This window comes from Vibrio satsumensis (assembly GCF_050337435.1).
Lineage (GTDB): Bacteria > Pseudomonadota > Gammaproteobacteria > Enterobacterales > Vibrionaceae > Vibrio > Vibrio satsumensis.
This window is the reverse complement of the sequence record NZ_JAKJSX010000010.1, coordinates 230,686-274,367: the sequence shown is the minus strand read 5'-3', so window position 1 is coordinate 274,367 and position 43,682 is coordinate 230,686. Positions and strand designations below refer to the sequence as shown.

Here is a 43,682-nt window from a genome sequence, read left to right as displayed (position 1 = left end):
ATCCTGGGGCTGAAGTCGGTCCCAAGGGTATGGCTGTTCGCCATTTAAAGTGGTACGCGAGCTGGGTTTAGAACGTCGTGAGACAGTTCGGTCCCTATCTGCCGTGGGCGTTGGAAAATTGAAAGGGGCTGCTCCTAGTACGAGAGGACCGGAGTGGACGAACCTCTGGTGTTCGGGTTGTCATGCCAATGGCATTGCCCGGTAGCTAAGTTCGGAATCGATAACCGCTGAAAGCATCTAAGCGGGAAGCGAGCCTTGAGATGAGTTTTCCCTGACGCTWTAAGCGTCCTAAAGGGTTGTCGTAGACTACGACGTTGATAGGCAGGGTGTGTAAGTGCTGCGAGGCATTGAGCTAACCTGTACTAATTGCCCGTGAGGCTTAACCATACAACACCCAAGGGGTTTTGATGGACTCAAAGAAATACCAAACGCTTGAATGAGTTTGAAGAGAAATAACTTTTAGATAAGCTTTCCGAATTTTAAAATTTGCTTGGCGACCATAGCATTGTGGACCCACCTGATTCCATGCCGAACTCAGAAGTGAAACACAATAGCGCCGATGGTAGTGTGGGGCTTCCCCATGTGAGAGTAGGACATCGCCAGGCTTTAAATTTTTAGAGTCGTTTTTAAACGGTTCTTGAATTGCTGATATAGCTCAGCCCGGTAGAGCGCACCCTTGGTAAGGGTGAGGTCCCCAGTTCGAGTCTGGGTATCAGCACCATATTTAGTTGATTTGATTATTCAAGTTAACAACAGAATTTGTTTGACGACCATAGCATTGTGGACCCACCTGATTCCATGCCGAACTCAGAAGTGAAACACAATAGCGCCGATGGTAGTGTGGGGCTTCCCCATGTGAGAGTAGGACATCGTCAGGCTCAAATTGCTTTAAGCTGAATAGACACTGCGGAGTGGTAGTTCAGTTGGTTAGAATACCGGCCTGTCACGCCGGGGGTCGCGGGTTCGAGTCCCGTCCACTCCGCCAATTATTAGAAAGCCTAGTCTTATGACTAGGCTTTCGTCGTTTCTGGATGTCGATAATTTTGTCTTTGACCAACGAGCCCACTCGCCTGCGACCCCAGGCCCTCTGCCATTTATAAGAAGCCTCGCTAGAAATAGCGGGGCTTTTTTGCATCTAAATTATAGTGTTTCGCCCTTCCATTGAATGACTTTTACACAAGATTTGCGCGTAACTCATGACTCCTAGTCAACGTGTTCCCATTACTCTGTAATTTATTAGAAAGTCTAACTCTACGATTAGAGTCTTTTCATTTGTCTTTTTTAACACCAGTTGTGATTTGAAACGAGCATGCGTTTCAAACGCATATAGCTTTAAGCTTAGTACTCAAATACTCGAGCTATGCGACGTTGTAAGTTAGGTTAACGTTCAGTGTATCCATTTCAATATCTGAAACTATACAAGCCTTACAACTCATCCTACGTGCCTTGAGTTTGTAGATGTTTGTGTACTTCAAGTATTAGTTAACAGCCCTTCGCTACGAAACCTGACTTCTGTTTATCTGCGAGTCTAGAGGGGATTTCTGATGTGTAATTAGGAATCTATCATGGATGTTTCTGCTAAGAACGCTATAGCCCTTAATTAGTCGACTTCATCCTATTGGTTATGCATTGAGCTAAAACCACTCTATATGATATTAAGCGTCTTGTTCGAAGCATTTCAAAGGGGGGAAGTGGTCTAGATTCAGTTTGAAGGTGAGAGGCGCTAGGTTGTGTGCCAAAGTGCTGTTGGACAGATATGTAAGAAATAGAGTATCCCTCGTATTCGTGCAGTGATGTTTATCACCCAACAGCTTGAGATTTTCTGGTTTTAGGCGTTGGTATCTTAGGATGTTTACAGGCCTCTCTTCGATTTGACTGGATATGAATTAGTTGTTTGACCGCTTTGCTCTGAGCATATTGATTTCTTGCTGGTTAGTTCAAGCCATGTTTTAGTTATTGCGACTAATATGAAATTAGAAGGGTCATTACTGTTTGCTTAGTAAGAATAGAAAATCCCCCAAGTCATCGGCGGATAGTATTGTGATTATTTTAAGAAATAGATAAAGCCTTAAACCTAATGGGTCGAACTATGAAATTGAGTTTTAACTTTGAAGATGCGAGCCAGATCTTTGTGGGATCTTTTGCTTTGGCCGTGCCAATTTCTTTTTCTGAAGAGGCTTGGAAGTTAGGGGAGACTTTACCTACCGCTAATCTATTGCTGTTATTTTTACTGTCTTCGGTGTTCTTAGGCTTCTATACGTATGAGAATGTCTTTCAAAAAGATGTTGTTACACGGTTGCCGGTGTTTATTTTTAGAATAGTGATTGCTTATGTTATGACGGCATTGGTCGTTGCTTTGGTACTGACTTGCTTGGACAAATTACCTCTGTTGAGTGATCCAGTTGTATCGTTCAAAAGAGTGATTGTTATTTCAATGCCAGCCTCTATGGGAGCGATTGTGGTGGATAGTTTCGATAAAGAGTGAATCGTACATCACTTCAATTTAAGGAATCCATTAAGCCTTTCTAGAGCTTCTTTGAGTTCACTCTTTAGCTTTTCAATTCCCGTATCCATTACTAGTGTTTTTCAGCAAGATAACCAAACTAGTACGTTTGTGATGACTGACTTTTTACAAGAGTGACTAGTTTGTTGTTGTGATAGCTTGAACGGAATTAAAGAGAAAAGTTTGATTGCTTTATAAGAGTATTAAAAGGGTTGGTTTTCGAATTAAATGAGGTAGTAGAAAGGTGAGTGGGCTTGTATGAATAAGTTTGGATCTTCAGATGCAAAAAAGCCGCATCAATGATGCGGCTTTTTTTAATTGGCTCCCCTTGCAAGACTTGAACTTGCGACATACGGATTAACAGTCCGCCGTTCTACCAACTGAACTAAAGGGGAATTGATTGTTTAGTCTCTAATCAAGAGAATGGTGCCGACTACCGGAATCGAACTGGTGACCTACTGATTACAAGTCAGTTGCTCTACCTACTGAGCTAAGTCGGCATCATAAATCAAAAAGCTTATGCTTGATGATTAACTTGGCTCCCCTTGCAAGACTTGAACTTGCGACATACGGATTAACAGTCCGCCGTTCTACCAACTGAACTAAAGGGGAATTATTCTTAAAGCTTTAAAGAAATGGTGCCGACTACCGGAGTCGAACTGGTGACCTACTGATTACAAGTCAGTTGCTCTACCTACTGAGCTAAGTCGGCACATAATATTTCTTTGTGCTTTACTGTTGTTGTCTAGGACACCAACAAATAAATTGTGGTGCCCGGAGGCGGAATCGAACCACCGACACGAGGATTTTCAATCCTCTGCTCTACCGACTGAGCTATCCGGGCGACGAGGTGTATTAAACGTGTTTTCGCGTTCTGGGTCAACATTAAATTGCAAAAAAAGTATCGTTTGATGTTTTTCTATACTTAGTGGGTTGTTTTTGCTCATTTGGGGTGAAAAACCTAGGTCTAGCATGCCCTAATAGATAGTAAAACTACGGTTAACTACACTGAATGGGCGCCGAAATAAAAAAAGCACGTATGAAAACGTGCTTTTTTATTTGAAAAATTTCTAGAGAGTTTAGTGTTTTACTTCAAACCTATTAACCCAAGCTTCTAATTCATTAGAAAGGGAGGCGAGAGTTTGGGTACTGTTATGACTTTCTGTCACGACATTGCTCAGTTGGTTGCCGCTCTCTTCGATCATGTTGATACGCTTCGATATATCATCGCTCACCTGAGTCTGCTCAGCGGCCGCTGTTGCGATTTGATGACTCATTGATGAAATCGACTCTAATGCGACAACAATCTGTTGTAGTGCTTCAGAGGCGTTTTGAGACTCTGTTACGGTGCTTTCACTGGTCGCAGCACAAACTTCCATAGTTTGAATTGCGTTGCGAGATCCGTCTTGAAGGTTATTAATCATTAACTGAATTTCTTTGGTGCTTGATTGTGTTCGACCTGCAAGGTTACGAACCTCATCTGCTACAACCGCAAATCCACGGCCTTGTTCGCCAGCTCGAGCTGCTTCAATGGCTGCGTTAAGTGCCAACAGGTTAGTTTGTTCCGCTATATCACCAATCACATCCAATACTTTCGCAATGTTGTTTACATCGTTATCTAGGTTAGCGACAGCTTCACTTGCTGTGCCTAGTTGGCCTGCTAGGCCTTGAATGTTGTCTACTGTGTTGTGAATCAGTTGCTGGGTATGCTGGCTCTGTTTATCGGCCTCGTCGGTGTTGCGCGCGGTATCGCTAGCTGAATCAGCAACGTTATTGGCTGAAGAGGCCATCTCGGTCATTGCTGTCGCGATCATCTCTGTTGATTGCTGTTGGGTCTCTGTCAATTGAGCAATTGACCCAGCACGGTCTTCTACGCGCTGCAGTTCTCCCCTTAATGCTAGCATTGAAGCGTCCAGGTTTGATACCAACTCAGCCAGTGACTTACTCATTTGTTGTACGGCGTGGTAAATACTGCCGTCTGTCGCCTGAGTTTCGAAAGAGGTTTGAATTCGACCTTGTGCTACGGCTTGTACAGCTTCTCTTACATCTTTAGGTTCGCCACCAAGAAGCGCTAGCATGCGTTTAATAGATACAATTAGGCTCGATAGAATAAGACCAGCAATCACGACACAAAGGAACAGCTGCCATTGAGCGGTAGACCAGAAACGAGCGTTAACTTCATTGAACCCGATACCTGTGCCGACAACCCAGCCCCAATGTGGTGTTTTCTCTGCTATGGACAGTTTTTCTTCAATCGTTCCATCTGGCAGTTTTTGTGTCCAGGTGTACTCAATGATCTGGCCAGTACGATTACCAAGTACTCTTTGGATTAGCTGACCAACACTATTCCCGTTGCCATCTTTAAAGTCGTTAAAGCTGGTTCCGTGTAATTGAGGATCTAATGGTGTCGCGACAAACGTCATGTTTTCATCGGCTACGTAAACATATTCATTATCTTTATAGATGTTGTTACGTAGAAGGCGAGTAGCTAGTTGCTTAGCTTGCTCTTCTTCTAGAGTGCCATCAATCGCCATTTTTTCGACTTCAGTAAGGATGCTGTATGCACTCTTAAATAGCTCGGTCACGCGAGCTTTGTTGTCCATGTTGCTCGCGACTCTCAATGTCCATAAACCAGTAGCCGTCAGTGCTAGCAGGGCGATCAAGATGATGCCCGATAATAAGTAAGCTTGCGTTTTTAGTTTCATGTTTCCCCGCGCAGCGATTCAATAATTAGTATTAGGTATAGTTCATCGAATCTTAATCTAAGTCGTGTAGGGCAGATATTAGAAAGATATCAAAACATGATAGAGATTAAATTTTCGAAGAAAAAAAAGTAATGAAATGGGATTCTGTTTGTTTTGATATGACGGTTTACGGAATTAAGGGGGGATAACTTTTGGGAGGCGTTGGTTCCATTTAAATAGAGATGCTTTATAGAACTTAGAATCAGCTACTTTAGTCAGAGTATTGGAAGGATATAACTTAATTTATCGGGACTGATTAAGAGCTAATATTGGGCTAATGTGTATATTGAATAGAGTTTGCTTTTGTTCAAACGAAAAAAAGCCAAGTCTTTCGACTTGGCTTTCTTGAATGTGGCTCCCCTTGCAAGACTTGAACTTGCGACATACGGATTAACAGTCCGCCGTTCTACCAACTGAACTAAAGGGGAATTATTTGTGTCAACATCAGGTCTTAAAAAGACCATTATTTGTTAAGCACCAAATAATGGTGCCTCGAGGCGGAATCGAACCACCGACACGCGGATTTTCAATCCGCTGCTCTACCGACTGAGCTATCGAGGCAAAAGAATGGTGCCGACTACCGGAGTCGAACTGGTGACCTACTGATTACAAGTCAGTTGCTCTACCTACTGAGCTAAGTCGGCACACTAAATTCTTTGCTTAAAGAGTTAAACTCTTCAACTAAAACCTCATGTAAAATGAAGTTCTTTAAAAATGGCTCCCCTTGCAAGACTTGAACTTGCGACATACGGATTAACAGTCCGCCGTTCTACCAACTGAACTAAAGGGGAATTACTTGTCTCAACATCAGGTCTATAAAGACCATTATTTGTTAAGTACCAAATAATGGTGCCTCGAGGCGGAATCGAACCACCGACACGCGGATTTTCAATCCGCTGCTCTACCGACTGAGCTATCGAGGCAAAAGAATGGTGCCGACTACCGGAGTCGAACTGGTGACCTACTGATTACAAGTCAGTTGCTCTACCTACTGAGCTAAGTCGGCACACTAAATTCTTTATGCTTTTGTCCGTGTTGCTACTCCCTGTTAAAGAGTTTCGACACCAACAAATCAAATTGTGGTGCCCGGAGGCGGAATCGAACCACCGACACGAGGATTTTCAATCCTCTGCTCTACCGACTGAGCTATCCGGGCAACGGAGCGCTATTAAACGGATTTTCTGCATAACCGTCAACACCTTTTTTGAAAATAATTAAAAAAAACGTTCGTTAGTTGTTTTTTTATTCAAAAGTGAGGCTTACGTTTTGCCTTGGTTAAAATCTTTCTTGAATTTTGTTACTTTTTCTAAGTATCGGCGCGACTCTTTGTTTGGGTGTTTCTTAGTAAGTGCCCAATACGCTTGGCTAGGTTGCAGCGAGTTTAAGTCTCGCATTGCTCGTTTTCTGTCCTTACTGAAGGTATTGAGCACGCCACCAGTGCCGCCGTTGTATGCTGAAATCATACTGTACTCGAGCGTTGTCGGGTGTTTTACATCTTTCAAATAACGATTTTTGAGTATGTAAAAGTATGCGGTACCAGCATCAATGTTGTTTTCTGGATTGAATAAATACTCAGGGCTGGGCTCTCCTGGCTTGTTCTTTACTAACTTAAAGACATCTCGACCTGCGGTTTTAGGTACCACCTGCATAAGACCGTATGCATTCGCCCAGCTCACTGCGTAGGGGTTGAAACTACTTTCTGTTTTGATAATCGCGTAGATCAAGTCTTCAGGAATGTCATAACGTTGAGATGCTCGTCGAACGATGTCGGCGTATTGATAACTACGCTGACTGGCGTGATCGGCCACCATTGGGATCTCAACGTAGTAGGATTTTTTAAAGTCGACTTCTTTGGTTTTTAGGTTGTTAGCGATCAGGTAATCAGCGAACTGGTTAGCGCGCCATGTCCATTGAATGGGCTTTTTATCTTGGTCAACAACTTGATTGTAGAGGAAAGGCTTACCTTCTAACTTGATGCTTTTGGAAGAGAATAGGTCAACATGCGCCGGATCATCTGGCGTCAAAAGCGTTGTCATGATCGCGTTTTTGAGGTGTTTTTTAGGCTCAGTAGAGGAGACGGTTTCTACCGTTATCAGGCCTTTGCTAAAATTAACTTCGGAACGGCTTAGGTAATTGTCTATGTATTTCACATAGTTACTTTTACCTGCCATCTTTACTTCACTGCTGCCCCAACGCTTTTGGATGTTACCAGAAAAGCTATTAATCAAGGAATCTAGGGCACCCGTGTCTTTTTCAAATTGACCGGGTAGCTCCGCCAAATTACTTACAAATCGGTTGGTCGGCTCGTAATTGACATCATAAATGCTTTCGACAAATTCACGGCTGCAGCCAGTTAATAACATGGCTGTTAGGAAGTAACTTAGCTTTTTCATAGTTCCTCATACAAAAATGACATCGCAGCGTTAACCATGATGTCATTAAAAATTGCTTAAATAAATGTCTTATTCGCTTGGTGGAGTATAGCCATCAATTACGACATCTTTACCTTCGAAAAGGAAGTTAACCATCTCAGTTTCAAGAAGTTTACGATGCTCAGGATCCATCATGTTTAGTTTCTTTTCATTGATAAGCATGGTTTGCTTGCTTTGCCATTGTCCCCAAGCTTCTTTAGACACGTTGTCAAAGATACGCTTACCTAAGTCACCTGGGTAAAGTTGAAAATCTAGGCCTTCAGCATCTTTTTGAAGGCGAGCACAAAATACAGTGCGGCTCATAGTGGTTCCTCTTATCGCGTTCGTTGATTCAAACGTCGTCGTTCAGTTCAAAGGGTAGGCTCTCAATAAGCAGCTTTACTGGAGCAGCTAGGCCAATTTCTTCCGGTTTTGATAAGTTATACCAGAGACCTTTAGTCCCTTCCATTATCAAATCTGGTTGTTTATCTAATTTCACCAATACTGGCGTGATATCTAAGTGGTAGTGGCTGAAAGTGTGCCTAAACGCAATCATGGTCTTTATCGAATCTGTTTCAGTGTCTTTGACCGAACGAAGATCTAGTTGATGTTCGATCTCTGCGTTTTCATTTTGAGGGAAACAAAACAATCCACCCCAGATACCAGACTGAGGACGCTGTTCGAGCCACACTTGGTTGTCGTGGTACAGAATCACAAACCATGTTTCTTTTACTGGTTTTTCTTTCTTAGGTTTCTTGCCCGGGAAATCGAGTTGTCTATCAAGTTTCTTGGCTTCACACATGCTTTCAATCGGGCACAGAGTACATTTAGGCTTGCTACGGGTACAAACCATCGCGCCCATGTCCATCATTGCTTGGTTGTACTTATCGACATCTTTCTTCGGAGTATGTGCTTCGGCATATTCCCAAAGCTGGTTCTCGACTTTCTTTTGTCCCGGCCAACCCTCAACGGCAAAGCTTCTCGCAAGCGTTCGTTTTACATTGCCATCAAGAATCGCATGAGGGAGCTTATGAACGGAAGACAGCACTGCAGCTGCAGTTGAGCGACCTATTCCCGGTAGCGCGTTCATCTCTTCGATAGAAAGCGGAAATTCACCACCATACTGCTCAGCAACGATCTTGGCTGCTTTATGTAGATTGCGAGCTCGTGCGTAATAACCAAGCCCTGTCCATAAGTGGAGCACCTCATCTTGTTCGGCGTTCGCTAGGTCGATAACCGTTGGAAAGCGTTCTAAGAAGCGCTGGTAGTATGGGATCACCGTGGCGACTTGAGTCTGTTGAAGCATGATTTCAGATAGCCAAACGGTGTAGGCGGTTTTGTTTTGTTGCCAAGGTAATTCTTTACGCCCGTAGGCGTCATACCATTTTAATATGGCGGTTGCGAAAGGAGTCACGACATGCTCTATGCTTTGCTATTATTAGAAGCGAAATTGCACCACACTTAACGTTGGATGTAAAACAGACAAATTGTGTGGGAATTTATCCACGGAAAGACTTGCACCGGAGGCAATTCTTTGGATAATCCCCGCTTTGATTAATCAATGTGCAGGCAAAAATCAATGAGTGAAGTGACCACTAACGAATATACTGAAGACGGCAAACTGGTTCGTAAGATCCGTAGTTTTGTTCGCCGCGAAGGCCGCTTAACAAAAGGCCAAGAGAACGCGATGAACGAATGTTGGCCAACAATGGGTATCGACTACAACCCAGAGCTTCTTAACTGGAAAGAAGTATTTGGCAACGATAACCCGGTTGTACTAGAGATTGGCTTCGGTATGGGTGCATCACTGGTTGAAATGGCAAAGAACGCACCTGAGAAAAATTTCTTAGGTATTGAAGTTCATAGCCCGGGTGTTGGTGCGTGTTTAGGTACAGCGCGCGATGCTGGCGTAACTAACCTGCGTGTAATGTGTCACGATGCTGTAGAAGTATTTGAACACATGATTCCAGATAGCAGCCTGCATACACTGCAACTGTTCTTCCCTGACCCATGGCACAAGGCTCGTCACCATAAACGTCGTATCGTTAAGGCTGAGTTTGCAGAGATGGTTCGCGGTAAGCTTCAACTTGATACTGGTATTTTCCACATGGCAACAGACTGGGAAAACTACGCAGAACACATGATTGAAGTGATGAACGTAGCTCCAGGCTTCGAGAACATCGCTGAAGATGGTGATTACATTCCTCGTCCGGATGAGCGCCCACTAACTAAGTTCGAAGCGCGTGGCCACCGTTTAGGTCATGGTGTTTGGGACATTAAGTTCAAGCGTACTAAGTAACTCCGAATCAAATTAAGTGAAGGGCAGTCCGACTTAGGATTTAACCCCTACACTTTATGGGATTGATTAAAGCCAACATTATTGTAATGTTGGCTTTTTTGTCCTTAGGCTTTTATTGCTATAAAGGCTTAAGGACAGAAAGTAACGTTACACCCCTACAAAAATAACAATATAGAAGTAAGCGCACATGAAACCAACTCAAGCTATTTTGGCCGAGATCTTAGACGAAGTTCGTCCCTTAATTGGTCAGGGAAAGGTCGCTGATTATATCCCTGCATTGGCACGCGTATCGAACCAGAAACTGGCGATTGCAGTATACACAAACGAAGGTGAGGTGATTCAAGCGGGTGATGCAGAGGAAGCCTTTTCTGTGCAATCCATCTCTAAAGCCTTGAGCCTGACCTTAGCTATGGTGTTATATAAGCCTGAAGAAATTTGGCAACGCGTAGGCAAAGAGCCTTCTGGCCAAGCCTTTAACTCTATGATTCAGCTTGAGATGGAACATGGTATCCCCCGTAACCCGTTCATCAATGCGGGTGCTATTGTCGTAGCTGATCTACTACAAAGCCGCCTGTCAGCACCGAGACATCGTTTGTTAGAGTTTGTGCGTCAGCTATCGGGTGATACTCATATTGTGTATGACAAGGTGGTAGCGGCGTCAGAAATGATGCACAGCGATCGTAATGCTGCCATTGCTTATTTGATGCGTTCATTTGGTAATTTTGAGAACGATGTTATTCCGGTACTCAACAATTACTTCCATGCTTGTGCACTTAAAATGACGTGTGTAGATTTGGCGAAAACCTTTAGCTATTTGGCGAACAAAGGTGTGTCGGTTCAAACCAAGAAAGAGATCATCACATCTGTTCAAACTAAGCAGTTGAATGCTTTGCTTGCAACTTGTGGTTTGTACGATGGAGCTGGTGAGTTTGCTTATCGTGTTGGTATGCCGGGTAAGTCGGGTGTGGGTGGCGGTATTATCGCTATCGTTCCGGGAGAGATGACAATTGCTGTATGGTCTCCAGAGCTTGATCCTTCTGGTAACTCTCTTGCTGGTACTAAAGCGTTGGAATTGCTTTCAGAGCGAATTGGTCGTTCTATTTTCTAGAAGAAAGGTGCGAGATGCGAGTACAGATTTCGTCCTATAGAGCGCTTCGTTTCGAGAGGGGTTCATAAAACAAAAAGGGTTGACTCTAAAGCCAACCCTTACACAATAAATCTCGAATCTATTCGTCTTCTTCTGCCATAAAGGCTTCCAGCAAATCGTTGAGGAATAGCTTCCCTTTTTCTGTGATCTGCCAGTGCGTGTCGGTTTCATTCAAGTAACCTAGCTCTTTTGCCCACTCAATCGTTGAATGGACAGCGTCAAAATCAAGCCCCGTTGTATCAACGAAATCTTGTTTTGGACACGCTTCCATTAACCTAAAGCGGTTCATAAAGAATTCAAAAGGGCGGTCTTCATTTGGCACTTCAAACTCATCAGATAGGTAAGGCTTCACCATGTTCTGGTAAGCCGCTAAATAGCCTCTAGGGTGTTTAATCTTAGTCGTGCGAACAATGCGACCATCAGCAAAGCTTAGCTTGCCATGAGAGCCACAGCCAATACCTAGGTAGTCGCCAAAGCGCCAATAGTTAAGGTTATGCTGACACTGATAGCCGGGCTTGCTGTAGCCTGAAATTTCGTACTGCACATAGCCTGCGTCTGCGAGCTTCTTATGACCCAAATCGAAAATATCCCAAAGATCATCATCGTCAGGTAGCTTTGGCGTTTTGTAATAGAACATGGTGTTAGGTTCTATTGTTAGCTGATACCAAGACAAGTGTGGAGGGTTAAGCTCAATCGCTTTGTCTAGATCCGCCAATGCTTGAGCTATGCTTTGATTCGGCAAGCCGTGCATGAGATCTAAGTTGAAACTATTCAATCCGATCTTATGTGCTAAGTGAGCAGCATTCACTGCTTCATCTTGACCATGGATACGCCCAAGTCTTTCCAGCTTCTCTTGCTCAAAGCTTTGTACACCCACTGAGATTCGACTCACCCCAGCCTTTTGGTAACCTGCAAAACGTTCAGCTTCAATGGTGCCTGGGTTAGCTTCCATGGTGATTTCGATTTCAGGTTTGAACGGGATGCGTTGTTCAATACCTTGGAGTAATCGACCTATCCCTTCTGGAGAGAATAGGCTCGGAGTACCACCACCAATAAAGATTGAGTGCAATGGACGAGGTGCGCCATTGAGTTGGTACTTTTCGATATCAGTATCGAGATCCTCAAGTAGCGCATCGATGTACTCTTTTTCAGGAATCTCGGCTTTCAGAGCGTGTGAGTTGAAATCACAATACGGACACTTTTGTACACACCATGGGATGTGTACATAGAGACTAAGTGCTGGTGGTATAAGCGCTGTATCGTGCATTACAGAGCTTGCTCCTTGATTGCTTCGAATAGAGAAGCAAGGGCTTTACCGCGGTGTGAAAGCTGCTTTTTACGTGTAGATTCTAGCTCAGCAGATGCACAGTTATCTTCTGGTACAAAGAATACAGGATCGTAGCCAAAGCCATTCTCACCGTGCTCTTCCGTCAGAATGCGACCTTCCCATTTACCGTGACACACCAATGGTGTTGGATCGTTTTCGTGACGCATTAATACCAACACACAGTGGAAACGAGCGGTACGCTTTTCAGTTTCCACACCTTGCATGGCATCAAGCAGCTTTTCAATGTTTTGCTTATCCGTCGCCTCTTCACCTGAGTAACGCGCTGAGTAGATGCCCGGAGCACCCTTAAGGAAATCAACCTCTAAACCTGAGTCGTCAGCGATCGCTGGCAGCCCTGTCTCTTTAGCAGCATGGCGAGCCTTGATGATGGCATTTTCAATGAAAGTTGTTCCTGTTTCAGCGACTTCTGAAACGTTAAACTCACTTTGTGCGACAACGTCAAAACCAAACTCAGACAGAATATCTGCCATCTCGCGAACTTTACCTTGGTTGCCTGTGGCTAAAACAATCTTACTCATGGGGATGTGGCTCTAATAAGTTAGTGAACAGAAAAGTGACGGCTGAACCTACTCTTCTATATAGAATTTTTGTGTGAATCGCAGTGGACCAGTGCCTTTCAAACCTGCGTTAACATCGATATTAAAAGTGATGTTTTCTTCATGTGTTATAGGGAACTCAGCTAGGTAATAAATCGCATCACCTTCCTTTATTTCGCGGAAGTTAAGCGTGCGAGTGTTGCCGACAAGGTTCTTCGCTGTTCCCGTGATTTTAGCCGTTGTTGCTGGCTTGCCAAGGGAAGCTTTGTCTAAAACGCTGATGTTCAGAATCGCTGAGTAGCCATTTCGCTTAAGCTTGTATTGCTTAGCTACCTGAGCCGTTAGAAATGTCGAGTTAAAAGCCGAGTAGTGAACTTCGACATCCTTAATGTTTTTAAATTGTCCTGCTGAACTTGGTAGGGCAACAAGAGCGGTGAGTAGTGCTGTAATCCATAGACGCATAGTGACTCCAATAAATAGCAAAAAGCCATCATAGGATGGCTTTGACTTCGGTTGGGATTTGGCTTGGCGAGCATATTCGAACTTGCTTATGCCGACCGAGTTCTCCCTTTTCTATCTTAATTTGCCCTTTAGCGACCTTAAATTGTTTCGCTAGGTATTTCGCTAAGTGGGCATTGGCTTTGCCATCTACTGGTGGAGCAGTAATGGCAATTTTGAGTTCCTCACCGTGCAAGCCAACAATCTTGTCTCGGCTTGCTTTGGGTTGGATATAGAGCCTAAGAATAATATCGTCTTCTTCGGCCCAAACTGCTTTTGGCATCGTCAAAGTACCTAATGTTCGTACTTGAATTATAGCTGATACCAAATAGGACCAATCATGTCGCCCATTAGGAAGTTCGCAAATTGCAGAACAATGAACAGAACCAACACGCTTAGGTCGAAACCACCCATGTCTGGAAGGATACGGCGGATAGGTACTAGCATTGGCTCAGTCAGTTGGTGGAACACGTACTCGATTGGGCTACGACCTTGGCTTATCCAACTTAGGATTGCACGGATAAGTAGAACCCAGAAAATTAAACCACCAGCCGCTTTGAGCAGAGAAAGTGCGCCAAAGATAAGGAAGCTAATATCGAAAACGGCAGCGCCGCCAGAGATAATAAGGTTTAGAGCAACGAACTTAAGTACACACAGCACATAAGCAAAAACAACCGTCGCCAGGTCAAGGCTGCCAATTGATGGAATAACTCGGCGTAGTGGGGCAACAACCGGTTGTGTCGCTTTTACGATGAATTGTGAGAATGGGTTGTAGAAATCTGCACGTGATGCTTGTAGCCAGATACGCAAGATCACAACCATGATGTAAAGATCAAAAACGGTCGAGATCAGAAAGCTCATCGAGTTCATATTGTTTCCTTTTTCGGATTTACTTGTCGCTTAGGTATAAATTAAGCGACAAAATGCTTAAAACAGTTTTTCCATCTCTTCAGCTCGAGCAACCGCCGCTTGCATGGCTTTTGCTACGATGTCTGATAGTTGATGTTCGTTAAACGTGCGTAGCGCTTCTGCGGTTGTGCCGCCTTTTGAAGTCACTTGCTCACGCAGTGTTGATAATTCTGTGTCAGGGTTCGCGACCACCATCTCTGCCGCGCCTAATGCAGACTGCTGCACTAATTTACGAGCGGTTTCTTGGTCGAAGCCTTGGTTGATTGCCTCTGCTTGCATCGCTTCCATAAACAGGAAGAAGTAAGCTGGAGCACTCCCCGCCGCCGCAATGATGCTGTTGATGCCAGACTCTTGTTCAACCCAGCTTACCTCTCCTACAGCTTGCATTAGTTGAGAAGCGAAGTCTTTATCATCTTGGCTGACCGTTGAATCAGCGTAAAGACCGCTCATCCCTTTACCAAGCAGTGATGGCGTGTTTGGCATCACACGTACAAGGTTCAGTTGGCAGTTTAACATCTCATTGAGTCGATTCGCACTAATACCCGCGGCAATGGAGATAACCAGTTTGTTACTGAAGTCGATATCTTGTAAGGGGTTACATACATTAGCCATCATTTGTGGTTTCACTGATAACACCACAACGTCTGCTTGCTCTGCTGCTGTAATATTATCGCTGGTGGTATTGATGCCGTATTCTTGTTCTAACGGCAGCCTTCTGGTTTCTGAAGGTGCTGTAGCAGTAATCTTTTGCGCTGGGTAACCACTCGCTACCAAGCCCGCTACAATTGAGCGAACCATGTTTCCCGCCCCAATAAAGGCGATGTTCTTATGTTCCATATATAAAATCCTGAGCGTGTCGCTGCGCGGATAAGGCGAAGCGGTATCAATACTTGTACTTATCGTTGGTTACTTACAACGGCTATTTCGCGTAATCACGAGCGCCGAAAATAGCCGTTCCAATGCGAACCATTGTGCTACCAGCCTCAACTGCTGCATCCATATCACCACTCATCCCCATCGAAAGGGTATCAATGTCTGAATACTTCGCGGCTAGCTTGTCTTTAAGCTCTGCCAGTTGAGAAAATGCATTAAGCTGAGATTGATAGTCAGATACGTTTGCAGGAATCGACATCAATCCTCTTAAAGTGAGGTTGGGGAGCGATGAAATCAACTCCGCGAGTGCAAAAACTGTCTCTTCTGACGTTCCAGACTTGGACTCTTCACCACTGGTGTTTACCTGAATCAAAACTTGCAAAGGTGGAAGTTCGCTTGGGCGTTGATCATTAAGCCTTTGTGCAATCTTATCGCGATCGATGGAATGCACCCATTGGAAGCTTTCCGCGATTGGGCGGGTTTTATTGGATTGAATTGGACCAATAAAATGCCACTCTAAATTTAGGTTAGAATGTTGTTCTGAAAAGTGTTTTACTTTATCAACACCTTCTTGAACATAGTTTTCACCAAAGGCAACTTGGCCTCCAAGTGCGGCTTCTAGAATTGCATCAATAGGTTTAGTTTTGCTGACGGCTAAAAGTTGCACGGAGTCTGGAGCTCGTCCGCACTTTTGCTCAGCACTGCGAATCTGTGAGGTGATTTGTTCGATATTTTGTTGAATACTACTCATAGCTGACTTTACTTAAGGGAAAATAAATGGATATCACTGAGTTACTAGATTTTAGTGTAAAGCATAACGCGTCAGATCTACATCTTTCTGCGGGTGTATCTCCAATGGTACGTATAGATGGTGAAGTAAGGAAGCTTGGAATCCCAGCTTTGAGTCATGCTGATGTGCATCGTTTGGTTTTTGAGATCATGAGCGATTCACAACGCGGTGAGTTTGAAGAAAAATTGGAAGTCGACTTCTCTTTTGAATTACCCAATGTTGGCCGTTTCCGTGTGAATGCTTTTAACCAAGCACGTGGTTGCTCAGCTGTCTTTCGAACAATCCCTGTAGAGATCCCAACTTTAGATCAGTTAGGTGCACCTGAGATCTTTGAAAAGATTGCTAACTACGAAAAAGGTTTAGTGCTTGTCACTGGCCCTACTGGTTCTGGTAAATCGACGACTCTCGCAGCGATGGTTGATTACGTAAACCGCAACCACAATAAACACATCCTGACGATCGAAGACCCAATTGAATTCGTTCATACCAACAATAAATGCCTTGTTAACCAGCGTGAAGTTCATCGTGATACTCACAGCTTTAAAGCAGCGCTGCGCAGCGCGTTACGTGAAGACCCAGACGTTATTCTTGTGGGTGAGCTTCGTGACCAAGAGACCATTAGCTTAGCGCTAACCGCAGCAGAAACTGGTCACTTGGTTTTTGGTACTTTGCATACCAGCTCCGCGGCTAAAACTATAGACCGTATTATCGATGTATTCCCGGGTAGCGACAAAGACATGGTGCGTTCAATGCTGTCCGAGTCGTTGCGCTCTGTGATTGCTCAGAAGCTGCTAAAGCGTGTTGGTGGCGGTCGTATCGCGTGTCATGAAATCATGATGGCGACACCTGCGATCCGAAACTTGATTCGTGAAGACAAGGTTGCTCAGATGTATTCGATCATTCAAACGGGTGCAGCACATGGTATGCAAACCATGGAGCAAAATGCGAAGCAGCTAATGGCTCAAGGCTTGGTTGATTCGGAAGAGGTCGAGAGAAAGATCGAAATTGAAACCTCAATGTTTTAATCAAGGTGAACAAAATGGAATTGAATCAAATCCTTGAAGGGATGCTGTCTCAAAAAGCATCGGATCTTTATATCACCGTTGATGCGCCTATCCTTTTTCGTGTTGATGGTGAATTGCGACCTCAAGGAGATAAGCTGAATTCGGCTCAGGTCGCACAGTTGCTTGACGCGATGATGGATCAAGATCGACGCGATGAATATCAGCAAACGCGTGAGGCTAACTTTGCTATTGTGCGTGATTTTGGTCGTTTTCGTGTCAGTGCGTTTTTTCAGCGAGAGCTACCAGGAGCGGTCATTCGACGCATCGAGACTAACATCCCAACCTTTGAGCAATTAAAGCTTCCTGATGTACTACAGGACCTTTCAATTGCTAAGCGCGGACTTGTGCTGGTGGTTGGGGCGACTGGCTCTGGTAAATCGACCTCAATGGCTGCAATGACAGGCTATCGTAACACCAATCGTTCCGGTCATATATTGACGGTTGAAGACCCTATTGAATTTGTCCACGAACATAAAAAGTGCATCGTGACGCAACGTGAGGTTGGACTTGACACTGAGAGCTATGAAGTTGCGCTTAAGAACTCGTTACGCCAAGCACCAGATATGATTTTGATTGGTGAAATTCGTAGCCGTGAGACCATGGAATACGCGATGACTTTTGCTGAGACTGGTCACTTGTGTATGGCAACCTTGCACGCCAATAACGCTAACCAAGCGTTAGAGCGTATTCTCCACTTGGTGCCGAAAGAGCAGAAAGAACAGTTTTTGTTTGATCTGTCGATGAACCTGCGTGGTGTCGTCGCTCAGCAACTCATCCGTGATAAGAATGGCAGCGGGCGTCATGGTGTGTTTGAGATTTTACTTAACAGCCCCCGAGTGTCTGACTTGATTCGTCGCGGTGAACTGCACGAGCTAAAAGCAACAATGGCGAAATCGAAAGAGATTGGTATGCAGACCTTTGATCAAGCTTTGTATGATTTAGTTGTAGCAGGTAAGATCAGCGAAGAGGATGCGTTTCACAGTGCTGACTCTGCTAATGACTTACGTTTGATGCTAAAAACCAGACGTGGAGATGATGACTACGAGACTGGTGCTTTGGCCGGGGTAAAGATAGACATGGGTTAGGTTGAATGCCTAGTGTCTGGTGCAAATAAAAAACCCGCTTAAGATGCGGGTTTTTTGTAAAGTGAATAAATTAGTGATTAGCAAAACGGTTGTTGTCGTTCGAGTAGCCACGCTCTTTCTCTAATTTAATTTTAGTTGGATATTGTTCGCCAGTGTAACCCGCTGAACCACCCATTGAACTGCATGCTGAAATGGTTAGAGCGGCGAAGATTGCTAGAAAAATTTTCATTTGAACTCCCACGTTCTGATTTTGAATTGCATCGACATTACGACGTGAAATTCGCGCGGGATCACAAATTAGTTCAATTTTTGCTCACTTAATTTTCGTTAAGAATATTGTGCTTCAAACCAACTTTCTAGAATAACAACAGCGGACTGATTGTCCACATTACCCTTACTTAATGCTTTATAGCCACCCATGTCAAAAAGGTCAGCTCTTGCTTCTGCGGTTGATAATCTCTCATCATGCAGTTCAACATCGACACCAAAGCGCCCTTTTAGGCGGTTGGCAAACTTCTTTGCTCTAGGTGTGATGGTTGCTAGATCTTTACCATGAAGGTCGGTAGGAAGGCCAACTACAATAAGGTTCGGCTGCCACTCTTTTATTTGCTTTTCAATATCGTCCCAGTTGGGGATGCCATCTTTGGCTTTAAAGGCTTTTAGAGGGCTTGCGGTGCCCGTGATTTCTTGTCCTATCGCACTACCGATACTTTTTGTTCCGTAGTCAAATGCCATAATTGTTCGTGACATGGGGTTTCCCAATTAATCTGTGTTTGAGAGTTTATATACTGATTTGAGCTAGGCGTGACCAGCGTCAGCTGAAAGCTGAGCCGCATTAATGCCTAACATCTGCACGGCGACTTTCCAGCGGTCAGAAATCGGTGTATCGAAGATGACCTTCGGGTCGGCTTCAACGGTTAACCATGAGTTCTCGGTAAGTTCGGTTTCCAGTTGTCCCGGTTCCCATCCTGCATACCCAAGTGCGACTAAATAATTCATCGGCTCATCTTCTGTGCCCAGCACCATCAAGATATCTTTTGAGGTTGTTACCGAGATTTGATCTGTCATGTTGATGCTGGATTGATAGCTGCCTTTAGGTTTGTGCAAAATAAACCCACGGTCTTCTGCGACCGGCCCACCGTTCAATACTGGCTTATCAAGACTTGCTTGGTTGGATTTCGGCTGCTCAGAATCAACCTCAACTTGTTTAAGCATGCTTCCGACAGTCACATCAATAGGGGCGTTGATCATTAAGCCCATCGCACCTTCGTCGTTGTGTTCACAAAGGTAAATTACCGAATTTTGAAAGTAGGGATCTTTCATTCCGGGCATAGCAACCAGAAAGTGGTTCGTTAAATTCATAGAGCCTCCTGCCAGTGTGTTCCCAGTAAAGGAAAAAGAGCGGCGTTAAGCCGCTCATTGATTCTGTGCCTATTTACTTCGTGTTTGCGAATAGCTAAGGCTTTCTTTAGTTTAGGCTATTTAGCGTTAATGCGACGCTCGATAGCGTCCATTAATTTACCTGTTACCGAAATATCAAAAGCAGCTTCAATTTCACGGATACAAGTAGGACTAGTCACGTTAATTTCTGTTAGCTTGTCACCGATAACATCAAGTCCTACAAAGATTAAGCCTTTCTCTTTTAGTGAAGGAGCGACTGCTCGTGCGATAGCCCAGTCTGTTTCACTTAGCGGACGAGCTTCACCTGTACCGCCAGCTGCTAGGTTGCCGCGAGTTTCCCCTTTAGCTGGAATACGAGCTAGGCAGTAAGGCATTGGCTCACCGTCAACTACAAGAATACGCTTATCACCATTGCTGATGTCAGGAACAAAGGTTTGTGCCATTGCGTAGTTTTGACCGTGGTTCGTCAGTGTTTCAATAATCACAGATACGTTTGGATCGCCTTCCTTCACGCGGAAAATAGATGCACCACCCATACCATCAAGTGGTTTTAGGATCACGTCACCATGCTTCTCACGAAACTCTTTAATCTTTTCAGCTTTACGAGTCACGATGGTAGTTGGTGTTAGCTCTGGAAACCAAGCCGTGAACAACTTTTCGTTACAGTCACGTAGGCTTTGTGGCTTGTTTACGATCAGTGCGCCGTTTTCTTCAGCACGCTCAAGAATGTAGGTCGCGTAAATGTACTCAGTATCAAACGGAGGATCTTTACGCATCAATACTGCATCTAAATCAGATAGCGCGATTGTCTGCTCTGACTTGAATTCGTACCAACCGTTTGGATCTTCTTTTAGTTCTACAACCTTAGTGTCAGCAATGGCTACGCCTTGATCTAAGTGTAGATCATCCATTTCCATGTAATGGATTTCATAACCACGACGCTGAGCTTCAAGCATCATGGCAAAGCTAGAGTCTTTTTTGATGTTAATGGATGAAATTGGATCCATTACGATGCCAAGTTTGATCATTTTTTTCTCCTAGCCTAGATCGCCAAAACGGACTTGTAAGGCAGTAATTGCGGTTAGAGCAGCTGTCTCGGTACGAAGTACACGTGGGCCGAGTAGTGTCTCTTCAAATTTATATTGTTCTGTCATGCCGATTTCTTCAGCGGACAGTCCACCTTCAGGACCAATCAATAGGCGCACCTTGTTGATGGGTTCCGGAAGGGTGTTAATCGAGTATTTTGCACGAGGGTGCAGGTTTAACTTTAGTGCTTCGCTTGGTTCGCTGCACCATTCTTCAAGCTGCATGATTGGACGAATGACAGGAACCGTATTGCGGCCACACTGTTCACATGCCGCGATAGCAATCTTTTGCCACTGTGCAAGCTTTTTCTCGAAGCGTTTTGTATCAAGCTTAACACCGCAGCGCTCTGAAATTAGAGGGGTAATGGTGTTCACACCAAGCTCTACCGATTTCTGAATCGTGAACTCCATTTTGTCGCCACGTGAAATAACTTGGCCTAAATGTAAGTCTAACGGAGATTCGCTGCTGCGCTCGATGCGTCCAGAAACATTAACGGTGACCTTTTTCTTTGATACTTCAGCTATCGTGGCAGGGAATTCAGCGCCACTGCCATCAAATAGAAGGACTTCTTGGCCTTCTTTCATGCGAAGGACACGACCAACATGACCCGCGGCATCTTCGCCTAAAGCGAGTGAACCTAACTGATGAATGCGTTCTGGGTGATGGATACGAGGGATTCTCATGCTGGTAAACCTATAAATATGTTCATTTGGGTATTTTGTCTCTGCCTAACATGGATGCTTTTAGTTGAAAAAACAAGGGTAGAGCAAGAGTTTCAGGGGCAATTCTGAAACTCTTGTTTGAGATAGTTAGGAATGTTGATTGTACGAGCGACGTTATTTACAAGCAGGGTAAACAAATGGGTTGTGATTACCTTGGATGGCATAGATTCGCTCATCACGAGTACACTCCCACTTGTCGACAGGAAATTGCTTGTTCCACGCCATCATCAGGTTGGTTTGTTGCTTAGATAGCTTGAAGCCATACTCTTGGCTCATGTAAAGGTAGGTACGCGCGATAGAGCCTTTTGCTCTGTCTGGTGGCATAACTTTACGCTGTTTGAAGTTGACCTGCATTTCACACTGGCCATAGCTCACGCCATCCATTCCATTCCACTGGCTGAAGTTGTAGTTCGAACGGTCACCATTTACTTCACCGATGGCTGGCGTTAGGTTGTGGAGATCGGCTTCCATGGACTTGAATATTTTGTCATTGCGAGTGCAGTTCTTGCGCCCGCCATCTTGCCAGCACTGACGCTGGTGGCCGAATTGCCAAGCTGGAACCACGTGTTCCCACTCAATTCGACTCGCTCGCTTTTGTTGTTTTCGGACTTGATAACCACAGCCGTCAAGGTCGGGAATCCCTTTCTTTTTGTCCTTCCATGTAATGTCACAGCCACAATAAAATGAAGTCGGGTGGTCGAGATAAATCTTCACCGCTTCTCTTTTTGCTTTGGAGAATGAGCTCGGTGGTGCGGCGAAAACGCTTTGGGTTACCAGTAGGCCAAATACTATTGATAAGTAAAAAGATACAGGTAGGCCAAATGCTTTGAAGGTGAGTTTTTGCATAGAAAAAGACTGATAAAAGTATGATAAACATCAGTCTAGCACTCAAGTGATAGATTTCTCTATTACATTTCAATCATCCAATCAGTGGAGTGCAATTTCCTGAAAAAAAAACGAGCAGGTTACTGAATCTCACGTGTGTCGAGTATTGGGTGCTAGCTGAGTTGTGTGCCTGTAAAGGCCAAGGTTTGATTACATTGTTGGCAGCGGTAGCTTGATTGGTTACGTAATACCTTGTTGTGACGTCTAATCGAAAGTGGGTAAACCGTGCAGTTGCAGCGGTATTCAAAGGTCTTGCCTTGCACAGAGGTGATCTCAAAACTGTGGGTTGTTTTGGCTGGTACGTTGAATACCTTTTCCATTACGTATTTCCACTCATTCCCGTGAGGCCTCACTCGTCCAAATACTTGATGTGTGATCAGATGTGCCAGTTCATGAGGCAGCACCTCGTTAATGAAGGCATCTTCATTTTCGGCGAAGAGTACATGGTTGAGCTTAATTTCATTAAGCTGAAGGTAGGCCTTTCCCGCTGCCTTTCCTCTTAATTTGTAAGTGATAGTTGGGCATGGGAATTCACGGGAGAAATGTTGATTAGCGATAGCTAGGCACTCGGCCAACTTCTTATTTGCTCGATGTTGTTGCGGGGTGTAAGACAAACGTTGTTAACTCCAAATAAAAGGCCTCAGCGTTTAAGCTAAGGCCTCATCATAACATTGCTTGTTGATCTAGCGATGTTTTACACGTGATGTTTTTTCTTAATTATCTCGTGATAAGCGTGCCATGTACCATAACCAAGTAGCGGCATGGTGACGATCATTCCGATGCCGTAGGTGGCAAAACCCACCAAAATACCGGCACAAATAATACTTGCCCAAACCACCATTGCAGGAATGTTCGATTTCACGGCATTAAAGCTAGTGAAAATCGCACTCATCACATCAACGCGTCTCTCCATCATTAACGGAATTGAAAATGCTGAGATGCTAAATATGAGGCTTGCGATAACAAAACCAATCACAGAACCCGTAATTAAGAAGGGAGCGAACTCAGCCAATGGTGCACCTTGCACTGAAGGGTAGAGTGCGTGCAATAACGCAGCAATACGCATCCAGAATATCATCGCAACCATCAATACAATCGCAAAGGCCCATTGGTGGGTGGAGTTGCGAGTAATGGCTTTCATCGAGTGCAGTAGGCTGGCGTTGTGGCCTTTTTCTCTTTCCCAGGCTGCGTCATATAAGCCCAGAGCAAGAAACGGCCCTATCAGCATGTACACGATAAGGCTTGGCATTACGACCAAGTGTGTTCCTTGCCATTGGACAAGTTGAACAATCGCAATTGCCGCTCCCATAAAGCACAATCCGTAAAATGTGCTGATTAATGGCATTCTTACTAAGTCATGCAGAGCAAGCGACAACCAATGAAAGGGTGCAGAAATACTGATTTGGTTGCAAGGAATGGTGCGAGCGTAATCCTTATCGCTGACCTTGTGTTTTTTATCGTTCAGTTCGGATGGGTGCGCGGTACGAGGCATAGATCCCCCTAGTTAAATAACGTCCTAGTTATAATTCCATAAGGCTCATCGATGTGGCTTGTGTGAGAGTTATGGGGTTGAGCTAAATTGCTCTTTGTCATCCTAGTTTTTGTTCTAGCGTGCATTTAACGAGCGTTATCAGACTGAATTAATTTAAGTTAAATGTGAGCTTGATCGCTTAGGAGTTACCTTAACTATTGTCAGTAGTGTTAGAAAACACAAATTATCAGTGGCTTTTTATACTAAGTGGTTAACGGTAAAGAAGGGTATTAGAGAAGAGTATGGTGAATGAGAGTTCGGTAAGTACATAAAAATAAAGCCCTTACTAAGAAGTAAGGGCTTTAAAGAAACAAATCGCAGTGGCTAAATTATTTTAGGCCAGCGAAGTCCGCAAGGATTGCTGCTTTGTCAGTCGCTTCCCAAGGGAACTCTTCGCGACCAAAGTGGCCGTATGCCGCTGTCTGCTTGTAGATAGGCTGAAGAAGGTTCAGCATCTCTTGAAGACCGTATGGACGTAGGTCGAAGTTTTGACGAACTGCTTCAATGATGATTTCGTGAGCTACTTTTTCAGTACCAAACGTTTCAACCATGATAGATGTTGGATCAGCAACACCGATAGCGTAAGACAGTTGAATCTCACAACGGTCGGCCATGCCAGCAGCAACGATGTTTTTAGCAACGTAACGAGCCGCGTAAGCTGCAGAACGGTCAACTTTTGATGGATCTTTACCAGAGAATGCACCACCACCGTGACGAGCTGCGCCGCCGTAGGTATCAACGATGATCTTACGACCAGTTAGACCACAGTCACCCATTGGGCCACCGATTACGAAACGGCCTGTTGGGTTGATGAAGAAGTTAGTGTCTTTGTTGATCCACTCAGCAGGAAGTACTGGCTTAATGATCTCTTCCATTACTGCTTCACGTAGATCAGGTGTTGTTACTGAATCGCAGTGTTGAGTCGAAAGAACAACAGCGTCGATACCAACGATCTTACCTTGGTCGTATTGGAACGTAACTTGAGATTTTGCATCTGGGCGAAGGAAGTCAAGCTTACCGCTCTTACGTACTTCAGCTTGCTTCTTAACAAGAAGGTGAGAGTAAGTAATTGGAGCTGGCATTAGGATAGGTGTTTCGTTAGTCGCGTAACCAAACATGATGCCTTGGTCGCCTGCGCCTTGCTCTTTAGGATCTTCTTTATCAACACCTTGGTTGATGTCTGGAGACTGCTTACCAATGGTGTTAAGAACAGCACAAGAGTCAGCGTCAAAGCCCATATCAGAATGAACGTAACCAATATCACGCACTGTTTCACGAGTGATTTCTTCGATATCAACCCATGCAGACGTTGTTACTTCACCGCCAACCATAACCATGCCGGTTTTAACGTAAGTCTCACAAGCAACACGTGCTTTTGGATCTTGTTCCAAGATGGCATCAAGAACAGCATCAGAGATTTGGTCTGCAATTTTATCTGGATGGCCTTCTGAAACAGATTCAGAAGTGAATAGGTGCTTAGCCATGAGAGCTCCACTTTTAGTTTTTGGTGTAAATAGTTTATGGCGTCGCAAGTCAGGAAGCGCCGCCATTAAATACAGTATATTTTGTAGGTGTTTCTACATCTAGACGGCTATTCTAAATTCCAGCGGTCGAATTACAAGCTCTTTTTTATGATATGTCATAACTAAACGTTTGCGTATTGAATTGGGTAAGCCATTGCTAAGTGATGTAAATGTTCGAAAATTGCGAAAAATGACCGTTAAAATGCCAGTAAAACGTTTGCAGTAGCAATAGTCGTTTGAGAGAATACCCGCGCTAATAAAAATGAAAACTTTAGCAATTATCTCTTTTTTAAATCGCTTATGTACTCAGGAGCAGACATGCCTTCTCGTAAAGATCTAGCCAATGCAATCCGCGCACTTAGCATGGACGGTGTTCAACAAGCAAATTCAGGCCACCCAGGCGCACCTATGGGTATGGCTGACATCGCTGAAGTTCTTTGGCGTGGCCACTTGAACCACAACCCAGCAAACCCAGAGTGGGCTGACCGCGACCGTTTTATCCTGTCTAACGGCCACGGCTCAATGTTGATTTACTCTCTGCTTCACCTTGCAGGTTACGAGCTTTCAATTGAAGACCTTAAGAACTTCCGTCAACTGCACTCTAAGACTCCAGGTCACCCAGAGTACGGTTACGCTCCTGGTATCGAGACAACGACTGGTCCTCTAGGTCAAGGCATCACTAACGCTGTTGGTATGGCAATGGCTGAGAAAGCACTGGCTGCGCAGTTCAACAAAGAAGGCCACGACATCGTAGACCACTACACTTATGCATTCATGGGTGATGGCTGTCTGATGGAAGGTATTTCTCACGAAGCATGTTCTCTAGCAGGTACGCTTGGTCTTGGTAAGCTGGTTGCTTTCTGGGATGACAACGGTATCTCTATCGATGGTGAAGTTGAAGGTTGGTTCTCTGACGATACACCTAAGCGTTTTGAAGCTTACGGCTGGCATGTAATCCCAGCAGTAGATGGTCACGACTCTGATGCTATCAACGCTGCTATTGAAGCGGCTAAAGCAGATCCTCGCCCAACACTTATTTGTACTAAAACTATTATCGGTTTTGGTTCGCCAAACAAAGCGGGTACGCATGACTGTCACGGTGCTCCACTAGGCGCTGATGAAATCACAGCAACTAAAGCTGCGTTGGGTTGGGAACACGGTCCTTTCGAAATCCCAGCAGATATCGCAGCTGAGTGGAATGCAAAAGAAGCAGGCGCGGCTAAAGAAGCAGCGTGGAATGCTAAGTTTGACGCATACGCAGCGGCTTACCCTGAGCTAGCAGCAGAATTCAAACGTCGTACTAACGGCGAACTACCAGCTGAGTGGGAAGAGAAAGCAAACGCAATCATTGCTGATCTTCAAGCTAACCCAGCAAACATCGCTTCACGTAAAGCATCTCAAAACGCACTAGAAGCGTTTGGTCAAATGCTTCCAGAATTCATGGGCGGCTCTGCTGACCTTGCGCCTTCGAACCTAACCATGTGGTCTGGTTCTAAGTCTCTTGAAGCAGCTGATTTCTCTGGTAACTACATCCACTACGGTGTACGTGAGTTCGGTATGACGGCGATCATGAACGGTATCGCTCTGCACGGTGGTTTCGTACCATACGGCGCAACATTCCTAATGTTCATGGAATACGCGCGTAACGCAATGCGTATGGCTGCTCTGATGAAAGTTCAGAATATCCAAGTTTACACTCATGATTCAATCGGCCTAGGCGAAGATGGTCCTACTCACCAACCGGTTGAGCAGATCGCTTCTCTACGTCTAACTCCAAACATGAGCACATGGCGCCCATGTGACCAAGTTGAGTCTGCAGTGGCTTGGAAACTGGCAATCGAGCGCAAAGATGGCCCTACATCTCTGATCTTCTCTCGTCAAAATCTTGCACAACAAGATCGTGACGCTGAGCAAGTAGCAAACATCGCTAAGGGTGGTTACATCCTGAAAGATTGTGAAGGCAAGCCAGAGCTAATCCTTATCGCTACAGGCTCTGAAGTTGAGCTAGCGGTTAATGCAGCTGCTGAACTAACCGTTGAAGGTAAGAAGGTACGCGTAGTATCTATGCCTGCAACTGACGCGTTCGACAAGCAAGACGCTGAATACCGTGAGTCTGTACTTCCATCTGACGTTACAGCGCGTATCGCAGTAGAAGCTGGTATCGCTGACTTCTGGTACAAGTATGTTGGTTTCGGTGGCAAGATCATCGGTATGACAACGTTCGGCGAATCTGCACCAGCAGGCGAGCTATTCAAGATGTTCGGTTTCACTACTGAAAACGTAGTAAACACTGCGAAAGAGCTTCTTGCATAATCATTGACTGATGGCCTTGTGCTAACAGTTAAATGAAGGAAAAAACCGAGCGCTGAGCTCGGTTTTTTGTCTCTGGGATTTGTTTTCTCCTAGACTCATCTTTATACGCAGCAGAACAATCTGTCCTAAGTAGGCTGAGTTATTCAAGTAATGCCTTTTGGGTAGGATTAAGTTATCATCTGTCGCACGAAATTTTGGTTAGATGTACGGAACTATGCTAAAAGTCGCGATAAACGGATTTGGAAGAATAGGGCGTAATGTATTACGCGCTGTTTATGAAAGTGGCAAAAGCCAACAAATCAAAGTAGTAGCTGTCAATGAGCTTGCTCAGCCTGACGCTATGGCTCACCTATTGCAGTACGACACCAGTCACGGCCGCTTCGGTAAGAAGATCTCCAACGACCAAGAGCACATCTATGTCCATCACGGCATTGGTGCGGAAGATAAAGGTGACTTCGACACAATTCGTATCTTGCACCTTGCTGATATTGAGTTGTTGCCTTGGCGTGATCTAGAGGTGGATATTGTACTCGACTGTACCGGTGTTTACGGTTGCCGAGCTGACGGTCTAGCGCACATAGCTGCTGGGGCGAAAAAGGTACTGTTTTCACATCCTGGTGCTAATGATCTTGATAACACCATTATCTATGGTGTGAATCACGATACCATCGAAGCTGACCATCGAATCGTTTCCAACGGTTCATGCACCACCAACTGTATTGTTCCTATCATTAAGGTTCTTGATGACGCCTTTGGCATCGAGTCCGGTACCATTACAACGATTCACTCTTCAATGAATGATCAGCAAGTGATCGACGCGTACCACAGCGACCTTCGCCGTACTCGAGCTGCGAGCCAATCCATCATTCCTGTCGATACCAAATTGCATAAAGGTATTGAAAGAATCTTCCCGAAATTTTCTAACAAGTTCGAAGCGATATCTGTGCGTGTGCCAACGGTAAACGTAACAGCGATGGATTTAAGTGTCACAATTAATACAAATGTGAAAGTTAATGACGTAAATCAAACCATTGTTAATGCGTCCCAGTGTACATTACACAATATAGTTGACTATACTGAAGCGCCGCTCGTTTCCATCGACTTTAATCACGATCCCCATAGCGCAATCGTTGATGGTTCACAAACTCGAGTGAGCAACGGCCACTTAGTGAAAATGCTAGTGTGGTGTGACAATGAATGGGGCTTTGCGAACCGAATGCTGGATACGGTTCTTGCAATGCAAGCTTCTGAAGGCAAGAAGTAAGACCTAGAAGCAAATGTGTGGATTATTTATTTTTTAGCTTGAAATAAATATTAAGTGTCCACATATTATTAGTGAAAGAATTACCAGTTGAATAATTTATAGGCTTAGCAGGGTTGCTGAGTTTCCAAAACTTTATATTTATTTAAATTTGAGAGGACAAATCATGTCTGTGATCAAGATGACTGACCTGGAACTTGCAGGTAAACGCGTATTTATCCGTGCTGACCTAAACGTACCAGTAAAAGACGGTAAAGTAACTTCAGATGCACGTATCCTAGCATCTCTACCAACTATCAAACTTTGCCTAGAAGCTGGCGCAAAAGTTATGGTTACTTCTCACCTTGGTCGTCCTACTGAAGGCGAATACAACGAAGAGTTCTCTCTAGCTCCTGTGGTTAACTACCTAAACGACGCACTAGACTGCGACGTTAAGCTAGCGAAAGATTACGTAAACGGCCTAGAGCTAAACGCTGGTGAACTAGTTGTTCTTGAAAACGTTCGCTTTAACAAAGGCGAGAAGAAGAACGAAGAAGCACTTTCTAAGCAATACGCTGCACTATGTGACATCTTCGTGATGGACGCATTCGGTACAGCTCACCGTGCTCAAGCTTCTACACACGGCGTTGGTACTTACGCTCCTGTAGCATGTGCTGGCCCTCTTCTAGCTGCTGAGCTTGAAGCTCTTGGTAAAGCAATGGACAACCCAGCTCGCCCACTAGTGGCTATCGTTGGTGGTTCTAAGGTTTCTACTAAACTAACAGTTCTAGAATCTCTTTCTAAAATTGCTGACCAGCTTGTTGTTGGTGGTGGTATCGCGAACACATTCATCGCTGCTGAAGGCCACAACGTAGGTAAGTCTCTGTACGAAGCTGACCTAGTTGAAACGGCTCAAAAGCTAATGAAAGAGTGTGCTATCCCAGTAGCGACTGACGTTGCATGTGCTAAAGCATTTGACGAAAACGCAGAAGCTGAAATCAAGCACGTTTCTGAAGTTCAAGACGACGACATGATCTTCGACCTTGGCCCAGATTCAACTGCAGCACTAGCTGAAATCATCGGCAACGCAAAAACTATCCTTTGGAACGGCCCTGTAGGCGTATTCGAATTCAAAAACTTCGAAGCGGGTACAGCGGGTATCTCTAAAGCAATCGCTGAGTCTGCAGGTTTCTCTGTAGCAGGTGGTGGTGACACGCTAGCAGCTATCGACAAGTTCGGTATCAAAGCTGACGTTTCTTACATCTCTACTGGCGGCGGCGCTTTCCTTGAGTTCGTTGAAGGTAAAGTACTTCCTGCAGTAGCAATGCTTGAAGAGCGTGCTAAAGCATAATTGATTTAGAAAGGCGAGATGCGAATCTCGCCTTTTAACGTTTGCTGAATATCACACTTTTTTGCTAGAATGGCATAAGTTGTGAGCAAACGATTGCAAGTTTTTGAACTTAAGTTTTTTAATCTTAAAACGATAGAATAAATAGGACTATTTCCATGTCTAAGATCTTCGATTTTGTAAAACCTGGTGTGATTTCTGGCGATGACGTACAGAAAGTATTTGAAGTAGCAAAAGAAAACAAATTTGCTCTTCCTGCTGTAAACGTTGTTGGTACTGACTCTGTAAACGCAGTACTAGAAGCTGCTGCTAAAGTTAAAGCTCCAGTAGTTGTTCAGTTCTCTAACGGTGGCGCTGCATTCTTCGCAGGTAAAGGCGTTAAACTTGAAGGTCAAGGCGCACAAGTTCTTGGCGCTGTAGCTGGTGCAAAATACGTACATGCTGTAGCTGAAGCTTACGGTGTTCCAGTTATTCTACACACTGACCACGCTGCTAAGAAACTTCTTCCATGGATCGACGGTCTACTAGACGCTGGTGAAGAGTTCTTCGCACAAACTGGTAAGCCTCTATTCTCTTCTCACATGCTAGACCTTTCTGAAGAGTCTCTAGAAGAGAACATCGAAACATGTGCTAAGTACCTAGAGCGCATGGCTAAAATGAACATGACAATCGAGATCGAACTTGGTTGTACTGGTGGTGAAGAAGACGGCGTAGATAACTCTGATATGGACGCATCTGAGCTTTACACTTCTCCAGAAGACGTAGCATACGCATACGAGAAACTAATGGCTGTTAGCCCACGTTTCACTATCGCTGCTTCTTTCGGTAACGTACACGGTGTTTACCAAGCTGGTAACGTTGTACTTACTCCAACTATCCTACGTGATTCTCAAGCATACTGTGCAGAGAAGTTCGGTATCGCACCTAACGCTCTAAACTTCGTATTCCACGGTGGTTCTGGTTCTTCTGAAGCAGAAATCCAAGAGTCTATCGGCTACGGTGTTATCAAAATGAACATCGATACTGATACACAGTGGGCAACTTGGGACGGTATCCGTCAGTACTCTGCTGACAACTTCGATTTCCTACAAGGTCAAATTGGCAACCCAACTGGCGAAGCTGCTCCAAACAAGAAGTACTACGATCCACGCGTATGGCTACGTGCTGGTCAAGCTTCAATGGTTGCTCGTCTAGAGAAAGCATTTGCTGACCTTAACGCTGTAGACGTACTATAATTCTTTGAATTAAGTACTCTTTAAGTTTTAAAAACCCGCTCATTGAGCGGGTTTTTTTATGTCTGATAAAAACTTGTATTAATTATGTGAAAAACCTAGCGTGCGGTGAATAAATTTCGTAGTCTTTTAGTTATCGGTATTTGTGTTTATCGGTAAGTTTTAATAATTCAAAAGCTTACATAAATATGACTTTGCAATCTATCAAAGATAGGATATCGTGCCGAAAAACTGAACTTGGTTTAGTTTATAAAAAGGACTTGGCTTTAATTTACTTTTAACACAATGACTTAACGGTAATTGAACTGTTTCTTATATTGCAGGGTAAATTAGGCTTAAGGCAGTTTAGCCCATAGCATATTATATAGAGGATGCACATTATGGCTGATAGTTCGACAGTAATTGAAACTCCGCTTGTGGATGGTTTATCTCAAGCAGAGCAGTGGTTAACAAATAATTCAGATCTATTTATCCAATATGGCGTAAATATTATTTCAGCACTGATAATTTTATTTATTGGTAACCTAATTGTTAAAGCTGTAGCGAATAGCGTGGCTAAGGTTCTTCAGAAGAAGAAGATGGACCGAGCGGTTGTGGAATTTATTCACGGTTTAGTTCGTTACTTATTGTTTGTTATTGTTTTAATTGCTGCACTTGGTCGTTTAGGCGTTCAAACGGCATCTGTAGTTGCTGTTATTGGTGCGGCTGGTTTAGCCGTTGGTCTTGCACTGCAAGGCTCACTATCTAACTTTGCTGCTGGTGTACTTATTGTTGCATTCCGTCCATTCAAGTCTGGTGACTACGTGGAAATCGGTGGTGTGGCGGGTTCAGTTGATTCAATTCAAATCTTCCAAACTGTTCTAACAACACCTGATAACAAAATGGTTGTGGTACCAAACGGCAGCGTTATCGGCAGCCCAATCACGAACTACTCTCGTCATGACACGCGTCGTATCGACCTAATGATCGGTGTTTCTTATGGTGCTGATCTACAAAAGACCAAAGAACTACTGACTAAGATCTGTGAATCTGATGAGCGCGTGTTGAAAGAACCAGGCGTTCAAGTAGGTGTTCACACCCTTGCTGACTCTTCAGTTAACTTCGTGGTTCGCCCATGGGTTAGCACTGCAGAGTACTGGAATGTTTACTTCGACTTAATGCAAGCAATCAAAGAAGGCTTGGATAAAGAGGGTATCGAAATTCCATTCCCACAAATGGATGTTCACATGAACAAAGTTGAGGGCTAATAAAGCTTCGACAAGTTGAATAAAAAGGCGGATAACTTAGGTTATCCGCCTTTTTTCTTGGAGCTATATTTTCAGATTATTTCTACCAATACTGCTCAATAAGTCCATTGGCGAGTACCGCTGCGATAGCAAACATCATAGTTGCTACTGCGATATCAATGCCTTTCTTAACATTCGGTTTAGATAGTGTTGGACCTAGCTTTGCTGCGCCCAATGACAAAGAATAAAACCAGACGAACGAAGCTAAGATGGTCCCGATAGCAAACGCAATTCTGTCGTTACCTTCAAACTGCCCGCCAATCGATCCAAGAATCACCACGGTATCCAAATAGAGGTGAGGGTTTAATACTGTAACCGCCAATGCACCCAAAATAACGGTGCGCTTACCGCGAGCCAGTATCTCTCCTTTCGACTCCTCGCTTGAGGGTGCTTTAAATGCACTGCGCAGTGATAACAAACCATACACGGTTAGAAAAGCGATGCCGCCTAACGTCACTGAGGTGAGTAGCAATTCATTTTGCGACAGAATCGCACCGCCACCAAAGATACCCAATGAGATAAACAGGGTATCGAGCAGGCTACAGATTGTCGCGGTGGTTAAATGGTGGTTGCGCTTTATCCCTTGATTTAGGACGTACGCATTCTGAGCGCCAATAGGGATAATCATGCTTGCCCCTAGACCAAAACCTTGTAATAAAACCCAAAAACTCATTTTAACCTCCACTTATTTAACGATATTTACGTGCTATATGGCGAAGATACTCCGCCCCTTTAAATAAGTATAATTAATGATTTTAATCTATTATTAGAGTTGCTAATGTGGTGGTGAGATAGCTTAAAAAGGAAGCAAATTGATGCGCGGATTGGATTATAAATGGATAGAAGCACTGGATGCCGTAGTAAAACAACGTGGCTTCGAAAGGGCTGCTGAGCAGTTATATATATCCCAGTCGGCGATATCTCAGCGCATCAAACAGCTGGAAAAGTGGTTGGCTCAGCCTGCCTTAGTGAGAGAAAGCCCGCCTAGGCCAACGCCTGCGGGTAAAAAATTACTGGGCTTATATCGTCGTGTTCGGTTGTTAGAGCACGAACTTGTACCTGAGTTGATGAATGAAGAAGGAACTCAGCCACTATCTATATCCATAGCCACCAACGCTGATAGTTTGGCGACATGGCTGCTACCGGCTTTGTCGGATGTGATGAAATCTCGCCAAGTCGAGTTGAACCTCGCGATTCATGGTGAGTCGAGAACCATTGAAAAGATAAAAAGTGGCGAGGTGGCAGGTGCAATCAGTTTGGAGTCTCAAGCGATTCCAGGCTGCAGTGCCGACTATCTCGGCAGGATGGATTATGTGTGTGTGGCTAGCCCTGATTTTCATCAGCGTTACTTTGCAGAGGGCGTAAACTACGCCACTTTAAGCAAAGCGCCTGCGGTTTCCTATGATCAATACGATGATCTGCATAAGAAGTTTCTGCATGATCATTTTAACGTACCGAGAGACAGTGTGATCAATCATACAGTCGGCAGTTCAGAAGCATTCGTGCGCTTAGCATTATCGGGGGTTGCCTACTGTCTGATTCCTCGATTACAGATCATCGACGAGCTAGAGTCTGGTGCTCTGATTGATATTACCCCTGGCTTTCTGCTGTCTTATCGCATCTATTGGCACCATTGGCAGCTCGAAAGTGGGATGTTAAAAGAGGTATCCCAAGCGATATTAAGTTTTGCTCACAATCACTTACCTCAGTAAGCTGTTGGTTTTTTCAGCGTCAAAGTTCTGTTAGAAGTGCGTGCTCTGGATTGGCTAAACGATAAATTGCTCTATGATGAAAGTACATTTGTTTAGCATAGGTCATACCTAATGAAGCTTGTACCAAAGATGTTAGCAACGTCTCTTACTCTTACTGCGGCGTTGAGTGCTGTGAGTTTTCCATCATTGGCAGACTCTCCATCCTTTCCGCATATTTCAACGACAGGCTATGGTGAAGTGATCGCGACACCAGATATGGCGACATTTTCTGTGAGAGTCGTGGAATCGACGATGACCGCTGAACAGGCTAAAAATACTGTTGATAAAGTGGTAACGGGCTTTCTAAATAAGCTGCACCAAGCGGGTGTCGATGAGGCGAGTGTACACAGCTCGAACCTGTATTTATCTCCTCAATACCACTATCCAAAAGATGGTAAACCGGAACTGGTTGGCTACCGCGCCTCGCGTAATGTGACCGTTCAAGTGAATGAACTCGCCAATCTAAACGAGTATATGGATATTGCTATCGGCCAGGGCATTAATCAGATCGATAACATCCAGCTTCAAGTTCGCGACCAAGCTAAGTATCAAGAGCAGGCGCGCTTAGAAGCCATTAAAGATGCGACATCAAAAGCTAAATCATTAGCGAGTGGTTTTGAACGTGAGTTGGGTGATGTATGGCGCGTGGACTACAACGCCCAATCTTCTCAGCCTGTACTCATGCGCTCAATGGCGATGGATGCAAGAACAGAATCGAACTCTTATGAAGACTCAACGATCACCATTCGTGATCGCGTGAATGTGATCTACCAGATCGAAGAGTAATGATAACGCCATAGAAGGTTTTGGATCATGATGATCTAATTACCTACGATAGGCCAAATGCTAAAAAGGCTCTCATCATGAGAGCCTTTTTTATGCATTTTGAGTGCGATGGTTAGTGAAGAAGACGAGCACGGATTGTGCCTTCGATCTCTTTCAGTTTAAGCAGTGCTTCTTCTGAGCGATCGGCTTCTACATCAATAACTACATAACCCATATCAGCCGCAGTCTGTAGGTACTGACCCGCGATGTTGATCCCTTCTTCAGCGAAGATGGTGTTGATCTGAGTTAGGATACCTGGGCGGTTTTCGTGGATGTGTAATAAACGAGACGTGCCAGTATGCAGTGGTAGTGATACCTCTGGGAAGTTAACACTTGATAGTGTAGAGCCGTTATCAGAGTATTTTGCTAATTTTCCAGCAACTTCAACACCAATGTTCTCTTGTGCTTCTTGAGTTGAACCACCCACGTGAGGCGTTAGGATCACGTTATCGAACTGCATTAATGGCGACTCAAACGGGTCTGCATTGGTTTTGGGTTCTGTTGGAAAGACGTCAATAGCCGCACCAGCAAGGTGACCAGACTCCAGAGCGCCACACAGAGCAGGAATATCGACTACCGTGCCACGAGCTGCGTTGATAAAGATAGAACCAGGCTTCATGCGCTCGAATTCTTCCTTACCCATCATGTCTTTTGTTTCGTTAGTTTCAGGGACGTGCAAAGAGATTACGTCACACTTGTTCAGTAGTTCCGTCATGGTATGAACTTGCGTAGCGTTACCCAAAGACAGTTTGTTTTCAATGTCGTAGAAGTAAACGCGCATACCAAGGTTTTCCGCAATAATACCCAGCTGAGTACCGATATGACCGTAACCTATAATACCTAAACGCTTACCACGAGCTTCGTAAGAGTTGTCTGCACTCTTTTTCCAGATACCACGGTGAGCAAGAGCGTTCTTTTCTGGAATGCCACGCAGTAGTAATAAAATCTGACCAAGAACGAGCTCAGCAACGCTTCGAGTGTTTGAGAACGGTGCGTTGAACACGGGGATACCGCGTTTTGCTGCTGCTTGAAGGTTGACTTGGTTAGTACCAATACAGAAACAACCAACAGCAACCAGTTTTTCAGCTGCATCAATAACTTCTTGGGAGATGTTAGTGCGAGAACGAATACCAATGAAGTGAGCATCTTTAACTGCTTCAAGAAGTTCATCTTCCGGTAGCGAGCCTTTGTGGTACTCAATGTTTGTGTAACCAGCGGCTTGCAGTACTTCTACAGAAGAAGGGTGAAGACCTTCTAGAAGTAGAATTTTTATTTTTTCTTTTTCCAGTGAAACTTTGGCCATTGTTCTCGTCCTTAAAATGGAAAGGTTGGGCAAATGCGGCGCACGTGCTACAAAATGGCTGAAAGGGGAACAAATTCACCACTTTGTTAGGAGACAAACGTTTTCCCTGTGCGTCTTCTGAACAATAAAGTAACAAAAAAAAAATGTTTTGGGTAAGAAAATTACGGAATAAGACATAATTTTACAGCAATAAAGCAAAAAAAACGGCGCCCTAGGGCACCGTATGTAATGAAGTAACAGAAAAACTCAATCTTCCATTATTTATTCTTCGATTTTTGCACCTTCAGGCGTGCCAGTGATAACCACATCAGCGCCACGGTGAGCGAACAGACCAACCGTTACCACACCAGCAATACCATTGATGATATCTTCTAGTTGTTTCGGGTTTTCGATCGCCATGCCGTACACATCTAGGATCACGTTGCCGTTATCTGTTGTGCAGCCTTCGCGGTAAACTGGGTCACCACCAAGCTTAACCAATTCACGAGCAACGTACGAGCGTGCCATTGGGATTACTTCAACCGGTAGTGGGAATTTACCCAACACATCAACGGCTTTAGTACCGTCAACAATACACACAAACTTATCAGAGATAGCCGCTACGATTTTTTCACGAGTCAAAGCTGCGCCACCGCCTTTGATCATATCGCGTGAAGCGTTAATTTCGTCTGCGCCATCAACATAGATGTCTAATTTGAATACGTCGTTGCACTCAAATACTTTGATTTCTAGTGCTTCTAGTTTTTCAGTAGAGGCTACAGAGCTTGAAACCGCACCTTTGATTTTGTCTTTCATTGTGCCAAGTGCGTCGATGAAGTGATTTACTGTTGAGCCAGTACCTACACCTACAATGCTGCCTTCTTCAACATATTGAAGTGCTGCCCAGCCAGCTGCTTTTTTCATTTCATCTTGAGTCATGCCATTCTCCTGAATAAGGTCTTGCGCTTTGAATTAATCGTTCGCGTATTGAAGTTAACGTTTGGTATCGAGGTTAACGTTTGCGGCGCGATTATAGCGCTTTAATGGTTGTTTTCCCATTGCCAAGTTTTACTCGGAGTCACGATTTTAGGTAACGGAATGTCCCAACCTTCAATTGGTAAGCGATCGACATGTTGGCAATCGTGAGCAAGGCCAATAGGTGTTGCGCCATTGCCCGTCTCGAACCACTTCGCCAAGGTGCGATCGTAATATCCGCCGCCCATGCCTAAGCGATGCCCTTGAGAGTCAAAGCCGACAAGGGGCGTAAGAATAAGGTCGAGTTGCTGGCAAGGTTTAACCAGCATCTGATTGAGCTGAGGTTCGACAATACCGTATTTATTCAAGACCGTCGGTGTTGTTGGCGAGTAGTGCAGAAACAGCAAGTGTCCGGCAGAGAAGGGGTGCAATACTGGTAAATAAGTTTGCTTACCTTGCGCCCATAACCATTCGATTAAAGGCTGGGTATCGAGTTCGCCATCAATGGAAATATAAAGAGCGATATGCTGAGCAGACTGAATCTCATTGAGTTGAGAACACTGCTTAACTAAGTCTATACCGGATTGAGTTTGTTGGTCGCCAGATAAGGCATTGCGCTTGATACGGATCTGTTTGCGAAATTCGCTGCGTGTGAGCGTCTTCATAAGAAGGGATACCCCAAAGTGCCGTTGAGAATAGATGGCCCTTGAACCAGCGAGTTCAAGGCGGATCAGCAATGATTACCGTAGGCTTCTCGGCGGACCGAGCATGCTCAATAGCACTCAAGTACTAACCCTTAGGGATTGCTTATCGGCTCGGGGACGTGAATCCTCTGACAAACACTCCAGGGTAAATTTTGTGTACGCTATTGCTGTCCGTGCTTAACTTTACTGAGGACATCTGAAAGTGATGTCGTGAGCTGTTCCATTCGCTCGGTCAGTGCGTTTTGTTCGTCGTTTGCTTCAAACTTCTTGGTTTGTAGCTCATAACAAATATTCAGAGCTGCGATCGTTAGCAGCTTCACTTCATTGGTTACCTTAGTACGTTCAGCCATCTCTTTCAATCGATTATCAAGATCGGCCGCCGCTGCAATCAATGACTCTTCTTGCCCTGGTGGACAATTCACTCGAGTCAGTTTTCCTAATATTTCAACGTCTACCGCTTGATTACTCATGATGGATGAACTCTTTAACGCGCTATTTTAAGGCTGTTGCCCTTCGCCATTTTTTGAGAAAGAAAAAGTGCAAGTACCGATGAGGAAGCAATCTCCTCTGAGGGAGAAACTATAGGTAAACCGCTATTAAGATTCAAGCTTTTCAGAGTGACTGTTTGTAAATGAGAGCTTGAGCACACAGTAATTCAGCAAATTGAACAATTGATAGTCAGTCATCCTTCAATTGCTGGGGATCGATGCTTACCAGAATTGGGGTGAAGTGGTACGATTATACTATCGATATAAAGAATAACTGAGCGAGCTATCTGATGAGCGAAACTACTTTACCTGACTACCTAACGGTTGCGACTGAACTTCAATCGGCAAGTCTAGCCGTAACCCCTGCTGAGATGCATGGTTTATTAACGGGTATGTTAAGCGGAGGCTTAAACCTTGCAGATAAAAGCTGGCAACCACTGATCTTCGATTACACCAATGAAGGCATGGGCTGGCCAGATCGCGCGCTAACGCTAGCGGAAGCAACATTGAAAGTTACAACCAGTGAAATCACAGGCTCAGGTATGGAACTGTCTATGTTACTGCCGGATGAAGATGCAAGCGCGAGCGTGTTTGATCTTGCTGATGGTGTGTCTGATTGGATTAACCATTTCATTTCTGGTTTGGGGCTTGTTGGGGCTCAATTGAACAAAGCGTCTGAAGGCACCAAAGAAGCGTTGGCGGATCTTGAAGAGATGGCGAAGCTAGGCATTGATGAAGAAGATGATCTGGAAGAGCAAGCACAACTTCTAGAACACGTTATTGAGCACGTAAAAGCGTGTGCACTAACGATTCATGCTGAATTCGGTGCACGCCCATCTGAAGATGCGGCGCCAACCATTCATTAATTAGTTGGCCGGTTTGAGGTTATGATGGCTCAGTATGATGTTGTAATTGCTGGTGGCGCAATGGCAGGGGCAACCTTAGCCCTTGCTTTGAATCACCTAAGCCAAGGTTCATTGTCGATTGCGGTAGTGGAGCCTTATCAGGTTGATCATCAAGCTCATCCAGGGTTTGATTCTCGTTCGATTGCTTTGTCCTATGGCACGGTGCAGATCCTGGATTCTTTGCAGTTGTGGCAATCTATCGCTCCAGTAGCGACCCCGATTAAAGATATCCATGTTTCGGATAGAGGACATGCCGGAATGACAGACATCTACAGTGAAGAGCTTGCTGTAGATGCGCTTGGCTACGTGGTCGAGTTAGCCGATGTGGGGCGAATCTATCAACAGAAACTTGAATCAGAAGCGGCAATTGCCATGCTTTGCCCTGAGTCTGTCAGTAAAGTTGAACGTGAAGAAGCGTTGACGACGATTGAACTGACAAGTGGGCAAACCATAACGACTAAGTTATTGGTTGCAGCTGATGGTGCAATCTCAACCTGTTGCCAACAGCTCAATATCTCATTGAGTGAGCACGACTTTGAGCAAGTTGCTGTGATTGCCAATATCGTGGCGAGTGAACCTCACCAAGGTCGCGCATTTGAGCGTTTTACTCACCATGGGCCAGTTGCTCTATTACCGATGAGTGACAACCGTTTATCGCTGGTTTGGTGTTTGACACCAGAGCAAGCACAAAAAGTGATGACGCTAAACGACAACGAATTTCTTGAGCAGCTGCAGAACGATTTTGGCTGGCGACTTGGTCGATTAGAGAAAGTCGGCAAGCGTGCTAGTTACCCACTGATTCTTCGTCATCGACAGCAAAATATCTCTCATCGATTTGCTATTGTTGGCAATGCCGCTCAAACGCTCCACCCAATTGCGGGGCAAGGCTTTAACCTTGGTATCCGAGATGTGGCTTCCTTGGCAGAAGAGTTATGTCGCCAGTTGGATGATGTGGGTCGTTACAATGGTCTTGTTAACTTTAGAAAGCGTAGAGAACAAGACAGAGACGCAACGATCACGCTGACTTCAAGCCTAGTTCATCTGTTCTCAAACGATTTTATGACCGCTCGCATTGGGCGTAATCTTGGGTTAGCCGTAATAGATAACCTTCCACCACTTAAAGGTCCACTTTTGCGTCATACGCTTGGCCTAGTAGAAAGATAAGGTAATAAATAATGATGCAAAGTGTTGATATCGCGATTGTTGGTGGTGGCATGGTTGGCCTAGCGCTTGCTGCTGCCTTGAAAGACAGTGACCTAAGAATTGCTGTCATTGAAGGCAGAGCGCCTAGTGAAGGGCTGAGCGAGCTGCCTGATGTACGCGTGTCTGCATTGAGTCGTTCTAGTGAAGTGATTCTTCGTAACCTAGGGGCATGGCAAGGCATTGAACAAAGACGAGCTGCACCATATCAAGCGATGGAAGTGTGGGAGCAAGACAGCTTCGCTCGTATTGAGTTTGACTCGACACGCTTGGCTCAGCCGAACTTGGGTCATATCGTTGAAAATCGTGTGATTCAATTAGCGCTGCTTGATCAGGTTAAGAAGCAAGACAATGTCAGCCTGTATATGCCCGCAACGTGTAAAACGATGGCGATTGGTGAAAGTGAAGCTTGGTTAACATTGGACAATGGTCAAGCTCTGACTGCTAAGCTGGTTGTTGGAGCAGATGGCGCAAACTCTTGGGTTCGTAAGCAGCAAGATATCCCATTAACACATTGGGATTACGGCCACAGTGCGATTGTCGCGAACATCAAAACCACAGAGCCGCACCACAGCGTTGCTCGTCAAATATTCACACCTCAAGGCCCATTGGCATTCCTACCAATGCAACCAAGCCACATGAGCTCGATTGTTTGGTCTACGGAGCCTAATCGTGCCGAGAAGCTTGTATCAATGTCAGAGGCTGATTTTAATAAACAGCTAACGTCAGAGTTCGACTCAAAGCTCGGACTGTGCGAAGTGGTTGGTGACCGTTTTGCCTTCCCACTCCGCATGCGTTATGCGCGTGACTTTGCGGTAGAGCGTGTGGCTTTGGTTGGTGATGCTGCTCATACCATTCATCCATTAGCAGGGCAGGGCGTTAACCTTGGCTTATTAGACGCAGCAAGCTTAGCACAAGAGCTGTTAAAGCTATGGTCTGCGGGTGAGGACATTGGCACCAAGCGTAATCTTCGCGGCTACGAGCGCTGGAGAAAAGCAGAGGCTGCGAAGATGATAGCTTCAATGCAGGGCTTTAAAGATCTGTTTGAAGGCGATAACCCAGCTAAGAAGCTGATTCGTGGTATCGGTATGAAGCTTGCTGGCCAATTACCGGGTGCGAAAGATGAGATCATGAAGCGCGCACTGGGTTTGTCAGGTAATCTTCCTGACTTAGCTAAGCGACCAGTGACTCATAGATAGTGACATAGTGTTCTGGTGATTTATCGAATCATCATTGATACGAAAAAAGGGTTGGCATTATGCCAACCCTTTTTGTTTTTAATTCTGTAGGTAATCAGGTCATGCGTACGCGCAGCGCAGTTTCATGATTTCACTATTTATTTCTTTCACTGTTTGAAAGTGACGTTTTTCTGCTCGGTCTGGTAGCACTAGCTTACCGTTATCAAACTCAAATTTTCCTACGCCGTAAATGTAGATTCGTCCTTTGAAAAGTCGACTTACATGTTTAGCAATCATACTCGGTGTATAGCGCTTAAACAGTCTCATTCTTAATTATCCTTATATTTACCTAGCCTGCATATTATAGAAAAACTCCGAGATAATAATTGTGATAAGCATGGAGTAATATGCAGTAGAGTTGACGTTAATTAGATATTTGTGCTGTTCTAAGCACTTTCTTCAGTAAATATCTATTTTTACGTGAGCTCCTCCCCAAAATAATACTGAGTAGTGAACTGCCGTGAACTTTCCTGTTCGGTATTAAGCAGTGATAATGTTACAAGTATAAGAATAGGCGGGATTTTTTTGTTTGTGTAATCAAATTGTAAATTTTGGACAAAAAAAAGCCCGTCTAAAACGGGCGAATAGTCACAGATGCATTACACAAAAGTGGATACTGATGTTACTCAGTGGATTCACTTGTACTGATTTGCTTAATAGCTAGTCAGTAAATTCACAATAACGCAAATTTAACTTTGTGACTACTTATGCTTTTATTTTGAGTAACTATTTATTAAGGGTGTACTCTTCTTATGACGAAGTTCACACTAAATATGTATCTAATGAAAAATTTAAAGAAGGTTTGCGATCAATTACGTCTTAGAATGGATCATCGACTGATCTCTGCAACGATTGGCGCGCATAACGCCATAAGATCCTCGAGATCAAGTGCAACACCTGCCATTCGATCACCAGAGCTAATGGTCACGGTTGAGTTGTTCTGAATGGAAGGATCAAAAATGATCGGCATGTGCCTCTTTAGAGCAAGCGGACCGACACAACCAACCTTAAAGCCGGTGATGGATTCCACATCGGTGAGTGATACGCAGGTCATTCGACGGCAATTCAGCACTGAGCGTACTTTCTTGGGATCGACAGAGCGATCGCCTGCTGTACAGGCCAACGCATATTGGTTTCCCATATCCTTGAGCAGGATGCACTTCACCATTTGAGATGGGGCGATGCCTCGCTCTTGCGCGGTTTCTTCAATGCTGGTGGTGGGTTTGCTTTGCATCAGCAGGCGATAATCCACCTGCTGTTGATCTAGCCATTGTGTAATCAGTGTTTCCACGTGATTACTCGTCTTCGAGGCTGTAAGGCAGTGGCAGGATATTCCATACTTGATCAGGTTGCGCAGTCAATCGAAGCTGAACATCATTATCAAGGTTGTTTGGCAATACCATCAAACCAATCGCTTTGTTATCAGCAAATTGATATACGTTTAATAATCGACCTGCACCACGCCAGTTCTCACCCACGCTGCGCTCTAGTTCAATAGGGTTCTCTAGAGACAATACTTCTGCTGTTGTTCCTGAAACAA

The 43,682-nt window shown here is 44.6% G+C and carries 43 protein-coding genes, 14 tRNA genes, 3 rRNA genes and 1 other RNA gene (1 of these 61 running past the window's edge); 20 read left to right on the top strand and 41 right to left on the bottom strand.

Translation table 11 applies throughout. The annotated features are described in order from the left end of the window. The 6 genes from L4C44_RS14970 to L4C44_RS14945 form a co-directional block, all read left to right on the top strand. Window positions 1–387: ribosomal RNA gene (locus L4C44_RS14970) — 23S ribosomal RNA — on the top strand; the annotation flags it as partial. A 102-nt stretch (window positions 388–489) separates the two neighbouring features. Continuing rightward, window positions 490–605: ribosomal RNA gene (rrf, locus tag L4C44_RS14965) — 5S ribosomal RNA — on the top strand. Window positions 606–644: 39 nt separating this feature from the next. Then, window positions 645–721 (top strand) — tRNA-Thr (locus L4C44_RS14960). 41 nt (window positions 722–762) lie between these two features. Continuing rightward, a 5S ribosomal RNA gene (gene rrf / locus L4C44_RS14955) occupies window positions 763–878 on the top strand. Between the two features lie 30 nt (window positions 879–908). After that, window positions 909–985, top strand: a tRNA-Asp gene (locus tag L4C44_RS14950). Window positions 986–2,089: 1,104 nt separating this feature from the next. After that, window positions 2,090–2,485: a DUF2391 family protein gene (locus L4C44_RS14945; RefSeq protein ID WP_146491327.1), complete on the top strand. Its 396-nt coding sequence runs from the start codon at window positions 2,090–2,092 to the stop codon at window positions 2,483–2,485. Window positions 2,486–2,822: 337 nt separating this feature from the next. Here the strand turns inward: L4C44_RS14945 and L4C44_RS14940 are convergent. From L4C44_RS14940 to mutY, 16 genes are all read right to left on the bottom strand, one after another. Beyond that, window positions 2,823–2,898: transfer RNA gene (locus L4C44_RS14940), tRNA-Asn, on the bottom strand. Between the two features lie 29 nt (window positions 2,899–2,927). Next, a tRNA-Thr gene (locus tag L4C44_RS14935) sits at window positions 2,928–3,003 on the bottom strand. A 36-nt stretch (window positions 3,004–3,039) separates the two neighbouring features. After that, window positions 3,040–3,115: transfer RNA gene (locus L4C44_RS14930), tRNA-Asn, on the bottom strand. A 24-nt stretch (window positions 3,116–3,139) separates the two neighbouring features. Continuing rightward, window positions 3,140–3,215, bottom strand: a tRNA-Thr gene (locus L4C44_RS14925). 56 nt (window positions 3,216–3,271) lie between these two features. Continuing rightward, window positions 3,272–3,347, bottom strand: a tRNA-Phe gene (locus L4C44_RS14920). A 235-nt stretch (window positions 3,348–3,582) separates the two neighbouring features. Further along, window positions 3,583–5,208 (bottom strand): methyl-accepting chemotaxis protein, encoded by a 1,626-nt coding sequence (locus L4C44_RS14915; RefSeq protein WP_061018839.1) that lies wholly within the window; start codon window positions 5,206–5,208, stop codon window positions 3,583–3,585. A gap of 391 nt (window positions 5,209–5,599) precedes the next feature. Beyond that, window positions 5,600–5,675: transfer RNA gene (locus tag L4C44_RS14910), tRNA-Asn, on the bottom strand. 57 nt (window positions 5,676–5,732) lie between these two features. Then, window positions 5,733–5,808, bottom strand: a tRNA-Phe gene (locus L4C44_RS14905). Window positions 5,809–5,815: 7 nt separating this feature from the next. Beyond that, window positions 5,816–5,891 (bottom strand) — tRNA-Thr (locus tag L4C44_RS14900). A gap of 71 nt (window positions 5,892–5,962) precedes the next feature. Beyond that, window positions 5,963–6,038 (bottom strand) — tRNA-Asn (locus L4C44_RS14895). A 56-nt stretch (window positions 6,039–6,094) separates the two neighbouring features. Continuing rightward, a tRNA-Phe gene (locus L4C44_RS14890) sits at window positions 6,095–6,170 on the bottom strand. Between the two features lie 7 nt (window positions 6,171–6,177). Further along, a tRNA-Thr gene (locus tag L4C44_RS14885) sits at window positions 6,178–6,253 on the bottom strand. Between the two features lie 74 nt (window positions 6,254–6,327). After that, window positions 6,328–6,403 (bottom strand) — tRNA-Phe (locus L4C44_RS14880). 103 nt (window positions 6,404–6,506) lie between these two features. Beyond that, complete coding sequence (gene mltC / locus L4C44_RS14875; RefSeq protein ID WP_060982721.1) at window positions 6,507–7,640, bottom strand: membrane-bound lytic murein transglycosylase MltC; 1,134 nt, start codon at window positions 7,638–7,640, stop codon at window positions 6,507–6,509. A 69-nt stretch (window positions 7,641–7,709) separates the two neighbouring features. Beyond that, entirely contained in the window at window positions 7,710–7,982 is a 273-nt protein-coding gene (locus tag L4C44_RS14870) for an oxidative damage protection protein (RefSeq protein WP_010435637.1), read from the bottom strand. 28 nt (window positions 7,983–8,010) lie between these two features. Next, on the bottom strand, window positions 8,011–9,072 hold the full coding sequence (gene mutY, locus L4C44_RS14865; protein WP_146490581.1) for an A/G-specific adenine glycosylase: 1,062 nt from the start codon (window positions 9,070–9,072) through the stop codon (window positions 8,011–8,013). Window positions 9,073–9,237: 165 nt separating this feature from the next. Between mutY and trmB the strand changes: the two genes are divergently transcribed. Continuing rightward, window positions 9,238–9,957 carry a tRNA (guanosine(46)-N7)-methyltransferase TrmB gene (gene trmB, locus L4C44_RS14860; protein WP_004735468.1) on the top strand — a complete coding sequence of 240 codons (720 nt, stop codon included), beginning with the start codon at window positions 9,238–9,240 and terminating at the stop codon, window positions 9,955–9,957. 187 nt (window positions 9,958–10,144) lie between these two features. Next, complete coding sequence (gene glsB, locus L4C44_RS14855; protein WP_146490582.1) at window positions 10,145–11,065, top strand: glutaminase B; 921 nt, start codon at window positions 10,145–10,147, stop codon at window positions 11,063–11,065. A 118-nt stretch (window positions 11,066–11,183) separates the two neighbouring features. Here glsB and hemW read toward each other — a convergent pair whose 3' ends face one another. The 7 genes from hemW to L4C44_RS14820 form a co-directional block, all read right to left on the bottom strand. Next, window positions 11,184–12,371 carry a radical SAM family heme chaperone HemW gene (gene hemW, locus L4C44_RS14850; protein WP_428805309.1) on the bottom strand — a complete coding sequence of 396 codons (1,188 nt, stop codon included), beginning with the start codon at window positions 12,369–12,371 and terminating at the stop codon, window positions 11,184–11,186. Further along, window positions 12,371–12,970: an XTP/dITP diphosphatase gene (locus L4C44_RS14845; protein ID WP_428805308.1), complete on the bottom strand. Its 600-nt coding sequence runs from the start codon at window positions 12,968–12,970 to the stop codon at window positions 12,371–12,373. The genes hemW and L4C44_RS14845 overlap by 1 nt, the downstream gene beginning before the upstream one ends. 48 nt (window positions 12,971–13,018) lie before the next feature. Then, window positions 13,019–13,450 (bottom strand): DUF4426 domain-containing protein, encoded by a 432-nt coding sequence (locus L4C44_RS14840; RefSeq protein WP_428805307.1) that lies wholly within the window; start codon window positions 13,448–13,450, stop codon window positions 13,019–13,021. A 28-nt stretch (window positions 13,451–13,478) separates the two neighbouring features. Further along, the gene (gene yggU / locus L4C44_RS14835; RefSeq protein WP_048659422.1) at window positions 13,479–13,769 is read right to left on the bottom strand and encodes a DUF167 family protein YggU; all 291 of its coding nucleotides are present in this window, start codon (window positions 13,767–13,769) and stop codon (window positions 13,479–13,481) included. A 29-nt stretch (window positions 13,770–13,798) separates the two neighbouring features. Beyond that, complete coding sequence (locus L4C44_RS14830; RefSeq protein WP_146490586.1) at window positions 13,799–14,356, bottom strand: YggT family protein; 558 nt, start codon at window positions 14,354–14,356, stop codon at window positions 13,799–13,801. A gap of 57 nt (window positions 14,357–14,413) precedes the next feature. Further along, the gene (gene proC, locus L4C44_RS14825) at window positions 14,414–15,232 is read right to left on the bottom strand and encodes a pyrroline-5-carboxylate reductase (protein ID WP_428805306.1); all 819 of its coding nucleotides are present in this window, start codon (window positions 15,230–15,232) and stop codon (window positions 14,414–14,416) included. An 82-nt stretch (window positions 15,233–15,314) separates the two neighbouring features. After that, on the bottom strand, window positions 15,315–16,019 hold the full coding sequence (locus L4C44_RS14820; protein WP_146490588.1) for a YggS family pyridoxal phosphate-dependent enzyme: 705 nt from the start codon (window positions 16,017–16,019) through the stop codon (window positions 15,315–15,317). A 26-nt stretch (window positions 16,020–16,045) separates the two neighbouring features. Here L4C44_RS14820 and L4C44_RS14815 point away from each other — a divergent pair, with 26 nt between their 5' ends. Further along, window positions 16,046–17,083 carry a type IV pilus twitching motility protein PilT gene (locus tag L4C44_RS14815; RefSeq protein WP_060982714.1) on the top strand — a complete coding sequence of 346 codons (1,038 nt, stop codon included), beginning with the start codon at window positions 16,046–16,048 and terminating at the stop codon, window positions 17,081–17,083. 14 nt (window positions 17,084–17,097) lie between these two features. Beyond that, window positions 17,098–18,207, top strand: a complete 1,110-nt coding sequence (locus L4C44_RS14810) for a PilT/PilU family type 4a pilus ATPase (protein ID WP_327783496.1) — start codon at window positions 17,098–17,100, stop codon at window positions 18,205–18,207. A gap of 70 nt (window positions 18,208–18,277) precedes the next feature. Here the strand turns inward: L4C44_RS14810 and L4C44_RS14805 are convergent, their stop codons facing one another. The 9 genes from L4C44_RS14805 to metK form a co-directional block, all read right to left on the bottom strand. Then, complete coding sequence (locus L4C44_RS14805; RefSeq protein ID WP_186728038.1) at window positions 18,278–18,436, bottom strand: hypothetical protein; 159 nt, start codon at window positions 18,434–18,436, stop codon at window positions 18,278–18,280. Window positions 18,437–18,534: 98 nt separating this feature from the next. Then, window positions 18,535–18,957, bottom strand: a complete 423-nt coding sequence (gene ruvX / locus L4C44_RS14800; RefSeq protein ID WP_048659417.1) for a Holliday junction resolvase RuvX — start codon at window positions 18,955–18,957, stop codon at window positions 18,535–18,537. A 48-nt stretch (window positions 18,958–19,005) separates the two neighbouring features. Continuing rightward, window positions 19,006–19,569 carry a YqgE/AlgH family protein gene (locus L4C44_RS14795; RefSeq protein WP_048611435.1) on the bottom strand — a complete coding sequence of 188 codons (564 nt, stop codon included), beginning with the start codon at window positions 19,567–19,569 and terminating at the stop codon, window positions 19,006–19,008. A 116-nt stretch (window positions 19,570–19,685) separates the two neighbouring features. After that, complete coding sequence (gshB, locus tag L4C44_RS14790) at window positions 19,686–20,636, bottom strand: glutathione synthase (protein WP_061018824.1); 951 nt, start codon at window positions 20,634–20,636, stop codon at window positions 19,686–19,688. Between the two features lie 9 nt (window positions 20,637–20,645). Then, window positions 20,646–21,377, bottom strand: a complete 732-nt coding sequence (rsmE, locus tag L4C44_RS14785) for a 16S rRNA (uracil(1498)-N(3))-methyltransferase (RefSeq protein ID WP_428805305.1) — start codon at window positions 21,375–21,377, stop codon at window positions 20,646–20,648. 153 nt (window positions 21,378–21,530) lie between these two features. Then, window positions 21,531–22,262 (bottom strand): endonuclease, encoded by a 732-nt coding sequence (locus L4C44_RS14780; protein WP_050644132.1) that lies wholly within the window; start codon window positions 22,260–22,262, stop codon window positions 21,531–21,533. Window positions 22,263–22,414: 152 nt separating this feature from the next. Continuing rightward, window positions 22,415–22,915, bottom strand: coding sequence for a SprT family zinc-dependent metalloprotease (locus L4C44_RS14775; protein ID WP_285954962.1), 501 nt, complete (start codon window positions 22,913–22,915; stop codon window positions 22,415–22,417). Window positions 22,916–22,995: 80 nt separating this feature from the next. Beyond that, entirely contained in the window at window positions 22,996–23,793 is a 798-nt protein-coding gene (locus L4C44_RS14770) for a DUF2189 domain-containing protein (protein ID WP_333918378.1), read from the bottom strand. A gap of 368 nt (window positions 23,794–24,161) precedes the next feature. Further along, the gene (gene metK / locus L4C44_RS14765; protein ID WP_428805304.1) at window positions 24,162–25,316 is read right to left on the bottom strand and encodes a methionine adenosyltransferase; all 1,155 of its coding nucleotides are present in this window, start codon (window positions 25,314–25,316) and stop codon (window positions 24,162–24,164) included. A gap of 357 nt (window positions 25,317–25,673) precedes the next feature. On the opposite strand from metK, the gene tkt reads away from it, so the two are divergent. From tkt to mscS, 5 genes are all read left to right on the top strand, one after another. Beyond that, the gene (tkt, locus tag L4C44_RS14760) at window positions 25,674–27,668 is read left to right on the top strand and encodes a transketolase (protein ID WP_146490593.1); all 1,995 of its coding nucleotides are present in this window, start codon (window positions 25,674–25,676) and stop codon (window positions 27,666–27,668) included. 214 nt (window positions 27,669–27,882) lie between these two features. Beyond that, the gene (gene epd / locus L4C44_RS14755; RefSeq protein ID WP_032545610.1) at window positions 27,883–28,932 is read left to right on the top strand and encodes an erythrose-4-phosphate dehydrogenase; all 1,050 of its coding nucleotides are present in this window, start codon (window positions 27,883–27,885) and stop codon (window positions 28,930–28,932) included. Between the two features lie 163 nt (window positions 28,933–29,095). Continuing rightward, complete coding sequence (locus L4C44_RS14750; RefSeq protein ID WP_048659410.1) at window positions 29,096–30,259, top strand: phosphoglycerate kinase; 1,164 nt, start codon at window positions 29,096–29,098, stop codon at window positions 30,257–30,259. Window positions 30,260–30,414: 155 nt separating this feature from the next. Beyond that, a complete protein-coding gene (fbaA, locus tag L4C44_RS14745; protein ID WP_010435694.1) occupies window positions 30,415–31,491 on the top strand; it encodes a class II fructose-bisphosphate aldolase in 1,077 nt (358 codons plus the stop codon). A gap of 377 nt (window positions 31,492–31,868) precedes the next feature. Continuing rightward, window positions 31,869–32,735, top strand: coding sequence for a small-conductance mechanosensitive channel MscS (gene mscS, locus L4C44_RS14740; RefSeq protein WP_146490594.1), 867 nt, complete (start codon window positions 31,869–31,871; stop codon window positions 32,733–32,735). Window positions 32,736–32,817: 82 nt separating this feature from the next. Here mscS and L4C44_RS14735 read toward each other — a convergent pair whose 3' ends face one another. Then, entirely contained in the window at window positions 32,818–33,447 is a 630-nt protein-coding gene (locus L4C44_RS14735; RefSeq protein WP_146490595.1) for a LysE/ArgO family amino acid transporter, read from the bottom strand. A 142-nt stretch (window positions 33,448–33,589) separates the two neighbouring features. Between L4C44_RS14735 and L4C44_RS14730 the strand changes: the two genes are divergently transcribed. Together L4C44_RS14730 and L4C44_RS14725 are read left to right on the top strand one after the other, a co-directional pair. Continuing rightward, window positions 33,590–34,486, top strand: coding sequence for a LysR family transcriptional regulator ArgP (locus L4C44_RS14730; protein ID WP_055319632.1), 897 nt, complete (start codon window positions 33,590–33,592; stop codon window positions 34,484–34,486). Window positions 34,487–34,597: 111 nt separating this feature from the next. Then, entirely contained in the window at window positions 34,598–35,311 is a 714-nt protein-coding gene (locus tag L4C44_RS14725; protein ID WP_048611414.1) for an oxidative stress defense protein, read from the top strand. 112 nt (window positions 35,312–35,423) lie between these two features. On the opposite strand, the gene serA is transcribed toward L4C44_RS14725, so the two are convergent. The 5 genes from serA to zapA form a co-directional block, all read right to left on the bottom strand. Beyond that, window positions 35,424–36,653, bottom strand: a complete 1,230-nt coding sequence (serA, locus tag L4C44_RS14720) for a phosphoglycerate dehydrogenase (RefSeq protein WP_050646169.1) — start codon at window positions 36,651–36,653, stop codon at window positions 35,424–35,426. 261 nt (window positions 36,654–36,914) lie between these two features. Continuing rightward, window positions 36,915–37,571, bottom strand: coding sequence for a ribose-5-phosphate isomerase RpiA (gene rpiA / locus L4C44_RS14715; protein WP_048605825.1), 657 nt, complete (start codon window positions 37,569–37,571; stop codon window positions 36,915–36,917). 101 nt (window positions 37,572–37,672) lie between these two features. Continuing rightward, complete coding sequence (locus L4C44_RS14710; RefSeq protein ID WP_123924172.1) at window positions 37,673–38,272, bottom strand: 5-formyltetrahydrofolate cyclo-ligase; 600 nt, start codon at window positions 38,270–38,272, stop codon at window positions 37,673–37,675. Between the two features lie 6 nt (window positions 38,273–38,278). Continuing rightward, a non-coding RNA gene (gene ssrS, locus L4C44_RS14705) (6S RNA) lies at window positions 38,279–38,461 on the bottom strand. A gap of 11 nt (window positions 38,462–38,472) precedes the next feature. Then, window positions 38,473–38,781 (bottom strand): cell division protein ZapA, encoded by a 309-nt coding sequence (zapA, locus tag L4C44_RS14700; RefSeq protein WP_004735366.1) that lies wholly within the window; start codon window positions 38,779–38,781, stop codon window positions 38,473–38,475. A gap of 308 nt (window positions 38,782–39,089) precedes the next feature. Here zapA and L4C44_RS14695 point away from each other — a divergent pair, with 308 nt between their 5' ends. The 3 genes from L4C44_RS14695 to L4C44_RS14685 are packed head-to-tail and all read left to right on the top strand — an operon-like array spanning window position 39,090 to window position 42,103. After that, complete coding sequence (locus tag L4C44_RS14695; protein WP_019826273.1) at window positions 39,090–39,665, top strand: YecA/YgfB family protein; 576 nt, start codon at window positions 39,090–39,092, stop codon at window positions 39,663–39,665. A 24-nt stretch (window positions 39,666–39,689) separates the two neighbouring features. Beyond that, window positions 39,690–40,868 (top strand): 2-octaprenyl-6-methoxyphenyl hydroxylase, encoded by a 1,179-nt coding sequence (gene ubiH / locus L4C44_RS14690; protein ID WP_428805312.1) that lies wholly within the window; start codon window positions 39,690–39,692, stop codon window positions 40,866–40,868. An 11-nt stretch (window positions 40,869–40,879) separates the two neighbouring features. Then, window positions 40,880–42,103: an FAD-dependent 2-octaprenylphenol hydroxylase gene (locus L4C44_RS14685; RefSeq protein WP_428805303.1), complete on the top strand. Its 1,224-nt coding sequence runs from the start codon at window positions 40,880–40,882 to the stop codon at window positions 42,101–42,103. A 99-nt stretch (window positions 42,104–42,202) separates the two neighbouring features. Here L4C44_RS14685 and L4C44_RS14680 read toward each other — a convergent pair whose 3' ends face one another. The 3 genes from L4C44_RS14680 to ygfZ form a co-directional block, all read right to left on the bottom strand. Beyond that, window positions 42,203–42,409: a DUF1107 domain-containing protein gene (locus L4C44_RS14680; protein WP_009847660.1), complete on the bottom strand. Its 207-nt coding sequence runs from the start codon at window positions 42,407–42,409 to the stop codon at window positions 42,203–42,205. A gap of 562 nt (window positions 42,410–42,971) precedes the next feature. Beyond that, window positions 42,972–43,433 carry an aminoacyl-tRNA deacylase gene (locus tag L4C44_RS14675; protein ID WP_428805302.1) on the bottom strand — a complete coding sequence of 154 codons (462 nt, stop codon included), beginning with the start codon at window positions 43,431–43,433 and terminating at the stop codon, window positions 42,972–42,974. Between the two features lie 4 nt (window positions 43,434–43,437). Continuing rightward, on the bottom strand, window positions 43,438–43,682 hold the final stretch of the coding sequence (gene ygfZ, locus L4C44_RS14670; RefSeq protein ID WP_428805301.1) for a tRNA-modifying protein YgfZ. It continues 727 nt past the right edge of the window; the window shows 245 of its 972 coding nt (coding positions 728–972); the start codon falls outside the window, past its right edge; it ends in the stop codon at window positions 43,438–43,440.

Bases quoted from the DNA above. Each gene is read 5' to 3' on its own strand.
- L4C44_RS14945 (WP_146491327.1), top strand. From the start codon at position 2,090: ATGAAATTGAGTTTTAACTTTGAAGATGCGAGCCAGATCTTTGTGGGA.
- L4C44_RS14915 (WP_061018839.1), bottom strand. From the start codon at position 5,208: ATGAAACTAAAAACGCAAGCTTACTTATTATCGGGCATCATCTTGATC.
- mltC (WP_060982721.1), bottom strand. From the start codon at position 7,640: ATGAAAAAGCTAAGTTACTTCCTAACAGCCATGTTATTAACTGGCTGC.
- L4C44_RS14870 (WP_010435637.1), bottom strand. From the start codon at position 7,982: ATGAGCCGCACTGTATTTTGTGCTCGCCTTCAAAAAGATGCTGAAGGC.
- trmB (WP_004735468.1), top strand. From the start codon at position 9,238: ATGAGTGAAGTGACCACTAACGAATATACTGAAGACGGCAAACTGGTT.
- glsB (WP_146490582.1), top strand. From the start codon at position 10,145: ATGAAACCAACTCAAGCTATTTTGGCCGAGATCTTAGACGAAGTTCGT.
- hemW (WP_428805309.1), bottom strand. From the start codon at position 12,371: ATGCACGATACAGCGCTTATACCACCAGCACTTAGTCTCTATGTACAC.
- L4C44_RS14845 (WP_428805308.1), bottom strand. From the start codon at position 12,970: ATGAGTAAGATTGTTTTAGCCACAGGCAACCAAGGTAAAGTTCGCGAG.
- L4C44_RS14840 (WP_428805307.1), bottom strand. From the start codon at position 13,450: ATGCGTCTATGGATTACAGCACTACTCACCGCTCTTGTTGCCCTACCA.
- yggU (WP_048659422.1), bottom strand. From the start codon at position 13,769: ATGCCAAAAGCAGTTTGGGCCGAAGAAGACGATATTATTCTTAGGCTC.
- L4C44_RS14830 (WP_146490586.1), bottom strand. From the start codon at position 14,356: ATGAACTCGATGAGCTTTCTGATCTCGACCGTTTTTGATCTTTACATC.
- proC (WP_428805306.1), bottom strand. From the start codon at position 15,232: ATGGAACATAAGAACATCGCCTTTATTGGGGCGGGAAACATGGTTCGC.
- L4C44_RS14820 (WP_146490588.1), bottom strand. From the start codon at position 16,019: ATGAGTAGTATTCAACAAAATATCGAACAAATCACCTCACAGATTCGC.
- L4C44_RS14815 (WP_060982714.1), top strand. From the start codon at position 16,046: ATGGATATCACTGAGTTACTAGATTTTAGTGTAAAGCATAACGCGTCA.
- L4C44_RS14810 (WP_327783496.1), top strand. From the start codon at position 17,098: ATGGAATTGAATCAAATCCTTGAAGGGATGCTGTCTCAAAAAGCATCG.
- L4C44_RS14805 (WP_186728038.1), bottom strand. From the start codon at position 18,436: ATGAAAATTTTTCTAGCAATCTTCGCCGCTCTAACCATTTCAGCATGC.
- ruvX (WP_048659417.1), bottom strand. From the start codon at position 18,957: ATGTCACGAACAATTATGGCATTTGACTACGGAACAAAAAGTATCGGT.
- L4C44_RS14795 (WP_048611435.1), bottom strand. From the start codon at position 19,569: ATGAATTTAACGAACCACTTTCTGGTTGCTATGCCCGGAATGAAAGAT.
- gshB (WP_061018824.1), bottom strand. From the start codon at position 20,636: ATGATCAAACTTGGCATCGTAATGGATCCAATTTCATCCATTAACATC.
- rsmE (WP_428805305.1), bottom strand. From the start codon at position 21,377: ATGAGAATCCCTCGTATCCATCACCCAGAACGCATTCATCAGTTAGGT.
- L4C44_RS14780 (WP_050644132.1), bottom strand. From the start codon at position 22,262: ATGCAAAAACTCACCTTCAAAGCATTTGGCCTACCTGTATCTTTTTAC.
- L4C44_RS14770 (WP_333918378.1), bottom strand. From the start codon at position 23,793: ATGCCTCGTACCGCGCACCCATCCGAACTGAACGATAAAAAACACAAG.
- metK (WP_428805304.1), bottom strand. From the start codon at position 25,316: ATGGCTAAGCACCTATTCACTTCTGAATCTGTTTCAGAAGGCCATCCA.
- tkt (WP_146490593.1), top strand. From the start codon at position 25,674: ATGCCTTCTCGTAAAGATCTAGCCAATGCAATCCGCGCACTTAGCATG.
- epd (WP_032545610.1), top strand. From the start codon at position 27,883: ATGCTAAAAGTCGCGATAAACGGATTTGGAAGAATAGGGCGTAATGTA.
- L4C44_RS14750 (WP_048659410.1), top strand. From the start codon at position 29,096: ATGTCTGTGATCAAGATGACTGACCTGGAACTTGCAGGTAAACGCGTA.
- fbaA (WP_010435694.1), top strand. From the start codon at position 30,415: ATGTCTAAGATCTTCGATTTTGTAAAACCTGGTGTGATTTCTGGCGAT.
- mscS (WP_146490594.1), top strand. From the start codon at position 31,869: ATGGCTGATAGTTCGACAGTAATTGAAACTCCGCTTGTGGATGGTTTA.
- L4C44_RS14735 (WP_146490595.1), bottom strand. From the start codon at position 33,447: ATGAGTTTTTGGGTTTTATTACAAGGTTTTGGTCTAGGGGCAAGCATG.
- L4C44_RS14730 (WP_055319632.1), top strand. From the start codon at position 33,590: ATGCGCGGATTGGATTATAAATGGATAGAAGCACTGGATGCCGTAGTA.
- L4C44_RS14725 (WP_048611414.1), top strand. From the start codon at position 34,598: ATGAAGCTTGTACCAAAGATGTTAGCAACGTCTCTTACTCTTACTGCG.
- serA (WP_050646169.1), bottom strand. From the start codon at position 36,653: ATGGCCAAAGTTTCACTGGAAAAAGAAAAAATAAAAATTCTACTTCTA.
- rpiA (WP_048605825.1), bottom strand. From the start codon at position 37,571: ATGACTCAAGATGAAATGAAAAAAGCAGCTGGCTGGGCAGCACTTCAA.
- L4C44_RS14710 (WP_123924172.1), bottom strand. From the start codon at position 38,272: ATGAAGACGCTCACACGCAGCGAATTTCGCAAACAGATCCGTATCAAG.
- zapA (WP_004735366.1), bottom strand. From the start codon at position 38,781: ATGAGTAATCAAGCGGTAGACGTTGAAATATTAGGAAAACTGACTCGA.
- L4C44_RS14695 (WP_019826273.1), top strand. From the start codon at position 39,090: ATGAGCGAAACTACTTTACCTGACTACCTAACGGTTGCGACTGAACTT.
- ubiH (WP_428805312.1), top strand. From the start codon at position 39,690: ATGGCTCAGTATGATGTTGTAATTGCTGGTGGCGCAATGGCAGGGGCA.
- L4C44_RS14685 (WP_428805303.1), top strand. From the start codon at position 40,880: ATGATGCAAAGTGTTGATATCGCGATTGTTGGTGGTGGCATGGTTGGC.
- L4C44_RS14680 (WP_009847660.1), bottom strand. From the start codon at position 42,409: ATGAGACTGTTTAAGCGCTATACACCGAGTATGATTGCTAAACATGTA.